65 protein-coding genes (1 of these 65 running past the window's edge) are annotated in these 55,052 nt (G+C 56.1%); 29 read left to right on the top strand and 36 right to left on the bottom strand.

The annotated features are described in order from the left end of the window. Positions 1-475, top strand: the 3' portion of a protein-coding gene (locus H1D41_RS04715) for an electron transfer flavoprotein subunit beta/FixA family protein (protein ID WP_228847828.1). It extends 284 nt beyond the left edge of the window; only the last 475 of its 759 coding nucleotides appear in the window; the start codon falls outside the window, past its left edge; it ends in the stop codon at positions 473-475. Beyond that, positions 475-1,401: an FAD-binding protein gene (locus H1D41_RS04710; RefSeq protein ID WP_107497321.1), complete on the top strand. Its 927-nt coding sequence runs from the start codon at positions 475-477 to the stop codon at positions 1,399-1,401. Before H1D41_RS04715 ends, H1D41_RS04710 begins: the two co-directional genes overlap by 1 nt. A 21-nt stretch (positions 1,402-1,422) precedes the next feature. Here H1D41_RS04710 and H1D41_RS04705 read toward each other — a convergent pair whose 3' ends face one another. Continuing rightward, positions 1,423-2,286 (bottom strand): DUF6473 family protein, encoded by an 864-nt coding sequence (locus H1D41_RS04705; protein WP_107497413.1) that lies wholly within the window; start codon positions 2,284-2,286, stop codon positions 1,423-1,425. Positions 2,287-2,471: 185 nt separating this feature from the next. Here H1D41_RS04705 and H1D41_RS04700 point away from each other — a divergent pair, with 185 nt between their 5' ends. Continuing rightward, on the top strand, positions 2,472-3,347 hold the full coding sequence (locus H1D41_RS04700) for a 3-hydroxybutyryl-CoA dehydrogenase (RefSeq protein ID WP_228847827.1): 876 nt from the start codon (positions 2,472-2,474) through the stop codon (positions 3,345-3,347). A gap of 57 nt (positions 3,348-3,404) precedes the next feature. On the opposite strand, the gene H1D41_RS04695 is transcribed toward H1D41_RS04700, so the two are convergent. The 7 genes from H1D41_RS04695 to H1D41_RS04665 are packed head-to-tail and all read right to left on the bottom strand — an operon-like array spanning position 3,405 to position 8,872. Further along, complete coding sequence (locus H1D41_RS04695) at positions 3,405-4,292, bottom strand: lysophospholipid acyltransferase family protein (protein WP_394355384.1); 888 nt, start codon at positions 4,290-4,292, stop codon at positions 3,405-3,407. Positions 4,293-4,329: 37 nt separating this feature from the next. Further along, on the bottom strand, positions 4,330-4,599 hold the full coding sequence (locus tag H1D41_RS04690) for an HPr family phosphocarrier protein (RefSeq protein WP_107497324.1): 270 nt from the start codon (positions 4,597-4,599) through the stop codon (positions 4,330-4,332). Positions 4,600-4,605: 6 nt separating this feature from the next. Continuing rightward, the gene (locus tag H1D41_RS04685) at positions 4,606-5,001 is read right to left on the bottom strand and encodes a PTS sugar transporter subunit IIA (RefSeq protein WP_107497325.1); all 396 of its coding nucleotides are present in this window, start codon (positions 4,999-5,001) and stop codon (positions 4,606-4,608) included. Next, entirely contained in the window at positions 4,998-5,903 is a 906-nt protein-coding gene (rapZ, locus tag H1D41_RS04680) for an RNase adapter RapZ (RefSeq protein ID WP_394355388.1), read from the bottom strand. The genes H1D41_RS04685 and rapZ overlap by 4 nt, the downstream gene beginning before the upstream one ends. Before the next feature lie 17 nt (positions 5,904-5,920). Next, a complete protein-coding gene (locus H1D41_RS04675; protein WP_228847825.1) occupies positions 5,921-6,373 on the bottom strand; it encodes an HPr kinase/phosphorylase in 453 nt (150 codons plus the stop codon). An 11-nt stretch (positions 6,374-6,384) separates the two neighbouring features. Then, entirely contained in the window at positions 6,385-8,133 is a 1,749-nt protein-coding gene (locus H1D41_RS04670) for a sensor histidine kinase (protein WP_228847824.1), read from the bottom strand. Between the two features lie 37 nt (positions 8,134-8,170). Then, complete coding sequence (locus H1D41_RS04665) at positions 8,171-8,872, bottom strand: response regulator transcription factor (protein ID WP_107497328.1); 702 nt, start codon at positions 8,870-8,872, stop codon at positions 8,171-8,173. 360 nt (positions 8,873-9,232) lie between these two features. Between H1D41_RS04665 and H1D41_RS04660 the strand changes: the two genes are divergently transcribed. After that, on the top strand, positions 9,233-10,828 hold the full coding sequence (locus H1D41_RS04660) for a phosphoenolpyruvate carboxykinase (protein ID WP_228847823.1): 1,596 nt from the start codon (positions 9,233-9,235) through the stop codon (positions 10,826-10,828). A 65-nt stretch (positions 10,829-10,893) separates the two neighbouring features. Here H1D41_RS04660 and H1D41_RS04655 read toward each other — a convergent pair whose 3' ends face one another. Continuing rightward, on the bottom strand, positions 10,894-11,520 hold the full coding sequence (locus tag H1D41_RS04655) for a COG3904 family protein (RefSeq protein ID WP_228847822.1): 627 nt from the start codon (positions 11,518-11,520) through the stop codon (positions 10,894-10,896). Positions 11,521-11,608: 88 nt separating this feature from the next. Next, positions 11,609-12,370: a sulfite exporter TauE/SafE family protein gene (locus tag H1D41_RS04650; RefSeq protein ID WP_228847821.1), complete on the bottom strand. Its 762-nt coding sequence runs from the start codon at positions 12,368-12,370 to the stop codon at positions 11,609-11,611. 186 nt (positions 12,371-12,556) lie between these two features. Between H1D41_RS04650 and H1D41_RS04645 the strand changes: the two genes are divergently transcribed. Continuing rightward, positions 12,557-14,215 (top strand): acyl-CoA dehydrogenase family protein, encoded by a 1,659-nt coding sequence (locus tag H1D41_RS04645; RefSeq protein ID WP_228847820.1) that lies wholly within the window; start codon positions 12,557-12,559, stop codon positions 14,213-14,215. A gap of 48 nt (positions 14,216-14,263) precedes the next feature. After that, positions 14,264-14,650 carry an META domain-containing protein gene (locus H1D41_RS04640; RefSeq protein WP_228847819.1) on the top strand — a complete coding sequence of 129 codons (387 nt, stop codon included), beginning with the start codon at positions 14,264-14,266 and terminating at the stop codon, positions 14,648-14,650. Here the strand turns inward: H1D41_RS04640 and recO are convergent. The 13 genes from recO to folK all read right to left on the bottom strand — a co-directional run bounded on the left by recO (position 14,647) and on the right by folK (position 24,780). Beyond that, on the bottom strand, positions 14,647-15,372 hold the full coding sequence (gene recO / locus H1D41_RS04635; RefSeq protein ID WP_228847818.1) for a DNA repair protein RecO: 726 nt from the start codon (positions 15,370-15,372) through the stop codon (positions 14,647-14,649). The genes H1D41_RS04640 and recO overlap by 4 nt on opposite strands. A 250-nt stretch (positions 15,373-15,622) precedes the next feature. Next, positions 15,623-15,952, bottom strand: coding sequence for a DUF1491 family protein (locus H1D41_RS04630; protein WP_228847817.1), 330 nt, complete (start codon positions 15,950-15,952; stop codon positions 15,623-15,625). Next, positions 15,949-16,863 (bottom strand): GTPase Era, encoded by a 915-nt coding sequence (era, locus tag H1D41_RS04625; RefSeq protein WP_107497336.1) that lies wholly within the window; start codon positions 16,861-16,863, stop codon positions 15,949-15,951. Before era ends, H1D41_RS04630 begins: the two co-directional genes overlap by 4 nt. Continuing rightward, entirely contained in the window at positions 16,860-17,546 is a 687-nt protein-coding gene (gene rnc / locus H1D41_RS04620) for a ribonuclease III (RefSeq protein WP_228847816.1), read from the bottom strand. The genes era and rnc overlap by 4 nt, the downstream gene beginning before the upstream one ends. Further along, entirely contained in the window at positions 17,543-18,325 is a 783-nt protein-coding gene (gene lepB / locus H1D41_RS04615) for a signal peptidase I (protein ID WP_228847815.1), read from the bottom strand. The genes rnc and lepB overlap by 4 nt, the downstream gene beginning before the upstream one ends. A gap of 93 nt (positions 18,326-18,418) precedes the next feature. Beyond that, positions 18,419-18,823, bottom strand: coding sequence for a holo-ACP synthase (gene acpS / locus H1D41_RS04610; protein WP_228847814.1), 405 nt, complete (start codon positions 18,821-18,823; stop codon positions 18,419-18,421). Continuing rightward, positions 18,820-19,260, bottom strand: coding sequence for a hypothetical protein (locus tag H1D41_RS04605; protein WP_228847813.1), 441 nt, complete (start codon positions 19,258-19,260; stop codon positions 18,820-18,822). Before H1D41_RS04605 ends, acpS begins: the two co-directional genes overlap by 4 nt. A 26-nt stretch (positions 19,261-19,286) precedes the next feature. Next, complete coding sequence (locus tag H1D41_RS04600; RefSeq protein ID WP_107497341.1) at positions 19,287-19,910, bottom strand: LysE family translocator; 624 nt, start codon at positions 19,908-19,910, stop codon at positions 19,287-19,289. Continuing rightward, a complete protein-coding gene (locus H1D41_RS04595) occupies positions 19,907-20,662 on the bottom strand; it encodes a pyridoxine 5'-phosphate synthase (RefSeq protein ID WP_228847812.1) in 756 nt (251 codons plus the stop codon). The genes H1D41_RS04600 and H1D41_RS04595 overlap by 4 nt, the downstream gene beginning before the upstream one ends. A 72-nt stretch (positions 20,663-20,734) precedes the next feature. Then, complete coding sequence (locus tag H1D41_RS04590; RefSeq protein ID WP_324250258.1) at positions 20,735-21,481, bottom strand: DUF2062 domain-containing protein; 747 nt, start codon at positions 21,479-21,481, stop codon at positions 20,735-20,737. 63 nt (positions 21,482-21,544) lie between these two features. Next, positions 21,545-23,674, bottom strand: coding sequence for a RelA/SpoT family protein (locus tag H1D41_RS04585; RefSeq protein WP_228847811.1), 2,130 nt, complete (start codon positions 23,672-23,674; stop codon positions 21,545-21,547). 42 nt (positions 23,675-23,716) lie between these two features. Continuing rightward, positions 23,717-24,070 (bottom strand): DNA-directed RNA polymerase subunit omega, encoded by a 354-nt coding sequence (rpoZ, locus tag H1D41_RS04580; RefSeq protein WP_107497345.1) that lies wholly within the window; start codon positions 24,068-24,070, stop codon positions 23,717-23,719. A 125-nt stretch (positions 24,071-24,195) separates the two neighbouring features. Continuing rightward, on the bottom strand, positions 24,196-24,780 hold the full coding sequence (folK, locus tag H1D41_RS04575) for a 2-amino-4-hydroxy-6-hydroxymethyldihydropteridine diphosphokinase (protein ID WP_228847810.1): 585 nt from the start codon (positions 24,778-24,780) through the stop codon (positions 24,196-24,198). Positions 24,781-24,892: 112 nt separating this feature from the next. Between folK and H1D41_RS04570 the strand changes: the two genes are divergently transcribed. From H1D41_RS04570 to rnhA, 5 genes are all read left to right on the top strand, one after another. Then, positions 24,893-25,459, top strand: a complete 567-nt coding sequence (locus tag H1D41_RS04570; protein ID WP_107497346.1) for a LabA-like NYN domain-containing protein — start codon at positions 24,893-24,895, stop codon at positions 25,457-25,459. A gap of 141 nt (positions 25,460-25,600) precedes the next feature. Further along, entirely contained in the window at positions 25,601-26,548 is a 948-nt protein-coding gene (ispH, locus tag H1D41_RS04565) for a 4-hydroxy-3-methylbut-2-enyl diphosphate reductase (protein WP_228847809.1), read from the top strand. A gap of 9 nt (positions 26,549-26,557) precedes the next feature. Further along, positions 26,558-27,175, top strand: coding sequence for a LysE family translocator (locus H1D41_RS04560; protein ID WP_228847808.1), 618 nt, complete (start codon positions 26,558-26,560; stop codon positions 27,173-27,175). Beyond that, complete coding sequence (locus tag H1D41_RS04555; RefSeq protein WP_228847807.1) at positions 27,175-27,777, top strand: class I SAM-dependent DNA methyltransferase; 603 nt, start codon at positions 27,175-27,177, stop codon at positions 27,775-27,777. The genes H1D41_RS04560 and H1D41_RS04555 overlap by 1 nt, the downstream gene beginning before the upstream one ends. Beyond that, the gene (gene rnhA / locus H1D41_RS04550; RefSeq protein WP_228847806.1) at positions 27,770-28,228 is read left to right on the top strand and encodes a ribonuclease HI; all 459 of its coding nucleotides are present in this window, start codon (positions 27,770-27,772) and stop codon (positions 28,226-28,228) included. Before H1D41_RS04555 ends, rnhA begins: the two co-directional genes overlap by 8 nt. 53 nt (positions 28,229-28,281) lie before the next feature. On the opposite strand, the gene H1D41_RS04545 is transcribed toward rnhA, so the two are convergent. The 6 genes from H1D41_RS04545 to def (H1D41_RS04520) are packed head-to-tail and all read right to left on the bottom strand — an operon-like array spanning position 28,282 to position 31,176. Beyond that, positions 28,282-28,524: a GlsB/YeaQ/YmgE family stress response membrane protein gene (locus H1D41_RS04545; protein ID WP_107497351.1), complete on the bottom strand. Its 243-nt coding sequence runs from the start codon at positions 28,522-28,524 to the stop codon at positions 28,282-28,284. Continuing rightward, a complete protein-coding gene (locus tag H1D41_RS04540; RefSeq protein WP_228847805.1) occupies positions 28,524-28,760 on the bottom strand; it encodes a hypothetical protein in 237 nt (78 codons plus the stop codon). Before H1D41_RS04540 ends, H1D41_RS04545 begins: the two co-directional genes overlap by 1 nt. An 11-nt stretch (positions 28,761-28,771) precedes the next feature. After that, a complete protein-coding gene (gene fmt / locus H1D41_RS04535) occupies positions 28,772-29,677 on the bottom strand; it encodes a methionyl-tRNA formyltransferase (RefSeq protein WP_228847804.1) in 906 nt (301 codons plus the stop codon). After that, positions 29,677-30,192 carry a peptide deformylase gene (gene def / locus H1D41_RS04530; RefSeq protein WP_228847803.1) on the bottom strand — a complete coding sequence of 172 codons (516 nt, stop codon included), beginning with the start codon at positions 30,190-30,192 and terminating at the stop codon, positions 29,677-29,679. Before def (H1D41_RS04530) ends, fmt begins: the two co-directional genes overlap by 1 nt. Next, positions 30,182-30,649: a peptide deformylase gene (gene def / locus H1D41_RS04525; RefSeq protein WP_228847802.1), complete on the bottom strand. Its 468-nt coding sequence runs from the start codon at positions 30,647-30,649 to the stop codon at positions 30,182-30,184. Before def (H1D41_RS04525) ends, def (H1D41_RS04530) begins: the two co-directional genes overlap by 11 nt. Before the next feature lie 5 nt (positions 30,650-30,654). Further along, the gene (gene def, locus H1D41_RS04520) at positions 30,655-31,176 is read right to left on the bottom strand and encodes a peptide deformylase (RefSeq protein WP_228848071.1); all 522 of its coding nucleotides are present in this window, start codon (positions 31,174-31,176) and stop codon (positions 30,655-30,657) included. A 94-nt stretch (positions 31,177-31,270) separates the two neighbouring features. Here def (H1D41_RS04520) and H1D41_RS04515 point away from each other — a divergent pair, with 94 nt between their 5' ends. Further along, positions 31,271-32,443 carry a MalY/PatB family protein gene (locus H1D41_RS04515; protein ID WP_228847801.1) on the top strand — a complete coding sequence of 391 codons (1,173 nt, stop codon included), beginning with the start codon at positions 31,271-31,273 and terminating at the stop codon, positions 32,441-32,443. Then, positions 32,440-32,979 carry a L,D-transpeptidase family protein gene (locus H1D41_RS04510; RefSeq protein ID WP_228847800.1) on the top strand — a complete coding sequence of 180 codons (540 nt, stop codon included), beginning with the start codon at positions 32,440-32,442 and terminating at the stop codon, positions 32,977-32,979. Before H1D41_RS04515 ends, H1D41_RS04510 begins: the two co-directional genes overlap by 4 nt. Here H1D41_RS04510 and H1D41_RS04505 read toward each other — a convergent pair. Then, on the bottom strand, positions 32,976-33,326 hold the full coding sequence (locus H1D41_RS04505; protein WP_228847799.1) for a hypothetical protein: 351 nt from the start codon (positions 33,324-33,326) through the stop codon (positions 32,976-32,978). The genes H1D41_RS04510 and H1D41_RS04505 overlap by 4 nt on opposite strands. Between H1D41_RS04505 and H1D41_RS04500 the strand changes: the two genes are divergently transcribed. Together H1D41_RS04500 and H1D41_RS04495 are read left to right on the top strand one after the other, a co-directional pair. Further along, a complete protein-coding gene (locus H1D41_RS04500; protein WP_228847798.1) occupies positions 33,325-33,492 on the top strand; it encodes a hypothetical protein in 168 nt (55 codons plus the stop codon). The two genes, H1D41_RS04505 and H1D41_RS04500, sit on opposite strands and share 2 nt — an antisense overlap. A gap of 94 nt (positions 33,493-33,586) precedes the next feature. Further along, positions 33,587-34,576: a glutathione S-transferase family protein gene (locus H1D41_RS04495; protein WP_228847797.1), complete on the top strand. Its 990-nt coding sequence runs from the start codon at positions 33,587-33,589 to the stop codon at positions 34,574-34,576. Here the strand turns inward: H1D41_RS04495 and H1D41_RS04490 are convergent. Beyond that, positions 34,558-34,920, bottom strand: coding sequence for a response regulator (locus H1D41_RS04490; RefSeq protein WP_228847796.1), 363 nt, complete (start codon positions 34,918-34,920; stop codon positions 34,558-34,560). The two genes, H1D41_RS04495 and H1D41_RS04490, sit on opposite strands and share 19 nt — an antisense overlap. 482 nt (positions 34,921-35,402) lie before the next feature. On the opposite strand from H1D41_RS04490, the gene H1D41_RS04485 reads away from it, so the two are divergent. The 3 genes from H1D41_RS04485 (at position 35,403) to H1D41_RS04475 (ending at position 38,551) form a co-directional block, all read left to right on the top strand. Then, positions 35,403-36,380 carry a threonine-phosphate decarboxylase gene (locus H1D41_RS04485; RefSeq protein ID WP_228847795.1) on the top strand — a complete coding sequence of 326 codons (978 nt, stop codon included), beginning with the start codon at positions 35,403-35,405 and terminating at the stop codon, positions 36,378-36,380. After that, the gene (gene cbiB, locus H1D41_RS04480) at positions 36,377-37,303 is read left to right on the top strand and encodes an adenosylcobinamide-phosphate synthase CbiB (protein WP_228847794.1); all 927 of its coding nucleotides are present in this window, start codon (positions 36,377-36,379) and stop codon (positions 37,301-37,303) included. Before H1D41_RS04485 ends, cbiB begins: the two co-directional genes overlap by 4 nt. A 69-nt stretch (positions 37,304-37,372) precedes the next feature. After that, positions 37,373-38,551 carry a lytic murein transglycosylase gene (locus H1D41_RS04475; protein WP_228847793.1) on the top strand — a complete coding sequence of 393 codons (1,179 nt, stop codon included), beginning with the start codon at positions 37,373-37,375 and terminating at the stop codon, positions 38,549-38,551. A gap of 136 nt (positions 38,552-38,687) precedes the next feature. Here H1D41_RS04475 and smc read toward each other — a convergent pair whose 3' ends face one another. Continuing rightward, positions 38,688-42,143 (bottom strand): chromosome segregation protein SMC, encoded by a 3,456-nt coding sequence (gene smc / locus H1D41_RS04470; RefSeq protein WP_228847792.1) that lies wholly within the window; start codon positions 42,141-42,143, stop codon positions 38,688-38,690. A gap of 226 nt (positions 42,144-42,369) precedes the next feature. On the opposite strand from smc, the gene H1D41_RS04465 reads away from it, so the two are divergent. Beyond that, positions 42,370-42,822, top strand: a complete 453-nt coding sequence (locus H1D41_RS04465) for a GNAT family N-acetyltransferase (protein WP_228847791.1) — start codon at positions 42,370-42,372, stop codon at positions 42,820-42,822. Here the strand turns inward: H1D41_RS04465 and H1D41_RS04460 are convergent, their stop codons facing one another. Beyond that, positions 42,823-43,131 carry a hypothetical protein gene (locus tag H1D41_RS04460; protein ID WP_228847790.1) on the bottom strand — a complete coding sequence of 103 codons (309 nt, stop codon included), beginning with the start codon at positions 43,129-43,131 and terminating at the stop codon, positions 42,823-42,825. A 209-nt stretch (positions 43,132-43,340) separates the two neighbouring features. Between H1D41_RS04460 and H1D41_RS04455 the strand changes: the two genes are divergently transcribed. Then, a complete protein-coding gene (locus H1D41_RS04455) occupies positions 43,341-43,745 on the top strand; it encodes a hypothetical protein (protein WP_228847789.1) in 405 nt (134 codons plus the stop codon). 114 nt (positions 43,746-43,859) lie between these two features. Beyond that, positions 43,860-44,399 carry an NADPH-dependent FMN reductase gene (locus H1D41_RS04450; RefSeq protein ID WP_228847788.1) on the top strand — a complete coding sequence of 180 codons (540 nt, stop codon included), beginning with the start codon at positions 43,860-43,862 and terminating at the stop codon, positions 44,397-44,399. On the opposite strand, the gene H1D41_RS04445 is transcribed toward H1D41_RS04450, so the two are convergent. Continuing rightward, complete coding sequence (locus H1D41_RS04445) at positions 44,396-44,821, bottom strand: VOC family protein (protein ID WP_228847787.1); 426 nt, start codon at positions 44,819-44,821, stop codon at positions 44,396-44,398. The genes H1D41_RS04450 and H1D41_RS04445 overlap by 4 nt on opposite strands. 41 nt (positions 44,822-44,862) lie before the next feature. Between H1D41_RS04445 and H1D41_RS04440 the strand changes: the two genes are divergently transcribed. Next, entirely contained in the window at positions 44,863-45,669 is an 807-nt protein-coding gene (locus tag H1D41_RS04440) for an FAS1-like dehydratase domain-containing protein (RefSeq protein WP_228847786.1), read from the top strand. Here H1D41_RS04440 and H1D41_RS04435 read toward each other — a convergent pair. After that, positions 45,666-46,715: an NAD(P)/FAD-dependent oxidoreductase gene (locus H1D41_RS04435; RefSeq protein WP_228847785.1), complete on the bottom strand. Its 1,050-nt coding sequence runs from the start codon at positions 46,713-46,715 to the stop codon at positions 45,666-45,668. The genes H1D41_RS04440 and H1D41_RS04435 overlap by 4 nt on opposite strands. A gap of 59 nt (positions 46,716-46,774) precedes the next feature. Between H1D41_RS04435 and mnmD the strand changes: the two genes are divergently transcribed. Then, on the top strand, positions 46,775-47,452 hold the full coding sequence (gene mnmD / locus H1D41_RS04430; protein ID WP_228847784.1) for a tRNA (5-methylaminomethyl-2-thiouridine)(34)-methyltransferase MnmD: 678 nt from the start codon (positions 46,775-46,777) through the stop codon (positions 47,450-47,452). A 4-nt stretch (positions 47,453-47,456) separates the two neighbouring features. After that, positions 47,457-48,335 (top strand): DMT family transporter, encoded by an 879-nt coding sequence (locus H1D41_RS04425; protein ID WP_228847783.1) that lies wholly within the window; start codon positions 47,457-47,459, stop codon positions 48,333-48,335. Positions 48,336-48,504: 169 nt separating this feature from the next. Here the strand turns inward: H1D41_RS04425 and H1D41_RS04420 are convergent, their stop codons facing one another. Next, the gene (locus H1D41_RS04420) at positions 48,505-50,475 is read right to left on the bottom strand and encodes a lytic transglycosylase domain-containing protein (RefSeq protein ID WP_228847782.1); all 1,971 of its coding nucleotides are present in this window, start codon (positions 50,473-50,475) and stop codon (positions 48,505-48,507) included. Positions 50,476-50,643: 168 nt separating this feature from the next. Here H1D41_RS04420 and dapA point away from each other — a divergent pair, with 168 nt between their 5' ends. The 5 genes from dapA (at position 50,644) to H1D41_RS04395 (ending at position 54,858) form a co-directional block, all read left to right on the top strand. Further along, positions 50,644-51,519: a 4-hydroxy-tetrahydrodipicolinate synthase gene (gene dapA / locus H1D41_RS04415; protein ID WP_228847781.1), complete on the top strand. Its 876-nt coding sequence runs from the start codon at positions 50,644-50,646 to the stop codon at positions 51,517-51,519. Between the two features lie 136 nt (positions 51,520-51,655). Beyond that, positions 51,656-52,138 carry an SsrA-binding protein SmpB gene (smpB, locus tag H1D41_RS04410; RefSeq protein WP_228847780.1) on the top strand — a complete coding sequence of 161 codons (483 nt, stop codon included), beginning with the start codon at positions 51,656-51,658 and terminating at the stop codon, positions 52,136-52,138. A 68-nt stretch (positions 52,139-52,206) separates the two neighbouring features. After that, positions 52,207-52,425: a hypothetical protein gene (locus H1D41_RS04405; protein ID WP_228847779.1), complete on the top strand. Its 219-nt coding sequence runs from the start codon at positions 52,207-52,209 to the stop codon at positions 52,423-52,425. A gap of 392 nt (positions 52,426-52,817) precedes the next feature. Continuing rightward, complete coding sequence (sseA, locus tag H1D41_RS04400; RefSeq protein WP_228847778.1) at positions 52,818-53,672, top strand: 3-mercaptopyruvate sulfurtransferase; 855 nt, start codon at positions 52,818-52,820, stop codon at positions 53,670-53,672. 1 nt (position 53,673) lies between these two features. Further along, the gene (locus H1D41_RS04395; protein ID WP_228847777.1) at positions 53,674-54,858 is read left to right on the top strand and encodes an amino acid aminotransferase; all 1,185 of its coding nucleotides are present in this window, start codon (positions 53,674-53,676) and stop codon (positions 54,856-54,858) included. Positions 54,859-55,052 lie beyond the last annotated feature (194 nt).

The following is a 55,052-nucleotide window of genomic DNA, read 5'->3' as shown; positions in this document are numbered from 1 at the left end:
CATCGAACCGCTCGCGGTTGCGAAAACCCTGAAAGCCATTGTTGACGAAGAGCAGCCAGGTCTGGTTCTCGCTGGCAAACAGGCGATCGACAACGACATGAACGCAACCGGCCAGATGCTGTCCGCACTTCTGGGCTGGTCCCAGGGCGCTTTCGCATCCGAGCTGGACATCGACGGTGACAACGCGGTTGTAACCCGCGAAGTCGACGGCGGTCTGCAGACCATCAAGGTGAAAATGCCAACAGTTGTGACTGTTGACCTGCGCCTGAACGAGCCGCGCTATGCGTCTCTGCCAAACATCATGAAAGCCAAGAAAAAGCCGCTGGATGAGAAAACAGCTGCGGATTATGGCGTTGATGTTTCCCCACGTCTTGAAATTGTTTCCACTACTGAACCGGAAGCACGTAAGGCGGGCGAAATCGTTGGTTCTGTTGATGAACTGGTTGCGAAACTTAAAGAAGCGGGAGCAATATAATGGCTGTACTTCTTTTGGCTGAAGTTGCTGGTGGCGAACTCTCCGTTGATGCAACTGCAAAAGCTCTGACCGCGGCGAAAGCCATGGGTGATGTTACTGTTCTCTGCGCTGGCGCAGGCTGTGGCGGTGCTGCGGAAGCAGCGGCGAAACTGGACGGTGTTTCCAAGGTTCTCTGCGCAGATGACGCTGCTTATGGCAACGGTCTGGCTGAACCAATGGCAGATCTGCTGGTCTCCCTGGCTGGCGACTATGAGCACATCGTAGCGCCTGCGACCTCCAGTGCGAAAAACATCCTGCCACGTGCTGCGGCTCTGCTGGATGTGATGGTGATCTCTGATGTGTCTGCCGTCGTTGACGCAAACACATTTGAGCGCCCGATCTACGCTGGTAACGCGATCCAGACTGTGAAGTCTTCTGATGCGAAGAAAATCGTTTCTGTACGTACTTCTACATTCGACGCAGCTGGCGAAGGCGGTTCCGCCGCTGTTGAAGCTGTTGCGGCAGCTGGCAACGCCGGCCTTTCTGAGTGGGTTGAAGACAAGGTTGCAGAATCTGATCGTCCAGAACTGACATCTGCGGGTGTTGTTGTGTCCGGTGGTCGTGGCGTTGGTTCCGAAGAAGACTTTGCCCTGATCGAGAAACTGGCAGACAAACTGAATGCGGCTGTTGGCGCATCTCGCGCTGCGGTTGACTCCGGCTATGCACCGAACGACTGGCAGGTTGGTCAGACCGGTAAAGTGGTTGCACCTGATCTGTATGTCGCGATCGGTATTTCCGGCGCCATCCAGCACCTTGCTGGTATGAAAGACTCTAAGATCATCGTTGCGATCAACAAAGACGAAGAAGCACCGATCTTCCAGGTTGCTGATTACGGTCTGGTCGCTGACCTGTTCGCAGCCGTACCAGAGCTGACTGAAAAGCTCTGATACAACGCTGATCTGAGAATTTTAAAGGGCCCGCCGATTGCGCGGGCCTTTTTGTTGCAGAAGATCCGAAACCGCATCACTGATCACCTGCGCGACTTCCTGATGACAGGTGACGGACATCAGTTCGGATGCGGTCGGTTCTTCCATGGGGGAAATCACCATACCATCCGTGTCGCCCGACATCATATCCGCTGGTGGCACAATTTCGAGATAGCCGTCATATTGATCATCCAGTGCATTGATCATCTCACGATCAATAAACAAAGGCGCATCGCCCTGGCTTTCGATATTTTCCTCTTCATCTTCCGGCGTGAACTCCGACAGCCAGACCAATAATTTCTTACCTTCGATCTGCGACAGAAGGTTTTTCATCCGCGCAACCCAGGCATCTTTCAATTCGCGCCGGACAATTTCAAACCGGTCCGGCGACAGGGTTTTCAGGCTGGTCAGCAAGTGACGCGTGAAATTGAATTCCGTGAAATCAACCTCGCGGTAAATCGTCTGCAAAAGGGTAGACGCCCGCACGAAACGATCATTGCGCCGCGGATGCACGGAATAAAACCGGTTCGACATATTCTGCGCACCCAGCACCTGCACCACCGTCAGTTCCGCATTATGGCAGACATCCATCACAGCCTGGTCATGGGCATACACATCGATCCCGGCGTTCACACAGCCAAGGTTCACCGACATCACGCCACTTAGTTCTTCAACAATGTCGGAATATGGTTTTTCAATAAACTTCCCATAGGTCTGCGTCCCGCCCAGATAGGCGACATAGGGCTGATCCAGCTTACGCTTTGGCCCCCGGAACAGCAGTTTCGATTTCCCATACCGGCAAGGATAATAATCCAGCAGGGATTCACTCAGATTTTCATAGGCCATGAACAGTCCCACCTCACTTTTATTTCAATTCACCCGTGTTGATTCCTGACAGCAGAAAGTTTCCAAATGCCTAAGCGACAAATTAGACAAATTCGCTTTACCCTGCGTTCACCCTCTTGCGCCGCCTCGGCTGGCGGGCCTATGGTCTGGCAGGTCGTGTAAGGCCAGATCGAAAGGGCGAGAGAATGGATATTCAGTCGGTTGGTGTTATTGGCGCAGGTCAGATGGGCAATGGCATTGCGCATGTGTTTGCACTGGCGGGCTATGATGTTGTGATTAATGACATCTCTGAGGATAACCTGACTGCTGCGATCACCCGGATCACCAAAAACATTGACCGCCAGGTCAGCCGCGACAAGGTTTCTCAGGCCGATCGTGATGCCGCACTGGCGCGGATTTCCACGACCCTTAGTCTGCCTGAACTGGGTCAGACCGATCTGGTGATCGAGGCCGCGACAGAACGAGAAGAAATTAAAGTTTCGATTTTTAAGGAACTCGTCCCGCATCTGAAGCCAGAGACAATCCTGACCTCAAACACCTCGTCTATTTCCATCACGCGCCTGGCATCCGGTACGGACCGCCCGGAAAAATTCATGGGCTTCCACTTCATGAACCCGGTGCCCGTGATGCAGCTGGTGGAACTGATCCGCGGCATCGCCACGGATGAACCAACCTACAAAGCCCTGCTGGCCGTTGTGGAAAAACTGGGGAAAACCGCCGCTAGCGCCGAAGATTTCCCAGCTTTCATCGTGAACCGCATCCTGATGCCGATGATCAACGAGGCCGTTTATACGCTGTATGAAGGTGTGGGCAACGTGTCATCAATCGACAGTGCGATGAAGCTTGGCACCAACCACCCGATGGGCCCGCTGGAACTTGCGGATTTCATTGGTCTGGACACATGCCTTGCGATTATGAACGTGCTGCATGATGGCCTGGCCGACACCAAATACCGCCCCTGCCCGCTGCTGACCAAATATGTCGAAGCCGGCTGGCTGGGCCGCAAAACCGGGCGTGGTTTTTATGACTATCGCGGTGAAACACCCGTCCCGACACGGTAATCCACAGATACAGAAAAGCCCGGCATTGCCGGGCTTCTTTCTTTATGGATCAGCTGATCACTTCTCGCGCAGATCCAGCACTTTCTGGCGCAGCCAGGTCATGAAGCCGCGGGAATTGCTGTAGTGTTCTTTCAGATCATCCTGTGACAGGGGCTGACCGATTACCGGTTTCTGCGGTTTGTTCAGCGCGTATTTGATCTCATGCAACAGCAGGCCCTGGCGCAGGGTTGCGGACACCTGGTTTGCAATCTGATACGCACGGGAGTTCTGGCCCGGAAAATAGATCGGCAGCACGGTTGCACCGGAACGCTCAATCATCTTGGCGGTGAATGGGTTCCATTCAGCTTCGATCGCTTCACCAAACCAGGTTTCAGACGCTGCCACCTGACCCGCCGGGAAAAGGATAATCACCCCGTCGTCCTTCAGGTGCTTCATCGCTTCTTTGCGCATGTTCAGATTCTTACGGTTGCTGTCTTCCTCATGTGGGAAAGCAACAGGCAGCATGAAATGTTCAATCTCAGCCACACCCGTCAGCAGGGAACGCGTCAGGATCTTATAATCCGTGCGCACCTGACCAATCAGTTCAGCCGCAATCAGACCATCCACAAGACCGCCCGGGTGGTTCGCCACAACGATCAGCGGGCCTGTCTTTGGGATCTGGTCGCGCTGTTCCTGCGGGGTGAGGATCTCAATCCCCATCGCTTTCAGGCCTTTGGTGAAGAACGGATGCCCGAAAGGCACGCCGCTTTTCTCAAATTTACGGATCTTAAACAGCAAAAGCGCCTTGCCTGTCAGCCATTCGAGCACCCGGATGGTCGTGACCTTCCACGGGTTGGTGAATGTGTTGGCATAAGACAGGCGACGTCCGTCATAAGGATCGACATTGCGGTCAATAACAGGATTGGCATTCTGCTGATCGGGGGTATTGGAGGTATTCTCAGTCAAGACGCCATCCGCTTCATTTGTGCCCAAAAGGGCTGTATTAAAAATCTTCGCCGAATTTATCGGCAACCAGCGCGTCAATTGCTTCAAGCAGCGCATCTGCCTGATCACCGCTGGTTTCGACCTCAATAGAGGTTCCCTTAGAGGCTGCCAACATCAAAAGCCCCATAATAGAGTCCCCCGAGGCATCCATACCATCGCGACGCACTTCAGCACGGGCCTCATGGGCTTCCACAACTTCCACCAGTTTGGCAGAGGCACGGGCATGCAGCCCTTTTTCGTTAATAATGTTCAGTGTTCTGATTGCCATTTTTACTTACCCTGCACGCATGCCGTCGCAACAATTTATATACTTCCGCCCCGCCTGCAACGCATTGTCAATCGCCACATCAAACGGACGGGACCGGGATTTCGCCAGCTTTAGCAGCATCGGAAGGTTTACGCCATAAAGCACTTTGCGGTCATCATTGCAGCAGGCCGGCAGCGACAGGTTTGAGGGCGACCCCCCGAACATATCAACGACAATTGCCACCCCGTCACCAGCATCAACCGCATCCGCAGCGGCACAGATTTCCGCACGCTTGCTGTCGCGGTCATGATCATACTCAATCGCAATCGCACGCATTCCGGACTGAACACCAACGACATGTTCCACGGCCTTCAGATACTCACCCGCAAGCCCACCATGCGCGACAATCACAATCCCGATCAATTCCGTTTCCCCACTTCGCTCGGGCTTTCGCCTTTGGCTTTGCGTTCCAGTTCCCGGTGGCGCAGCGATGCTGACCACCCGTTCTGCCTTAACGTCGCTGCAAGCTTTTCCGCGACCGTTACAGATCTGTGCTGACCACCCGTGCAGCCAAACCCGATAGACAAATGTGCCTTACCTTCTTCGATATAGGCTGGCAGCAGCATTTGCGACAAATCGGTGACTTTGTCAAAGAACTCTGTAAAGCGTGTGTCCTGCGCAACATATTCAGCCACCTCACGATGCTGCCCATTCATGCCCCGCAAAGCAGGTTCCCAATAGGGATTGCGCAGGAAACGGCAGTCAAAAATCATATCCACCCCACGCGGCACACCGCGTTTATAGGAAAAACTGTGGATGCTGACCGCAAGGCGTTGGCTGGTATCCGGGGCAAACCAGTGTTCAACTTCAGCCCGCAACTCATGCGGGGTCAGTTCAGAGGTTTCGATCAGAATATCGGCACGGGCACGAATCGGCACCAATAGATCATTTTCCCGCTGAATGCCCAGCGCCGGATCTTCGGCCGGGGCCAGGGGATGACGGCGGCGGGTTTCTGAGAAACGGCGCAACAGCACATCATCGCGGCAATCCAGAAACAGGGTCTGCGCTTTGATGCCTGCGCGCTGCCGTAAATGTTCCAGAACATCCAGCAATGCATCGGTGGAAAAGTCACGGTTGCGGGCATCAATGCCCAGCGCCAAGGGCTGATCAAGCGGGGGGCCGTCCAGAAGCCGCGGCAAAAGCGTCAGAGGCAGGTTATCAATGGCTTCAAACCCGATATCTTCCAGCACATTAATCGCGGTTGAACGTCCTGCACCGGATGGGCCTGTCACCAGGACAAGCCGCTGGCCCGTATCTGCAGGCATCTGCATTGTGTCATCCGTCATAGCTCTGCTCGTCCGCTTTTCAGAAACTGCAGTATTGCTGCGGGAAAATACGGGGCATCCACGCGGCGAACTACAGGGAGGTTCACCCCAAGAATGCTGCAACTGCGAGGGACCGGCAAGCGGTCCTTTTCGGCAGTCTCAAGATCAACAACCAGCACGATTTCAGCGCTTTGCACATAATCAGCTTTCAGAATGCCCACCCCGCGTGCCTCGACATGCCCCGGCAGGGTGTCGGGCGCATGGGCCTGAAGGAACTGATCCTGTTTCGTTATATGCACACGATCGTCCGCAACCAGAAGCGCGCCGCAGGCCATCAGTTGCAATGCAAACCCGGATTTACCGCTGCCAGATCGCCCGAGGATCAAAACAGCTTTGCCATTCAGGGCCACCGCCGTTGCGTGTAACGTTTTGGATATTTCCGGTGATGTCCTGACTTCCTTCACTGACATCACCTTTCCTCTTAAACAGGCAAACCAACAACAAAGCGCGCCCCAAGAGGTTCGGACATTAAGTCAGCCTCAGTCGGGCGAATGTTTTCCGCCCAGATCACGCCCCCATGAGCTTCGACGATCTGTTTGGAAATTGCCAGCCCCAACCCGGAATTGTTACCAAACTGCCTTTCAGGGCGTTCAGAGTAAAACCGGTTAAAAATCTTCTGCAAGGCCCCATCGGGGATGCCCGGACCGGTGTCTTCAACCACCACAAGAATACGGTTATCCCGACGCCGCACCCAGACACGAATAGCATCACCGTCTTCGCAGAAAGAAATCGCGTTGGTGATCAGATTGACAAAAACCTGGGCCAGCCGGGCCTCAAGCCCGTGGAAAACGATATTCTCGCGCGGAAGATCCGCAATAAATTCAACCCCTTTGCGTTCCGCTTCACCGGCCAGATAGTCTGTCAGGTTTTTCAGCATCTTGAGAAGATTGAATTCCTGTTCGTCTTCCTTGACCAGCTCACTGTCAAGACGCGAAGCATTTGAAATATCACTGACAAGACGATCCAGGCGCCGCACATCATGTTCGATCACATCATGCAGACGGTCCCGATGTTCATCCTTCTTCGCCACCCGCAACGTCCCGATCGCGGATCGCAGCGATGCCAGCGGGTTCTTAATTTCATGCGCAACGTCAGCGGCAAATTGTTCGTTGGCGTCAATCCGGTCATACAGTGCGGCAACCATGCCCCGCAACGCACCCGACAAACGCCCGATTTCATCTGGTCGCGCCGTCAGATCCGGGATCCGGATACGACCCGGGTTAATCTTGCGGGCTTTCTCATCCCGCCCCAGTTCGGCAGCCGCAGCCAGATCGGACAGCGGGTTCGCCATAGTAGAGGCCAGCACAAGTGACAGTACGATCGAAACAAGGATCGCAATCACAAAGATCTGCAACACCTGTTCGCGTTCCTGTCGCACCAGTTCATCAATTTCGCCAGCAGCACTCAGAACGGCGAGCACCGAAGCCACCCGCCCCTGCGCCATGACCGGTGTTGAGACCGCGAAACTGGTGCCTTCATGCGCATTGCGCCAGGTCCGGCTCATAGCGCCTGCAATCAGTGTCTGGTCGATCAGTTGTTGCGCGCGATCACGGGCACTGTGGGTATCTTCCGGCATCTCAGGCGCCAGGACACCAGAAATCACATCCCAGATCGAGTTCAGAAAATCAGTGATCAGAGTCGCACGATCACCGCCCCCGGATCCGGGCACCAGCGAATTCCGGCTGTGGCCCCGGGCTGACCCCAGATAATCTCCATCCGGAGAGAAAACAAAAGTTTCAACCCCGGGGGGCAGTTCCAGCCCCGCAAGCGTATCGGAAACGATCCCCGCGTCAAAGAACGTGTCTATCCCCCGGGCATTCAGCCCTGCCGGTCTTCGGGCATTTTCAAAGCGCAGCTGTGCTTCAAATACATCCGCAATCAGTTCTGCTTCCGCCTGAAGCCCGACTTCACGCTGAAGCACCAGACTGTCCCGGAATGGGTTCAGGAACAGAACACCCGCCACCAGAAAAATCAGCGCCAGCAGATTAAACGTGATGATTTTGCGGGCAAGCGGCGACCGGTTCAGAGACACAATCCCGCCCCGGTTTCGCCGGCTCAGGGTTTCTGCGTCAACAGATCCGTCTGCAGCAACCCAGTCCTCCCCAAGGACAACACCTGGTTGGTGTGCCTGAGGGTCCCCCGGGGCTTTATCACCGGAAGGTATAGTCATAGATCAGCTCCGGGCTGATTGCTGCGCATCCGTATCGTCACTCTTCGTTGTAACGATAGCCGATACCGTACAAAGTTTCGATCGCAGAGAAGCTATCATCCACCATGCGCATTTTTTTCCGCAGTCGTTTGATGTGACTGTCGATGGTCCGGTCATCCACATAGACCTGATCATCATAAGCCACATCCATCAGCTGATCGCGGCTTTTCACAAAACCCGGGCGCTGTGCCAGAGATTGCAGAAGCAGAAATTCTGTCACGGTCAGGGATACATCTTTGCCCTTCCAGATCACCGCATGACGCAGGGGATCCATGGAAAGGTTCCCGCGTTGCATGACTTTCTGATCTTCTTCAACCGCAACTTCATTGGTTTCCAAAGCTTCCTGACGGCGCAGCAGCGACCGGATGCGTTCAACCAGAAGGCGTTGCGAAAACGGTTTTTTCACATAGTCATCCGCGCCCATACGCAAGCCCAGGACTTCATCAATTTCATCATCTTTGGATGTCAGAAAAATAATAGGAATCTGCGTTTTCGGGCGCAGGCGCTGCAACAGATCCATGCCATCCATACGGGGCATTTTAATATCAAGCACCGCAAGATCGGGCATCCGTTTGGTAAACGCATCCAAAGCGGACTGACCGTCATTATAGGTTTCAACCTCGAAACCTTCCGCTTCCAGAGTAATAGATACTGACGTCAGGATATTTCTGTCGTCATCAACCAGCGCGATTCGGGACATCGGGCTTCCTTTTGCTTTCGCCTTAGATTTTTGAACATTTTCCCGGTTCGACACCGGGAATCAACCGTTAATTGCGAATCACCCGTCGTTTACACGACAGAATATCACCAAAACCCATAACATTCGTTAATCTGCTGCCAACCCGGCCGCCTCTTGCGGATTTTGCTTCATTTACGGGATTTCTGCAACATCACCGAAATTTCATTTACAAATATGTCATTTGATTGCGCTAACTATGGGTCAGCTGCCTGTTCACCCCAATTTCCCCCATGTTAAGAAGATCGCGACTCACCGCAGGGTCGGCCGCCATTTGGGGCGGTTTTTGTAATTCCTCCGCAAGCCGGACACAGGAGCATACCAATGACAGGACGCGTCAACCCTAACTGCAAACTTGAAGATCAGGGCATCTCAGGACTGGGGAACGTCTATTACAACCTGAACGAAGCCGCACTGGTAGAAGCTGCTCTTGGCCGTGGCGAAGGCCACCTTGGCAATGGCGGCACCTTCCTGGTTGAAACCGGAAAACACACCGGTCGTTCTCCGAAAGATAAATTTGTTGTTCGCACGCCTTCCGTGGAAGACACCATCTGGTGGGAAAACAACGCCCCGATGACGCCTGACGCCTTTGATGCGCTGCATGCTGACATGCTGGAGCACATGAAAGGCAAAGATTACTACGTACAGGATCTTTTTGGCGGTGCCGACCCGGCAAACCGTCTGGACGTGCGTATGGTCACTGAATTTGCATGGCATGGCCTGTTCATCCGTCACCTGCTGCGTCGTCCGGATGCGGAAGAGCTGGATGAATTCGCACCTGAATTCACCGTCATCAACTGCCCAAGCTTCCAGGCTGATCCGGCGAAACACGGCTGTCGTTCCGAAACTGTGATCGCGCTGAACTTCGACAAGAAGACCATCCTGATCGGCGGCACCGAATATGCTGGTGAAAACAAAAAATCTGTTTTCTCTCTGCTGAACTACCTGCTGCCCGGCAAAGGCATCATGCCAATGCATTGTTCCGCGAACCACGCCAAGGGCAACCCGGTTGATAGTGCGGTCTTCTTTGGTCTTTCCGGCACCGGTAAAACCACCCTCTCCGCAGATCCTGAACGCGTGCTGATCGGTGACGATGAACACGGCTGGTCCGACAAGGGCATCTTCAACTTTGAAGGCGGCTGCTACGCCAAGACCATCAACCTGTCCGCCGAGGCAGAGCCAGAGATCTACGCAACCACGTCCAAGTTCGGCACCGTGATTGAAAACATGGTCTGGGACAAAGAGACCCGCGAACTGGACTTTGATGATGACAGCCTGACAGCCAACATGCGTTGCGCTTACCCGCTGCACTATATCTCAAACGCGTCTGAAAACTCTCTGGGGGGTCACCCGAAAAACATCATCATGCTGACCTGTGACGCATTTGGTGTTCTGCCTCCGATCGCACGTCTGACACCTGCGCAGGCGATGTATCACTTCCTGTCTGGCTTCACGTCCAAAGTGGCTGGCACAGAAAAAGGCGTGACCGAGCCAGAGCCCACATTCTCTACCTGCTTCGGCGCACCTTTCATGCCCCGTCGTCCGGAAGTGTATGGCAACCTGTTGCGTGAAAAAATCGCCACCCATGGTGCAACCTGCTGGCTGGTCAACACCGGCTGGACCGGCGGCGCATATGGCACCGGTTCCCGCATGCCAATCCGCGCAACCCGCGCGCTGCTGACAGCGGCACTGGACGGATCCCTGGCGGATGCGGAATTCCGCAACGACGAGAACTTTGGCTTTGAAGTGCCTGTATCCGTACCTGGCGTTGCAGATCTTCTGCTGAACCCGCGCCGCACCTGGGACAACCCGGAAAGCTATGACCGTCAGGCCGCGAAACTGGTTTCCATGTTCGCCGACAACTTCGCGCAATACGAAGCTTACATCGACGACGATGTGAAAGCAGTCGCGATTGGGTAAATTGCCCTGACAATGAACGCAAAAAGGCCGCCCAGTGAGGCGGCCTTTTCAATTTTACGGAATCCTTATCGCATCTCACAACGGGCAGCACGTTGTTCAGCCGTTTCCTGCACAGAACTGCGCAGAGGTGTGGTGCTGAGTTTAAACCGGTTGATTTCTGCGTCACTCATCCAGTGGATTTCATCCGGCCCGGCGGCTTCCAGAGTGAACCAGTAAAATGCCTCATCAATGCCCATATCGCGATAGAACTGCAGATAAAGTTCATGTTCCGGTGCATTGCGCGGCAGGTCAGCGCCGCTCACGTTAAATCCGGCGGCCCAGGTGTGCACACCAATACAGGCCCCGGGTTCAATGATCCGTACAGCCCCCATAGTCAGCAAATCTGTCCCACCCGATGCCACCATCCCATTCGCAGGTACAATGGTTGTCAGCCCGGATCCACGTACAAACCGTGACAGCCCGGTCAACGATGCCTCATCATCAGAAGACCCGGGCACATATTGCAGCACAAGTTTACTGGCGGATGGGTTACTCTTCACCGCCTCGCGCAGATCTTCTTCCGTATAAGCATCAATCACCCCGGTAACGATAACAGCATCCGAAGCCTGCACGGTTTCAATGCCCGCACCAAAGCCACAGGCACTGAGGGAAAGCACTGCAAGGGCAGCGACGGAAGAGAGAAAGGTTTTCATAATGGGCCATCCAACAAAGGTGAAGTTGGAGGGTTATGTAATAAATGATTAGCTTATTACAATGATTATTTTACGTTTTACATAAATTTTAGCCCATAGCACCGCGCCGCACAAGGTTCAGCCCGGCGACCACCAGAACCAAAAGCGTTGCTTTCTTAAACTTCGCCTGATCCAGACGGTCCTGAATGGCGAAGCCGATTAACATACCAATGCCCGCCGGAATCAGCATCAGGGCAGAGGCCGGCAGCGTGCGCATGGACACCACGCCCGTCTGTAGATGCGCCAGAAACAGCAAGACCGCGCCAAGGCCGTAAATCACGCCCTGCACCCGCACCTGTTCCTGCTTTGGTGTGTTGGTTGCGGTCAGATAGGCCACGGTCGGCGGCCCCCAAACACCGGACATGCCACCGATAAACCCGGCAATCGTCGCAACCATGCTCTCGGCTTTCAGGCGGTTTTCCGGGGCAACATGGAACTGCACGCCAAGCAATTGCATCAGCGCAAAGGCACTGACCGGCACACCGATAATCAGCAGCAGAATATGCGACGGCAAGTAAGGCACAAGCTGCGCCCCAAGCAAAAGGAACACCGCCCCCACCAGCAAATAGACCCGAAACCGCACAATCGATTCCCGCGCCGCCCGCCAGCCCTGGCGCAGGGCCTGGGTGACATTGCTTAACACAGTCGGCAAGATCAGCATGGCCAGCGCGGTTTCCGCAGGCAGGATCGAACTGATGCCCGAGATCATGATCATCGGCATGGCAAAGCCCACGGCCCCTTTTACTACCCCGGCAAACAAGGTGATCAAAGCGGCGATCACCATCAACTGCATCCCGATTTCTGTGATCATGCCCTGCCCTCCTACGCGTCATGCTGACCCTATCCCGCCAGGTATCAAAGACCAGCACAAAATCACAATTGTTATTATTGTTCAAAAATTGCCGCATTGCCGCATTTTAGTTGCGCTGCACCTGCAAAGTGATTAATCACAACCCTGACGCCCCTTCCGGGCATTCCTGATCTGATGAGGCCCGCCATGACGGATAAAATCCTTCTTCCTGACCTTCTGTCCCTGACGCGCGACAGCCTTGCTCCCGTGCAATCTGTGCTACAAACCGCCCAGGCGAAGGTGCGTGAAATGACACTGGATGGCGACCGGATCAGTGGGGCCCTGCTGGAACAGAATCAACATGCTGCACATGCATTGTCCTGGCTTGCGACCTATGTTGAAGCCCTGCAACAAATGCAGGCCTGGGCCGATCGTCTGAATGCTGACGGCAAATTCGGCGAGACCGAACAGTTGATCCACCAAATCGCCTTTGGGGAATATCTCTGGCAGATCTACGGCGGCATCCCCATGAGCCAGAATGAAATCGCCCGCCTGCAGGACATGGGCCTGACGCAGGACGATCAGCGCGCCCTGATGGCCCCTGCTGTTATGACCCTCTGCAATCAGGGCAACAGCCAGGCCGCGCGGATGCGTCTGGTGGAACTGATGCAGGAACAACAGGGCGTTGCAGTCTTCGGCAACTCCGGCCTCGATGAGGAACTGGAAATGATCCGCGATCAATTCCGCCGTTTCGCCGATGATCAGGTCGTGCCCAATGCGCACGACTGGCATCTGAAAGATGAACTCATCCCGATGGAAATCATCGACAGCCTGGCTGAAATGGGCGTCTTTGGCCTGACCATCCCGGAAGAACACGGCGGCTTTGGTCTGTCAAAGGCCTCTATGGTCGTGGTGTCCGAAGAACTGTCGCGCGGCTATATCGGCGTGGGTTCTCTTGGCACCCGGTCCGAAATCGCGGCGGAACTGATTATCTGCGGCGGCACCGATGAACAAAAGGCAAACTGGCTGCCTAAACTCGCCTCTGGTGAGATCCTGCCAACCGCTGTCTTTACAGAACCAAACACCGGGTCCGACCTCGGGTCTCTGCGCACCCGCGCCACCCTTGATGGCGACACTTATACAGTGAACGGCAATAAAACCTGGATCACCCACGCGGCCCGCACCCATGTGATGACTTTGCTTGCGCGCACGGATCCTGACAGCACAGATCACCGTGGTCTGTCGATGTTCCTGGCCGAAAAAACCCCCGGCACCGATGACGCCCCCTTCCCAACCGAGGGCATGACCGGCACCGAGATCGAAGTTCTGGGCTATCGTGGTATGAAGGAATATGAACTGGCGTTTGACGGGTTCAAAGTGAAGGCGGAAAACCTTCTGGGCGGCGAGGAAGGCAAAGGCTTTAAACAGCTGATGCAGACGTTTGAGAGCGCCCGCATCCAGACCGCCGCCCGCGCGATTGGTGTCGCGCAAAACGCGCTGGAACTCGGCATGCAATACGCGATTGACCGTAAACAATTCGGCAAAAGCCTGATCAACTTTCCCCGTGTTGGTGGCAAACTGGCGATGATGGCGGTTGAACTGATGATCGCACGCCAGCTGACCTATTACAGTGCCTGGCAAAAAGACCACGACAAACGCTGTGACCTTGAAGCTGGTATGGCGAAACTGTTGGGCGCACGTGTTGCCTGGGCGTCTGCTGACAATGCCTTGCAGATCCATGGCGGCAACGGCTTTGCGTTGGAGTATCAGATTTCCCGTGTGCTTTGCGATGCACGCATTCTGAACATTTTTGAAGGCGCCGCTGAAATTCAGGCCCAGGTGATTTCCCGCCGTCTTCTGGGGTAAAACATCCTCTGGCTTGCGCAAATACGCTGCGCAGGCCAGATTTTTCGCATGAAACACCTTCTCCTCCCTGCGGGCCTTCTGCTTCTGACCGCCTGCGCTGATGAAACCTCTTCCGGCTATGCAACGCCCGGGGCGGAATATCACCTGCGCGAAATCAATGGCGCGGCTTTCAACGCGACGGCAACAATTGCCTTCCCGGAAAAAGGTTCAATCGGCGGTCAGGCCCCCTGCAATATCTGGTTCGCGGATCAGCCCGCGCCCTACCCCTGGTTCACACCCGGCCCCATTGGCGCAACCCGGATGGCCTGCGCGGATCTGAATAAAGAACAGCTGTTCTTTGAAGCACTTGAAACAATGACCCTGATCGAATTCAGCGGCCCGGTCCTGCTGCTGTCCGGCGACAATGGCGAAAAAATGTTGTTTGAAGCTCGTTAATCCTGCCGCGCCAGCAGATCAATCAGTCGCTGCCGTGCAGCAGGCAAGGGGCGCGACCCCAGAGACGGGGCCAGGTGATGTGCCAGAAAATGCCCGGTGGTCCGCAACCCATCCCGAATTTCTGCGTCCATCACCGCCCCCTGCCCAAGCAAGCATTGCGGCAGGGGCAACAAACGGTCAGCCCATTCCCCCGCGCCTGCACGGCTGACAGCCCGCCCGGTTTTCGGCGACACATAAATCAGATCATCCCGCGATCCGGTGACCGCGCATTTCGACAACGACAGGCCAAAACCCAGCTCATCCAACAGCGCAGCTTCCCAACGCAAATAGGCCAGCGGCCAGGCCTCTGTTGCAGCAAGCAAATCAAAAAGCGTGATCGTTCGCTGATACAGCCCCGGATGTTTCTCCCGCTCCGCAAAAGCAAAACTGATCAGGGCACAGATCGCATTCAACCCCGCCAGTGCCAGGCGATCATTCATCACACCCGCCGCCCGCGCCCGCAGAGGCTCTACGGTAAAACTGCCTATATGTTCTTCCAGTCGCGCCCGCCAGGTCACATCCAGCTGATTGCCCGGCTGCAGATGCGGCGCGAGTTTGCGGGAGGTGCCTCCGCGCACAACACCCGCATGCAACCCGTGGGTTGCGGTAAATACTTCCAGAATTGCGGCGTTCTCACCATGCCTGCGCACGGATATCAGAACCCCTTCATCACGCCAGTCCATACCAAGAGTATATGGCCCGGAGCAGAAAGGGGCCAGCCCCCGTCGCCCGAAGGCGACTCCCCCGGGATATTTAAAGAACAAAAATGAGTAGGGAAGTATTAGCATTTACCTGCTTTAAAAGATCTGCGGTACAGGCGGGGACGCCGATGGCCGTGAACGGAAATGCGGCCTGTGCCTTCGGGGCCAGGTCGTTTTCATTTTTGTTCTGTAAATATCCCGGGGAACGCGAGGGGCTGGCCCCTCGCCTAGTTCAGGAAAAGCCAGGTTCATCCAACAGGTGACGCCCGGCTTTATCTTCCACCTCAATCACCCAGAGATCCGGATCAAAACTGCGCTGTTTTGAAAGTGCCTGATCGACAGACGCTTCATCCCCCTGCGAAAGGGAAATCCAGGCACGTTCCCCTGTCATCAGATCAAAACTACGCTGAAAGGCTTCGGCCTGGCCATCAAGCGTGTTCAGTTTGATCAACACAGCACCCGCTGTCAGGTCACCTTTTTTCACAACAAACGCCGGAATATCCGCCAGGCGCAGGCGTGTCAGATAGGCCGAAACCCAGAAGTCCGCCGTCAGGCGGCTCATGCGTTTCCGTCACGGAAATTGAGGCCCATTTCATTGTAGCGCTCTTTTTCTTCCAGCCAGTTCGGGCGCACTTTCACCTGCAGGAACAGATGCACGCGACGGCCCAGGAATTCTTCCAGCTCTTCACGGGCAGCTTTGGACACGGCTTTGATTGTTTCACCCTTATTGCCCAGAACAATCCCCTTGTGACCGTCCCGCATAACGAAGATCTTCTGATCCACCTTACAGGACCCATCCTTGCGTTCTTCCCAGTGTTCCGTCTCAACGGTCAGCTGGTAAGGCAGTTCCTGATGCAGACGCAGGGTCAGTTTTTCACGGGTCATTTCCGCTGCGATCATACGCATGGGCAGGTCGGCAATCTGATCTTCCGGGTAAAGCCATGGGCCTTCAGGCACCTGCGTTGCCACCCAGGACTTCAAGGCCTCAACCCCGTGGCCACGTTCCGCAGAAATCATAAAGGTTTCTTTGAAATCATAGGCTTCGTTCAGATCCTGCGTCAGTTTCAGCAGAACTTCGGATTGCACACGGTCAATCTTATTGATCGCCAGCGCCACAATCTGGTTGGCTGTTGTGCGTTCCGTCAGTGCATCAATGATCGCCTGCACGCCTTCGGTAATACCGCGATGTGCCTCAATCATCAGAACAACCACATCCGCATCTGCAGCACCGCTCCAGGCGGCGGCGACCATGGCGCGATCAAGACGACGGCGCGGACGGAACAGACCTGGCGTATCAACAAACACCATCTGCGATTGGCCCTCAAGTGCCACGCCGCGAATGCGGGCGCGGGTGGTCTGCACCTTGTGGGTTACGATGGAAACTTTGGCCCCGACCATGCGGTTGGTCAAAGTGGATTTCCCGGCATTGGGTTCACCGATCAGGGCGACAAAGCCCGCGCGTGTTTCTGTCATTTCTTTTTCTCCAGACGCTCCAGCAGCGCCTTTGCGGCCATTTGCTGGGCTTCGCGCTTGCTGCCTGCGGTGGCTTGTTCTGCCTCACCGGTTTGCAACTGCGCTTCGATTATAAATACCGGAGCATGATCCGGGCCGGAGCGGGAAAGCTCCACATATTTCGGGGGTTGTTGTTTGCGGGCCTGCGCCCATTCCTGCAGAGAGGTTTTGGCGTCGCGTGCATCTGCTTCCACATGGTTGATCCGCGCATTCCAGAGCCGCAGGATCAGGTCCCGCGCCGCGTCAAAGCCACCGTCTTTATACACGGCTGCGATCACGGCCTCCATGCCGTCACCCAGCAGCGCGTTTTTGCGACGTCCGCCAGACAGCATTTCAGAACGACCAAGTTTCAGCACTGCGCCCAGATCAATTTCACGCGCAACATCTGCGCAGGTTTCCTTGCGCACAAGCTGGTTAAAACGCGGCGCAAGCTGGCCTTCTGCCGCCTGCTGGTCAGCTTCCAGCAAGGCTTCGGCCATGACAAGCCCAAGCACCCGGTCGCCCAGGAATTCAAGGCGCTGGTTGTCGTCACGGGTGGGCGAGGACATGGAAGAATGCGTCAGCGCCCGGATCAACAGATCGGGCGCGCGGAAGTCATAACCAATACGGGTCTGAAACCCTTTTATTTCTGCAGAAACTTTCACTCGACCGCCTTAAAGAAACGATCTGAACGCCAGGTCCAGAAATAGAACATACGTTTCCCGGCAGAGGAAAACACCACGCGATCGGCCCGGCCGATCAGGTTTTCATAGGGGACAAAACCCACGCCATTGCGGCTTTGCGGAACACGGGAATCGATGGAATTATCGCGGTTGTCACCCATGAAGAAATATTCGCCCTCTGGCACGGTAAACACAGGTGTATTGTCGGTCGCGCGCAAACCAATATCCAGGATCGAATGGGACACACCGCCAGGAAGGGTTTCGATATAACGGGTTTTCACACAGTCATTGCCTTCACGATATTCACACGCCGGCAGACGGCCCTGACCACCCTGTGGTTCAAACACCTCGCGGAAGACCCCATCCGGCACCTGCGGCGCAGCTTCGCCGTTGATGTAAATGACACTGTCTTTCACCTGAATACGGTCGCCCGGCAGGCCAATCAGGCGTTTGATATAATCCTGGTTGTTGGTCGGATGGCGGAAAACAACCACATCGCCGCGCGCGGGTTCACCGCCCAGGATCCGGCCGGAAAACGGGCAAAGTCCGAAGGGGCAGGAATATTGCGAATAGCCATAGGCCATCTTGTTCACAAACAGGAAATCACCCACCAACAGCGTATCTTTCATCGACCCGGAGGGGATGAAAAACGGCTGGAAGAACAGGGTGCGGAAGATGCCCGCAATCAGCAAAGCCCAGACCACGGTTTTCACGGTCTCAAACAGGCCTTCCTGTTTTGGCTCAAGCTCTTCTGTGGTCATTGCGCGGTCCTGCTTTGCCTGGCCCTGCGGCCCGTTAAATTCTGTCCTGTCGATATGAGGGGCAAGGACCGCAGAGTCAACCGGAAGGCAGAATTACGCCGGTAGCGGGCGGGCCTCAATCACCACAAAAGCCTGCGCCCAGGGATGATCATCGGTCAGGGTCACATGAATGATCGCCTCATGCCCCGGCGGCGTCATTTCATCCAGCCGTTCTTTCGCCCAGCCCGTGACTTCCATCACCGGCTGACCGGTTTTCAGGTTGCTGACCGCCATATCTTTCCAGGAAATCCCCATAGCAAGCCCGGTGCCAAGCGCTTTGGAACAGGCTTCTTTCGCGGCCCAGCGTTTGGCATAGGTCCCGGCCACATCCTTGCGGCGTTCCGCCTTTGCACGTTCGGTTTCCGTGAACACACGTTTTTTGAACCGGTCGCCAAAGCGATCCAGCGTGCCCGTGATGCGTTCAATATTCGCAAGATCTGTGCCGATACCTAAAATCATTCGCGGTTCAGAAACTTTTCTACTGTGATTGCGCCTGTCGCCTGGTTCAGGGTGAATTCCAGGCCAATTGGCGTATTATCGATGCCGTCATTCGCATATTCAAACCCCGGCACCTGAAAGATCAGACCGATGGCCGGGTCATAGCGCGCCTCCAACATGGAAAATTCGATCCCGGTAAAACCAAGAGATGAGGTTTGGGAAATCATCTTGCACTGGCGGATACCAAGTTCATCATCCGGCGGCGACAGCACCAGAATGTGAAACGCAGCCGAAGCCGGCTCCCAGGTGTCAATCAACGCCAGCCGCACCCGTCCTTCTGAAAACGTGCGGGTGTTATCTTCCCAGGGTTCCGCCAGATTGGCCGCAGCAGACTGCCAGTCGCAATCATTCACAACCTGCGCCATCGCACCAGACGCCAGACCGCAGCTCACGGCCATCGAATATATCAGCTTCGTCAATATCATCACGTTAATCTCACTGTAAAAATTTTAAAGGCCGCGACGCCAAAAAATGCCGCGAATGCAAAATCAAAAACGCGCCGCATGCGCGTATATGCACGCACCATTCTGGCCGAAGAAAATAGAAAAGCATAGCCGATAAACGTCATCACTGATCCGGCGTACAGCAAGGCGAAATAGCCCAACAGTGTCGCAAGACCCGCGTCAGCAGGCGCAACAATCGCATAGATTGACCCCCAGCTGAGAATGGCTTTCGGGTTGGTCAGGTGGATCATGGCGCCCTTGGCAAAGATCGCGGTCAAAGATCCGGTCACGGGATTGCCCAATGCAACTTCATCCGATGTCATCGCCCGGCGCAGGGCTTTCAGCGCAAGCCAGCCCAGGTAAGCCACGCCAAAGTAGCGGATCAGTTCAAACACCCAGGCATGGGCCAGCATCACCGCCGACAGGCCCAGTGCCGCTGCAATCCCCCAGGACGCGGACCCGGCACAGATGCCCAGTGCAAAAGCAAGCCCGGCCCGGCGGCCTTCATTCATCGCAGTTCCGGCGATCCCCATGGTCGCTGGTCCGGGGCTGCCCCCGGCCAGGATCCAGGCGATCCAGATCGCGATGAACCCGCCCGTGATCATGCGCGGGCTTCATCCATCAGGCGGCGCATTTCTGAAATCGCAGGCGTCAGACCACGGAACATGGCTTCGCCCATCAGGAAATGCCCGATGTTCAGCTCCATCACCTCAGGAAAGGCGGCAATCGGTTGAACCGTTTCATAAGTCAGACCATGGCCCGCGTGGACTTCAAGGCCAAGGGAATGGGCGAAGGTGGACATTTCGCGCAGGCGTTCCAGTTCTGCATCACGTTCCTCAAACCGTCCTTCAGCATGGGCGTCGCAATACGCGCCGGTGTGCAGTTCGATCACTTCGGCCCCAATGCGGTTTGCGGCTTCGATCTGGGCACGGTCAGCGGCGATAAAGATCGACACACGACAGCCCGCTTCCCGCAGAGGCGCAATGAAATGGGCCAAGCGGTTTTCATCGCGCGCAACCTCAAGCCCGCCTTCCGTCGTCTTTTCCTCGCGCTTTTCCGGCACGATACAGACGGCGTGCGGCTTGTGACGCAGGGCGATGGCCTGCATCTCATCCGTTGCGGCCATCTCAAAGTTCAAAGGCACATCCAACGCTTCCATCAGCCCATCAATATCAGGATCAGTGATGTGGCGGCGGTCTTCGCGCAGATGCGCTGTGATGCCGTCAGCGCCGGCTTCTTCTGCCAGTTTTGCTGCACGCACAGGATCAGGATAATCGCCACCACGCGCATTGCGCACGGTTGCCACATGGTCGATGTTCACACCCAGTCTGAGCTTTCCGGAATATGTCGTGCTCATCATAAACTCCTGTCCGATTCGAAGCTGAGCCTAGGATGTCATCTGAAGATTGTCACTGTGATTATCGCCGGTTTACCCGGGTGTTTCCGTCGTCTTCTTTTCTGCTTCCTGACGGGCTTCAACAGCTTTTTCTGCGGCTTCCATCGCCACCTCCTGGGCATCCTGCCAGTTCAGCCGCGCCTGTTCCGCTTTTTCCGCAGCCTGCACCGCTGCGCCTTCCGCGGCCTTCGCCGCCTTCTGGGCGCGAATTTCCTCGAACTTCTGCCGCAGACGTCCTTTGCGCCGTTTCTGATACAGGTCAATCACCGGTACAGTGATGTAATAGCAAATGATCCCGGCAATCAGCCCCGGAAGAATACCGCCTACAAGATAGGGTAAGAAAAAGGTATTGTAGAAATCCCAGAGGAAGCCCCAGTTCGCATCCTGATCATTAAACATCGCCAGGAAATTACGCCAGAGCGTGGCACCCACCCCAACATCCTGCTGACCCACCACCGCAACCGGCACGTCCCGCCCCATCAGTCCCAGCAGATATTGCCCCAGCTTCAGGCTGGACAGGCCGATAAACGGGAACGTCAGTGGGTTGCCGAAAAACGTAGCCAAAAGTGCCGCAATGACATTGCCACGCAGGATAAACGAGATAAATGCCGCGACAAAGAAATGCAGCCCGAAGAAGGGTGTAAAACTGGTGAACACGCCTGCAAATATGCCACGCGCGATACGGTGTGGCGGATCCGGCAGACGCTGCAGGCGATGCTTTACATAGAGATATGCACGCTTCCAGCCGGTCTTCGGCCAGAAGAAATCCCGTAGCGCCACGAGATTTGATCGCTTATCACGCCTCTTGAAGACCACCCTATATCCCCTGCCCGCAGGCGTTGATTACGGTTTCAGTTCCGGATCACGGTGTCGCTCAATCGAAGCCACATCGCTTTCCGCTTCCAGCGCCGTCATAACCATATGCAGATGCGCCGCATCGCGCAGCTCCACATCAATCAGAAGACTGTAAAAATCCTGTTTACGATCCAGGAATCTCAGGTTTGAGATATTGGCCTTCTGCTCGCCAATCAAGGTGCAAATTCGTCCCAGGACACCCGCGTCATTGCTGATCGTCACATGCAGCGTGACCGCATGTTCTGCCGCATGGCGTCCGGAATGCCAGTGCAGGTCAATCCAGCGATCCGGCTGATCCGCCAGATCAGACAACACCGGGCAGTCGATCCCATGCACCAGCACACCTTCGCCCCGGTATGTTATCCCGACGATACGTTCCCCCGGCACCGGCTGGCAGCATTGCGCAGTCTTCGGGGTTTCATCTTCGGGCAGCCCCAGAACCGCGCCCGCTGCGGTGATCTCATCACCCCGATTATCTGCAAGTTCAGGATATAGCGTATCCACCACATCCCGCGCCGTCAGTTCTGCACTGCCCAGACGCGCCAGCAGAGAATCTGCATTCTTCAGGCCAAGCTGACGTGCAGCCGTCAGCAGCGCCTTATCACTTGCAACCTTGCCAATATGTTCAAACGCAACCCGCGCAAGTTCACGGCCAAGCTTGACAAATCGTTCGCGGTCATCTTCGCGCAGGGACCGGCGGATCGCAGATTTCGCCTTACCGGTTGCCACAATATCAAGCCAGGTCGCCTGGGGGCGCTGGCCTTCGGCAGTGGTGATTTCAACAGATTGCCCATTGCGGATCCGCGTCCACAAAGGCGTGCGAATGCCGTCGATACGCGCACCCACGCAGCTGTCACCAATGCGCGTGTGGATCGCATAAGCAAAATCCAGCGGCGTCGCGCCACGGGGCAGTTTGATGACTTCGCCTTTGGGCGTGAAACAAAACACCTGATCAGAATACATCTCAAGCTTCACATGCTCGAGGAATTCATCGTGATCCTCAGCGGAATCAAACCGTTCATTCAGACTGGCAACCCACTTCGCCGGATCCACCGCAAAGGGGTTTTCACTTTGTTCGCCGTTTTTATACGACCAATGCGCCGCAACCCCGACCTCTGCCACGTCATGCATCTGCGGCGTGCGGATCTGGACTTCAACGCGTTTCCCATCCCGCCCAGAAACGGTCGTATGGATGGAACGGTATCCGTTTGATTTCGGCTGAGAGATATAATCCTTAAACCGGCCCGGGATCGCATTCCAGCGGGCATGGATCGCCCCCAGCACACGATAACAGTCACTGATTTCCCGGGTGATCACCCGAAAGCCATAGATGTCAGAAAGACGCGAAAAGCCCTGGTCTTTCTCTTCCATCTTGCGCCAGACCGAATAGGGCCGCTTGGCACGTCCGTAGACTTCGGCCGTGACACCCGCTTTCTCAAGCTCTGTCTCAATATCGCCGGTAATCTTTTCGATCACATCGCCGCTTTCATCGCGCAAATGCACGAAACGGCGCATGATAGAGGTCCGGCCTTCCGGGTTCAGCACCCCAAAAGTCAGATCTTCCAGCTCTTCGCGCATCCACTGCATACCCATACGGCCCGCAAGCGGCGCATAGATATCCACGGTTTCCCGTGCCTTCTGCACCTGCTTTTCCGGGCGCATGGCTTTGATGGTGCGCATATTGTGCAAACGGTCTGCAAGCTTCACCAGCAGAACCCGCATGTCTTTCGACATCGCCATAAACAGTTTACGGAAATTTTCCGCCTGTTTGGTTTCACTCGATGACAGCTGCAGATTTGTCAGTTTGGTGACACCATCCACAAGTTCAGCAACCTCAGACCCAAACATCTCAGCCACTTCGGCGAAGGTGGATTTGGTGTCTTCAATTGTATCATGCAGCAGGGCCGTGATGATCGTTGCATCATCCAGCTTCTGTTCAGCCACGATCATGGCAACAGCAACCGGGTGCGTAAAATAGGGTTCGCCGGAATGGCGGAACTGCCCCTCATGCATACGCGCGCCGTAATCAAACGCCGCGCGGATCAGATGTTCATTGCATTTCGGATTATATGCACGAATGCAGTCAATCAGGTCATCGACAGTGGTTTCTTCGGCCATTCAGGCTGCACTCTTCTCAGGTCTTACGACCTTTCGCTGGGGTTAACCCTGGCCTTGCGCTTCCATCAACTGACGCAGCAGGCGTTCTTCGCTCATATCGTCTTCAGCAGGCTTGTCTGCTTCAGCACCCATCAGAAGCGCCATAGCGTCTTCTTCAGGTTCATCAACCTCGATCTGGGTCTGATGGCTTTCAATGGCGCGCTCACGCAGATCATCAACTGCCTGTGTCTCGTCGGCAATCTCACGCAGAGCAACAACAGGGTTTTTGTCGTTGTCGCGGTCGACGGTCAGTTCCGCACCTGCAGAAATTTCACGTGCCCGGTGAGAGGCAAGCATTACCAGTTCAAACCGGTTCTGTACTTTGTCGACGCAATCTTCAACCGTAACGCGGGCCATGGGAGCTCCAATTTCCAGGGATGTCTGAAGATACTGACTTACGCTGCACTGCAACGGAATTCAAGCAGGAATTGATGTTTCACAATACCTGCATTTTTCATCCTATGCTGCGCAAATACCCGCTTTTACGGCAAGTCCAGGGGGGTTATGCCATCACATGCCCCCTCAGGAAGGGCTGCAATCAGCTCATCAACCGTTTTGCCCGTCACCGGATGCACCCAGTCCGGCAACACATCGCGCATCGGAATCAGAACGAATCCCCTGTCAGTGATTCGCGGATGCGGCAGGATGATTTCACCAGGGGTTTCCTCTAATTGTGCCGATAAAGGCAGGTTGTGCCAGCGAAGAAAGGTATCGGGATTGGGCAAGACGCAATTTTCTTGCGCCAGCAAATCAAGGTCCAGAGGCCGTGTTCCCCAGCGCTTTCCCCTTATTCTACCTGCGTTTTTTTCCACCTCATGAAGGTGCATTAACACCTCATTCGGGGGCAGAAAAACGTCCAGAACAGCGACTGCGTTTACAAAATCGTTACCATAATCTGCTGGAAAACAAGGGGAATGGTAAAACTTACTGACCAATCGCACGGATATGTCTTCAGACTCAAGCTCCGCAAGGGCAACCTGGAGGCGTTCAACCATCGCCAGCGAGTCGCTGTCATCGTTCGCACCCAATGCGATCACGGCGGTTTTATGTGCTTTCTTACTTTTCAACTGCTTTTCCCCTGCTTATATCCCCTATCTATGGTAAGTTTCGCATCAGAGGTCGCCAGGCCTCTGTAATTAGTAATTCGGGACGAAACGTCACTTTACCGAAAGGGATTACATGTTTTACCGAGACGAACGGCTGGCGCTGTTCATTGATGGCTCTAACCTATACGCCGCTGCAAAGTCACTGGGTTTCGACATCGATTACAAACTGCTGCGCCAGGAATTCATGCGCCGCGGTCGCCTGCTGCGCGCGTTTTACTACACTGCGCTGCTGGAAAATGATGACTATTCTCCGATCCGGCCCCTGGTCGACTGGCTGAACTATAACGGGTTCACAATGGTCACCAAACCGGCACGGGAATACACAGATTCCATGGGCCGGCGGAAAGTCAAAGGCAATATGGACATCGAACTTGCTGTCGATGCGATGGAGCTTGCGCCCCATGTCGATCACATTGTTCTGTTCTCCGGGGATGGAGATTTCAGACCATTGATCGAAAGCATCCAACGCAAAGGTGTCCGTGTGTCTGTGGTTTCCACCATCCGGTCCCAGCCTCCTATGATCTCAGATGAACTCCGTCGCCAGGCGGATAACTTCATCGAGCTCCAGGAACTTAAAGACGTGATCGGGCGGCCTCCGCGCGAGAACTTTGATCCGGCCACGCCGGAAACAGCCGAGTAATACGCAGCATATAAAAAGTATGATCGCGGCAGACCACGACGTCGCGATCATACATCCCTTTCCGGTCCCCCAGCTGAACGCCAGGTCTGGACCTTGAAGCTTCCTGCGCCTAAATGTGAACTACGCAAGCAGGATGCCACCATGACAGCTAAATCCCCCCTGACCATCTATCTCGCCGCGCCGCGCGGTTTCTGCGCCGGTGTTGTCCGCGCCATTCGTGTTGTCGAAATGGCGATCGAAAAATGGGGCGCGCCCGTCTATGTGCGCCACGAAATCGTGCACAATAAATTTGTTGTCGACGGGCTGAAGGCCAAAGGCGCTATCTTTGTCGAAGAACTTACCGATTGCCCCGATGACCGCCCGGTGATCTTCTCCGCCCATGGCGTGCCCAAATCCGTGCCCGCCGCTGCAACTTCGCGCGAAATGATCTGGGTCGATGCCACCTGCCCGCTGGTGTCCAAGGTGCATATCGAAGCTGAACGTCATTCTGCAAATGGCCTGCAAATGGTGATGATCGGCCATGACGGCCACCCGGAAACCATTGGCACCATGGGGCAATTGCCGGAAGGTGAAGTCCTGCTGGTCGAAACCCCTGACGATGTGGCAGGGCTGCAGGTACGCGACCCTGAACAGCTTGCCTATATCACCCAGACGACGCTTTCGATTGATGACACTGCCGATATTGTCGATGCGCTCAAGGCCCGTTTCCCTGCCATTGTCGGCCCGCATAAGGAAGACATCTGCTACGCCACCACCAACCGCCAGCACGCGGTTAAAGCCATCGCGCCAAAGGCCGATGCGATCCTGGTGATCGGCGCGCCCAATTCCTCAAACTCCCGCCGTCTGGTCGAAGTCGGCGCTGCGGCTGGCTGCGACTATTCCCAGCTGGTGGAACGCGCCGCCAATATCGACTGGCGCGCGCTGGACGGCATCACATCCGTCGGCCTGACCGCCGGGGCATCCGCACCCGAAGTTCTGATGGATGAGGTGATAGACGCTTTCCGTGATCGTTACGACGTGACCGTGGAAATGGTTGAAACCGCACAGGAAAACATCGAGTTCAAAGTCCCGCGCGTCCTGCGCACGTAAGAGGCCACCATGACCCCCGAATTCCTGCTGACCGCCCTGATTGTTGTGCTCTCCCCTGGGACGGGCGTGATCTATACGATCTCCACCGGGTTTTTGCGCGGACACCGCGCCGCCCTTGCCGCCGCCTTGGGTTGCACCCTTGGGATCATTCCGCATCTTCTGGCCGCGATCCTGGGTGTTGCCGCGATCCTGCACAGCTCTGCCCTGCTGTTTCAGCTGGTGAAATTCGCAGGCGTCGCCTTTCTGCTTTACATGGCCTGGCAGACCCTGCGCGACAGCAGCAAGCTATCGGTCAACCCGGATAATTCCGCCCCGCGCGCGTCGCTCACCCGCACCGCAACACGCGGCACGCTGATCAATGTGCTGAACCCGAAACTGTCGATCTTCTTCCTGGCCTTCCTGCCGCAGTTCCTCTCCGGCACCCCCGGCACTGCAACCAGCGAAATGATCACCCTGGGCGCAGCCTTCATGGTCATGACCTTCCTTGTCTTCGTGCTTTACGGTGTCTTTGCCTCCGTCGCCCGCCGCAAGGTTCTTGAAAACCCACGCGCGCAAAGCTGGATCCGCCGGATCTTCGCTGCCAGCTTTGCAGGTCTGGGCCTGAAACTTGCGATGGAGAAAGCCTGATGCCTGTCGATGACGAAACAATCCAAGTCTACAACGCGCGCAGTTCTGACTATGCGAAAATCACCACCGAAGATGCAAAATCCCCTGAATTAGGGTCTTTTATCGCCGCTCTGCCTGCCGGTTCTCTGATCCTTGATCTCGGTTGTGGCCCCGGCCATATGGCGAAAGCCATGCAGGATGCTGGTCACCGTGTGGATGCCGTGGATGCCTCACCTGACATGGTGCAACTCGCCTGTGACAGCGGTGTCACAGCCCGCATCGCCCGCTTTGAAGAGGTCGGTGGTCAGGATACCTACGACGGCATCTGGGCCAGCTTCAGCCTGCTGCACGCGCCGCGTGATGCCTTCCCCGATCTGATCACTCAGCTGACCGCAACCCTGAAGCCCGGCGGCCTGTTTTACATCGCAATGAAGCTGGGTGATGGTGAACATCGCGACAGCATTGGCCGCCTCTACAGTTACTTCACTGAAGATGAACTGCTGTCCCATATGCAGGGGGCCGGCCTGGCTGATCCGCAAATCACCCGCGGATCGTCCATCGGCCTCAGCGGCGAAGAAGCCCAACATATTACCATCACCTTAAGAAAGCCACAGAATGCCTGATCTACACGCCTGGACCGATGGTGCATGTTCCGGAAACCCCGGCCCCGGGGGATGGGGCGTTTTGTTGCGTGCGCTGAATGGTGACGATATCCTGAAAGAACGCTGCCTGAAGGGCGGCGAAGGGGAAACCACCAACAACCGTATGGAACTGATGGCCGCGATCAGCGCGCTTGAAACCCTGGAACGGCCGTCTGAACTGACGATCACCACCGACAGTTCCTACGTGAAAGACGGGGTGACAAAGTGGATTTTTGGCTGGAAGAAAAACGGCTGGAAAACCGCCGCGAAAAAGCCTGTGAAAAATGAAGATCTATGGAAGCGCCTGGACGCCGCCCAGGCCCGCCATCAGGTGACCTGGAAATGGATCAAAGGCCACGCGGGACATGCGGAAAATGAACGTGCGGATGAGCTGGCACGCGAAGGCATGGAACCTTACAAAAAGAAGCGATGAGACCTGTACAATCTTTAAACTTCGCCTTTTGCGCGGTTTAAAGATTGTAAAGTTTAGCGTTTCGGGCCGTATTTCTGGTAAAGCCAGATCAGAAGAACAGCCCCCAGAACCGCACCGACAAATCCGCCCAGCCAGCCGATGACCGTTGCAACAAAACGCAAAATCAGGCCACCAATAATTGCCCCCAGCACACCGATTGCAACGGTGGTGACGACATCGGTTTCAAGGTCCATCACACGGGTCGCAATGAACCCGGCCCCTGCCCCGATGATCAGCAAAAAGATAATGATTCCCATTACTTCCTCCAGTGGAAGGGTACGATAAGCAACGCCCCGACCGATGAGACAATGGCATTCACCCCTGGTGAGGCAAAGCCAATTCCAAACATAAGACTGACAAAATAGAACAGAAAAGCACCGCCAACGCAGATGATGATCGACGACAGATAACCATTATGCGTAAACTCTGATTTTTCAGAGGCATAGCCTATAATCCCTGCAACCACGACTGTTCCCATCAAGACCAGAAGCATGTATTTTTCCTTTACAAAACAGTGCCTTTTTCAATCGGCTTGCCACGCTGAAACACCTCTGCATCCTGCGCACCTTTGCCCGCACGTTGCAAGCGCGTAAGGCGCACCGCCCCTTCGCCACAAGCGATAAGCAATTGATCATCCAGGACTTCGCCCGCCGCACCTGCACCTTCGGCAAGTTCAGACCCCAACAATTTCAGGCGGTCCTTGCCCAACATACACCAGGCCCCTGGAAAAGGCGAAAGCCCACGGATCTGACGATCAATTTCAACCGCCGGGCGCGACCAGTCAATCTGCGCTTCAGCCTTGTCAATCTTATGGGCGTAATTCACGCCCTCTTCCAGCTGCGGCGCAGGCGAAAGATCGTCATATTTTTCAAGGGATTGCACGATCATCCCTGCCCCCATCACGGCCAGGCGATCATGCAGATCAGCAGTTGTTTCTGTGGCACCAATCACCAGTTCATCGCGCAGCAGCACGTCACCCGTATCAAGCCCCGCATCCATCTGCATGATGCAGACACCGGATTTTTCATCCCCCGCCATAATCGCGCGATGGATCGGCGCAGCACCGCGCCAGCGTGGCAACAGAGAGGCATGAATATTCAAACAACCCTTTGAAGGGGCGTCCAGAATGGACTGCGGCAGGATCAGGCCATAAGCCACAACAACCGCGATATCTGCCTTCAGTTCCGCAAAGGCCGCGACATCGGCGGGATCTTTAAAGTTCAATGGATGGCGTACCAACAGACCCAGTTCTTCCGCACGGGCCTGAACCGCAGTTGGCCGGTCTTTTTTGCCGCGTCCGGCCGGGCGTGGGGGCTGACAATAAACGCAGGCGATTTCATGGCCCGCATCTATCAGCGCATCCAGGGCTGAAACGGAAAAATCCGGTGACCCCATAAAGATAACACGCATCAGACGCCCCCGGCTTTCATCAGTTTCTGCGCCTTTTTAATCAGCATCTGGCGTTTCACTGGCTTCAGGTGATCAAGATACATCTTGCCTGCCAGGTGGTCGATCTGATGCTGCACAGAGGTCGCCCAGATCCCGACAAAGTCACGTTCTTCAATCTCACCATCCACGTTCATGAATTCAACCGTCACAGCACGCGGGCGGCTGATCACAGCAGAGACACCGGGCAGGTTTGGGCTGGCTTCTTCATGTTCACGTAACTGCCCGGACGCATGCAGCACCTTCGGATTTGCCATCAGCACCGCTTTGCCACGCTCGTCCGAAGCATCCACAACGGCAAGACGCTGCATCACACCAATCTGCACTGCTGCCAGACCAACGCCCGGCATCGCATCCATGGTTTCAACCATATCCGCCCAGATCTGACGGGTTTCATCGGTGATTTCAGTCACATCCGCCGCAGCTGTGCGCAGGCGTTTGTCGGGATATTTCACATAAGCGCGCGGTTTACCCTGCATGGGGTTTCTCCTGATAATCAATGGACAGCACCCCGTTCAGGTGGTCCAGTTCGTGTTGTGTACAGGCACTGGCGAAACCGGCGAATTCGCCCTCCACCACCTGCCCTGTCTGATCCTGCCAGCGCATCCTTACCACAGCAGGGCGGGTCACCGGCGTCAGAATACCGGGGATAGACAGGCAACCTTCGTCAAGCGTTTGTGTCGCCTCAGACGCACCGATCACTTCCGGATTCACCAGAACCTGCGGGCTGCGAGTGCCCTCTTTCCAAGTGGTATCCATCACAAACAGGCGCAGCGGAATACCCACCTGCGGCGCAGCAAGACCGCGACCGGGCGCATCATACATGGTTTCAAACATATCCGCGATCAGCGTATCCAGCATCTCATCAAACCGCGTGACTGGTTCGCAAATCTGACGCAGAACCGGATCAGGGTGCAGGATAATTTTGCGGATCATGGCGCTTACCCCCGCGCCAGTTCACGCTTTAGTTTCTGCATCTTACGGGTGATCATCTGACGTTTCAGCGGCTTCAGATAATCAATGAACAGCTTGCCATCCAGGTGATCAATTTCATGCTGCACACACGTTGCCCAAAGCCCGTCAAATTCAGCTTCACGCACTGCGCCGTCACGATCAGTCCAGCGCACAGCGACTTCGGCCGGGCGGGTGACTTCGGCGAATTGATCCGGGATCGACAGGCAGCCTTCTTCATAAACGCTGAGATCATCACCGGCCTGAATAACTTCCGGATTAAACATCACGATGGGATCAGGCGTTGAATCGCCTTCTTTCTCGCAGTCCAGCACGATCAGGCGCTGCAGAATACCAATCTGCGGCGCGGCCAGGCCAATGCCCGGCGCGTCATACATGGTTTCAAGCATATCATCAGAAAGCTTGCGCAGCTCATCTGTGATGGTTTCAACCGGGGCACAGGCCTTTTTCAGGCGCGGGTCGGGATGGATCAGGATCGGGCGTAGTGTCATGGGCATGATTTAGGCGATCCTGACCGCGCGTGCAACGCCTCTTGCACCTGTGAATAAAGCCTGTAACTTCACCGCAACCGAAGAAGGAAAGATCATGAATTTCGACGAGATGATTGAACGCCGCGGCACCCATTCTGTAAAATGGGACGCGATGGATGCCGTTTACGGCGTGCCAAATGATGAAGGTATCGCCATGTGGGTGGCTGATATGGACTTCCGCCCGCCGCAATCTGTGCAGGATGCGCTGGCGAAAATGGCGGATTATGGCGTTTATGGATATTACGGCGATGAAGGTGATTATCGCGCGGCGATCTGCAACTGGATGAAAACCCGCCATAACTGGGAGGTTGCGCCGGAAGAGATCTTCACGACCCACGGGCTTGTGAACGGCACCGCCATGTGTGTCGATGCATTCACAAAACCTGGCGATAAAATCGTCTTATTCACCCCGGTTTACCACGCCTTTGCCCGTGTGATCGAAGCGGCGGAACGCGAAGTGGTTGAATGCCCGCTGGTTGTTGAGGCTGGCAAATATAAGCTCGATTTCGCGGCTTATGATGCGATGATGACCGGCGATGAAACCATGCTGGTGTTCTGCTCCCCGCATAACCCGGGCGGGCGCGTCTGGTCACAGGACGAACTTCAGGGCGTGGTTGATTTTGCGAAACGTCACGATCTGATCCTGGTGTCTGATGAAATTCACCATGATCTGGTCTTCCCGGGCGCAACCCATATTCCGATGGCAAATGTCGATGACAGCGTGACGGATCGCCTAGTGATGATGACCGCCACCACAAAGACTTTCAACATCGCGGGCAGCCATTCCGGCAATGTGATCATCCACGACGAAGCCCTGCGCAAACGGTTTGCTGCGCGGATGGCCGCGATGGGGATTTCCCCGAACTCCTTTGGTCTGTTCATGGCCGAGGCCGCATATTCCGAAGAAGGCGCGGCCTGGCTTGATGCACTGATCGCGTATCTTGATGAAAACCGCCGCATCCTGGATGAAGGGCTGAACTCCATTCCTGGCGTGAAATCCATGCCGATGGAAGCGACCTATCTATCCTGGGCTGATTTTTCCGGCACGGGAATGGAGCCTGCGGAATATATTGAACGTGTCCAGAAAGATGCAAGGATTGCCGCGAACCACGGGATCACTTTTGGCAAGGGCGGTGAACAGTACCTGCGGTTCAATTTCGCAACCCCGCGCGCCAATATCATTGAGGCTGTGAAACGCCTGAAAGACGCCTTCAGCGACCTGCAGTGAAACGCTTCTTAAGAAACCTTGCCCTGGCGATTATTGCGATCTGCGCGATTCTCGCCGGGGCGATTTACTGGCAGCTTTATCTCGCGCCAGCCCCGCTGCCCCTGGAACCACTGACCGGGCAGATAGACCACATCCTGATTGAGAAGTCCGAACGCCGCCTGACCGTGTTTCGCGACGGGGCAGCCTTGCGGACCTATACTATCGCACTTGGGTTTGAACCCGCCGGGGATAAGTTTCAGGAAGGGGATGGCAAGACGCCGGAAGGTCTGTTCACCATCGACCGGCGTAATCCGCAAAGTGCTTATCATCTGTCTTTGGGCATTGATTACCCGCAGGCTGAAGATCGTGCCCGGGCCTCAGCGGAAGGCGTATCACCTGGCGGCGACATCTTCATTCATGGGCAGCCAAACGCGCGTTCCGGCAACCCCACAATTCCCTGGGACTGGACGGCGGGTTGTATCGCGGTTTCAGATACCGAGATCGAAGAACTGTGGCGCATCACCCCAATGGGCACCACAGTTGAAATCCGGCCTTAGGACGATCCCAGAAGCGCAATCGGTGCATCTTCGTCACGCACAAAATCCAGCGGTGCCTGATCCAGAACCGGGGTGCTGCGCTTAAAGTCGTAATTCATCCGGCCGAATTCTTCTTCTGATGCCACGATCAGACACTGATACAGATGACGTGACCCATCATAAAGATCCACCAGGCCACGCAGGTTTGGTGCATCCGCCGCATCCAGAGAAAACCCTGTATCCCAGAGTTTCAGCACCGGAAACATCCGGTCATCCACCTGGACCCGCAGACGGCTGCTGCGTTTTTCAGCTTTCAGGCGGGCCTGATCCAGACCTTCCTGCACTTCCGGAGAAATATATGTAGACATGTTCAACCTTTTCATCACCCACCCCCATCATCGCGTGGTCACGGTGAAAATCAAGTTAACCTTTTGTATGGTGCCAGCTTTGCGGCAGCAAAAACACAATCTTAAGGTGCATTACCACCATATCCCCCTGACAAGAAAGCAGCCAGCCCGCCTGATCTTCTTCTGATACCAGACGCACAGATCCTGCGCGCGGATCTGCGATGGGTTTAAGCCACAGCTGCGTTACATTCACTGTTGGAAACACAATGCGGAGAAACAGGATGGGATTGCTTGTAAACGGCAACTGGCAGGACAGCTGGTATGACACAGCTTCTGAAGGCGGAAAATTCAAACGCCAGGAGGCCGGGTTTCGCAACTGGGTGACTGCGGATGGCAATGCCGGAGCAACCGGGCGAGGTGGTTTCAGGGCTGAAAGCGGGCGTTATCATCTTTATGTGTCTCACGCCTGCCCCTGGGCCCATCGCGCCCTGATTTTCCGCAAACTGAAAGGGCTGGAAGATCATATTGATGTCTCTGTCGTGCATCCGGATATGCTGGGGGACGGCTGGACATTTGAAACCGATGACCAGGGCGCAACCGGTGATCTGCTGATGGGGAACCGTTTTATGCGCGACGTCTATCTGCGCGACACCCCGGATGTCACGACACGTGTGACTGTGCCGGTTCTCTGGGACAAAGAAACCAACCGCATCGTTTCCAATGAAAGTTCCGAGATCATCCGCATGTTCAACAGTGCTTTTGACGGGATCACCGGGAACACCCTGGATTTCTGGCCTGAGGAGCTTCGTGGAAACATCGAGACCATCAACACGCGGATCTATTCAGATGTGAACAACGGAGTTTATAAGTCCGGCTTTGCCACCAGCCAGAACGCCTATGACGACGCGGTACACACCCTGTTTGACGCCCTGGACTGGCTGGAAGATCACCTGTCTGAAAACCGTTATCTTCTGGGGGATCAGCTGACCGAAGCGGATTGGCGTCTGTTTACCACATTGATCCGCTTTGATCCGGTCTACCATCTGCATTTCAAATGCAACCGGAATCGCCTGACGGACTTCACGAACCTATGGACCTATACACGGGAGCTGTTCCAAATGCCCGGCATCGCAGAAACGGTGAATATGCAGCATATCGTGCGGCATTATCATTACAGCCATGAAACCATTAACCCGCACCGGATCATTCCGGTGAACCCGCAGATCAACTATTCAGAACCGCACGGGCGGGATCAGGGGCTTTCGGCGTAATAGCGCACCATTTCCGTCAGATCAGCCGGTGGTGTTTCGCGCTGCACCACCGCGCGCAGATTGGGGATATGCTGAAACAGGGTGCCATCTGAAAAGAAGGAGGTATTGGTGACGAAGACCACCTGTGCATCCGGTTGACGGAAACTGGCATAGTCTGCAAGCGCAAGTGCACTGCCGTGCTCAAGCACCAGATCCAGGATGATGACTGAGAATGTTCCTGCGTTCAGTATTTCGGTTGCTGCATCCTGGCCAGTGGCCAGTGTCACATCACAACCTGCGCGTTCCAGATGCCGCTTCCAGAGCGTACCCAGCTCCAGTTTTTCTTCGACAATCAGAATACGCACACTTTCCTCCAAAACAACCTCTAAGGGTTCAAAATTTTTAACCGTTTCTGATATTCTTCGCCACCTGGACAAAAGATCAAAATCACCAGGAAAAATACTGTTTTCTCTTAACCCCTGATATTCCGGCAAAAACCTGCTCCGTTCCCTGGGAAATTTCCTCAATTCAGCTCACACCTTAAAATACGACCCAAAATTCAATGGCCCAAATGATATTCAGGTGATCAATATTGCTCTCATTTGCCCTGATTTTGTTGATGCGCTGGCGCAGATACCATATCTGATCTGAGGGCTGGCACACAGGATGTCACAATATCGAGACCTGCCGTGGGCACCTGTATGCGGCCCTATATCTTTCTGAAATAACGATTTTTGCAATTTGCAAATGAAACCGGAAACGAATCGTCTCTCAACCTTTTCTCCAGGCGAAGCTAAAGCTAAAAGTCAGCAAGCGATTCAAATTTGCTTTGTCAAAGGGCCAGGATATGCACGCCACTCAAACGGAACAGTCAAAACGTGATCATGGCGGCGGGCTTGATGCTGCCATGGCCGAATTCGGAGGTGCACGCCAGGACTGGCTGGATCTTTCCACTGGCATTAACCCGATCCCCTGGCCCCTGCCGGTGTTCACGTCCGACGCCTGGACACGTCTCCCTGACCGTCAGGCTGTGAACCTGTTATGTGACGCCGCGCGCCAGTTCTGGAACGTACCAGATGGGGCCGATATTCTGCCCTGCCACGGTGCCTCTGCAGCAATTGCGCGCCTGCCTGCCCTGATGCAAGGCGATACGGTACAGATCACCACCCCAACCTATAACGAACATGCAGCCTCTTTCCGCAATCACACATGGCAGGTGGTTGAGGACAACGCTGACACGCGCGTTGTTGTGCACCCAAATAATCCTGATGGGCGGCTGTGGCATACTGACGAACTGAACACTGACTTCACCGTGATTGACGAAAGCTTCTGTGATGTCTGCCCGGATGAAACCCATATCGCCCGCGCCGCAATCCCTGGCACCATTGTCCTGAAAAGCTTTGGCAAATTCTGGGGGCTTGCCGGATTGCGCCTAGGTTTTGCGATTGGCGATCCGAAACTGATTGCGCACCTGCGCGAAATCCTGGGGCCATGGTCTGTATCCGGCCCGGCACTGGAAGCCGGGGAACAGGCGTTGAAAGATCTGACATGGGCCCAGGAAACCCGTGCGCGCCTGGCATCAGATACGGACCGCCTGGACGCGATCATGACCGCAGCCGGGGCAGAAAACCCGCGCGGAACGACACTTTTCCGCCTGTATGAGGTTGCTGACGCGAAGGCCTTGCAAAACCACATGGCCCGACACCATATCTGGACGCGGATATTCCCTTATTCCGAAACATATATCCGGCTGGGCCTGCCCGGGCATCCCCATGAATGGGCGCAGCTGGAAACCGCAATTGCTGAGATGGAACACCTGGTATGATACCTGTACTCGCCCTTTTGCTCGACGCCGTTCTTGGTGATCCGAAGTCGCTCTGGTCCAAAATCCCGCATCCGGCGGTGGCGATGGGCCGTGTCATTGGCTGGCTGGATCAGCGCTTTAACGATGATGACGACCCAGATAGCACCCGTAAGGTGAATGGCATCCTTGTCTGTATTACCCTTGTTGTCACGGCCGGCATCCTTGGCTGCATCATCACCCATCTGCCGTTGGGCTGGTTCTGGTCTGCGCTGATCGGGGCGTTCCTGCTGGCGCAGCGTTCGCTGGTGCAACATGTGCAGGCCGTGGCTGATGGGCTGCGCATGTCCACACGCGATGGTGCAACCATGGTGTCCCGCATTGTCGGACGTGATACCAAAGATATGTCCCGCGCAGGCGTATCCCGCGCCGCCATTGAAAGCGCGGCTGAGAATTTCTCTGACGGGCTGGTGGCCCCGGTTTTCTGGTTCATCATCGGCGGTCTGCCGGGCCTTCTGATCTATAAGGTCGTGAACACCGCAGATTCCATGATCGGCTATCGCACCCCACGCCACAGTGCTTTTGGCTGGGCGGCGGCGCGTCTTGATGATGTGCTGAACTGGATCCCTGCGCGCCTGACCGCGCTGATCATTCTGGTCGCGACCCAGACCCGCACGTCTTTCAATGACATCCGTAATGATGCAATCAAACACCGTTCCCCCAACGCCGGCTGGCCCGAAGCCGCCATGGCCCGCGCCCTGAATGTCGCCCTGTCCGGCCCGCGTTCCTATGAAGGTGAAATGCGCGATTTCCCTTGGGTGAACGAAAATGGCCGCAAAGACATCGGCCCGGGCGAAGTCGAAGCTGCCTGCAATACGCTCTGGCATAGCTGGGTTGTGGTGGTTGCCATTGCCTTTGCCCTGGCAATGATCTGCGCAATCGGCTGACCCGAAATTCTTCCATAGCCCCGGCATCCCACCGGGGCTATATTTTTTGCGACCATTCAGGAGCACGTGATGCGTTTTACAACTTTGCTTGCAGGCGCTGCCCTGCTGATTTCCACCGCAACCGCCCAGGCCCAAAGCTGCGGCGGCGGTTTCAACAATTTCGTCAACGGGCTGAAACGTGAAGCCCGGCAGAAAGGTCATGATCGCGCCACTGTCGATCGCTTCTTTGCCAACGTCCGCCAGGATCAGCGCACGCTGAATGCAGATCGCTCACAAGGGGTGTTTCAGAAAGACTTTCTCGACTTCTCCCAGCGTCTGATTTCCCAGGGCCGCATCAACAATGGTCGCCGCAATGCGGAACGTTACAGCGCCGTGTTTGACAGAATGGAACGCGAATTTGGCGTGTCACGCGGCGTGCTGCTGGCCTTCTGGGCCTTTGAAACCGATTTCGGCGCTGTGCAGGGCGACTTCAACACGCTGAATTCGCTTGTGACCCTCGCCCATGACTGCCGCCGTCCGGAACTTTTCCGTCCGCAGGTGTTCGCAGCCCTGAAACTGTATGAGCGTGATAATTTTGACCCCGCCCGCACCCAGGGCGCCTGGGCCGGTGAAATTGGCATGGTGCAGATGCTGCCCGAAGACATCATCCGCAACGGCATTGATGGCGACGGAGATGGTCAGGTCAGCCTGAAAACCTCTGCCCCGGATGCACTGCTGTCCGGTGCCAATATGCTGCGCAGCCTTGGTTGGCGCGCGGGTGAACCCTGGTTGCAGGAAATCTCTGTGCCCTCTGATCTGGATTGGGCACGCACCGGCCTGAACCACACGGCGTCTGTGCGTGACTGGGAACGCATGGGCGTTCGGGCACGCGAAGGCGGCCTTGCCCGCGGCAATATGGAAGCATCCGTTCTGCTGCCTATGGGGCGCAACGGCCCGGCCTTTCTCGCCTATCCGAACTTCCACGTCTATTTTGAGTGGAACAAAAGCTTTGTCTATGTGACCACCGCCGCCTATTTCGCCAACCGCCTGGAAGGTGCAGCACGCTATAACGCCGGCAATCCAACACCTGCGCTGTCCGGTAATCAGATGGAAAGCCTGCAACGCAGGCTTCAGGCGCGCGGCCATGATGTGGGTGGTGTTGATGGCATCCTCGGCGCAAAAACCCGCGCGGCGGTGCAGGCCGAACAGATCCGCCTTGGCCTGCCTGCGGATGCCTGGCCTACAGTTGAATTGCTCAACGCCCTCTAAAAAGATCGGGGCGGTGCAACGCCGCCCCTTCATCTTGCCAAAAGTACTCCGGGGTGAACCAGCTTCCAGGAAACTGTCCGGGGGACAGTTTCGCTGGTGAACCGGCGGAGCCTTGGGGGGCTGGCCCCCGGCCTGATCACGCAACCAGGCTTTCGGCCTTCTTCAGATCGACCGACACAAGCTGACTGACACCCTGTTCCGCCATAGTCACACCAAACAGACGATCCATACGCGCCATTGTCACCGCGTGGTGGGTGATGATCAGAAAGCGGGTTTTTGTGCGGCGGCACATTTCATCCAGCAGATCACAGAATCGCGTGACGTTCGCATCATCCAGCGGCGCGTCGACCTCGTCCAGCACACAGATCGGCGCCGGGTTCGCCAGGAACACCGCAAAGATCAGCGCCATGGCGGTCAGGGTCTGTTCCCCACCGGACAGCAGCGACAGTGTCGACAGTTTTTTGCCCGGCGGCTGACACATGATCTCAAGTCCGGCTTCCAGCGGGTCATCACTTTCTACCAGCACAAGTTTTGCCTCACCACCGCCAAACAGATGGGTGAACAGCACAGAGAAGTTTGAATTCACCTGATCAAAAGCCGCCAACAGGCGTTCGCGCCCCTCTTTGTTCAGGCTGGCAATACCGGACCGCAGGGCTTTGATCGCCTCTTCCAGATCAGTCTTTTCTGTCAGCAGGGCTTCATGTTCTTCACGCACTTCGCGGCTATCTTCTTCCGCGCGCAGGTTCACAGCCCCCAGGGAATCGCGCTGGCGTTTCAGACGGTTTACATCGGCTTCAAGGTTTTCCATGCCCGGCATCTGATCCGGGTCCACTTCAAGCGTTTCCAGCAGGTCCTGAGGTGTGCATTCCAGATCTTCGTCAATGCGTTCCTGCGCGTGCTGCACCGCTTCGCGGGCGGCCTCGGCACGGGCTTCGCCACGGGCGCGGGTTTCGCGGGCTTCAGATGCTGTGCGTTCAGATGTGCGCTCGGATTCTGCTGCTTCGCGCAGGGCAGTTTCGCCTTCGGCCAGACGATCCCCGGCTTCTGCGCGGCGCTCCATCGCGTCTTCAATCGCATCGGTCAGTTCTTCGCGTTTCTCGGCCAGCTCACCCGGTGCGGCGACAGCCTCAACCAGTTCTGCTTCGGCCTTTTCGCGGCGTTCATCAATCTCATGCAACTGCTTTTCAGCCGTCGCCAGACGGTGTTTCCAGCCGGAGATTTCCTTGGTGATTTCCTGACGGCGCTTCAGACGGGTTTCACCTTCACGGCGAAGTTCATCATAGGCAGACCGCTTTGACATCATCGTCATCCGTGCGGCTTCTACCGTCATTTTCACGTCTTCAACCGAGGCCCGCGCCGCATCCAGATCACCCAACCCGGCAACCTGTTCTTCAGCTTCCTGCACGGCATGACGCGCGGCCATGGCTTCTTCTTCAAAGCGTGCCACCGCCAGACCCAGACTTTCCAGCTTACCACTGGAAATCGAAAGTTCTGCTTCGGCAAAAGACATCGCCCGCGTCGCATCCGCCATGGACCGATCCGCCATTTTGCGCGCCTCTCGCGCGGCGCGGTCAGCTTCCGCACGTTGTGACAGAAGGCGTGTCAGATCCTCATGGGCCTGCGCCGCTTTTTCCGCGCGTGCAGTGGCCTCTTCCAGGTTGCCTTTCAGTTCCGCCAGACGGTTGAGCTGCTGCAAACGCATCGCCGCCGCGGACGGTGCATCTTCCGCGCCCAGACGGAACCCATCCCAACGCCAGAGATCGCCTTCACGACTGACCAGACGTTGACCAGGTTTAAGGGCAGATTGCAGGCGTCGCCCGTCTTCAGCGGTCACAAGTCCCACCTGGGCAATCCGACGGTTAAGCACCGCGGGCACGGTGACATGCGGCGCAAGCGGCACAACCCCATCAGGCAAAGCCTGCGCCGTGTCATAGCCCGGCATTTGCGCCCAGCCGGATGCATCATCACCCGTGATTTCAGGTGCTTTCAGATCATCCGCCAAAGCCGCGCCCAGCGCAGCTTCAAAACCATCTGCAACCTTCACCGCATCCAGCAATTGACCATGTTCAGACGCATCCCGTTCCACAAGCCGCGTCAGTGCGGCAACTTCGGCCCGCAGGGCATTGGCTTCGCCTTCAGCCTCAGATCGTGCGGAGCGGGCATCACCTTCCTGTTCCTGAGCAACCTCGCGCGCTTCGTCAGCTTCCGCCAACGCAACTTCCGCCTCTTCCGCAGCTTCGCGCGCGGCCTCGGATGCTTCCATCGCGGCATCCAGAGCGTCGCGCGCCTGAACCTCTGCATCTGTCGACAGCGCCACATCCTGACGGGCGCGCTGCGCGTCGGCTTCGTTCTTCATCAGGGTTTTGCGGGTGTCTTCCAACAGACGATGCGCAGACTGGTGACGCGCGGCAAGCCGGGCCACATCTTCGGTCAGTTGCGCAAGATCATCTTCGCGTTCCTGCAAAATAGATGCACCTTCGCGGCTTTGATCTTCCGCGATATACAGTTTTTCTTCATGGCCTTCCGTGGCCTTTGCGATCTGATCTTGTTCCCATTCCAGGCGTTCAACCGTTTCGCCCGCATCCCGGTTCAGCCCGTTTTCACGGTCCTTATCCCGGGCCAGCTGTTCAATCCGACCCTCAAGCCGTTCAATCATCTGCCGCGCAGAGGCTTCCTGGTCGTTCAACGTATCACGCTGCACGGTCAGCCGTTGCAACAGCGCCGCTGCAATCGCTTCTTCTTCGCGCAGGGGTGGCAGGGCGGCTTCTGCCACTTCCCGCGCCTTCACCTGTTCACGCACCTGAAGTTCCGCCTTTGACGCCAGAACCGTGGCTTCGCGCAATTGTTCATCCGCAACCAGGCGGGCCTCATCTGCTTCTCTCCAGCGACGGAACAAAAGCATGCCCTCAGCCTTACGCAGTTCTGTGCCGATGGTGCGATAGCGTTCGGCCTGACGCGCCTGGCGGGCCAGCGTTGACAGTTGCGCCGCAAGCTGATCAATCACGTCATCCACGCGGGTCAGGTTGGTTTCTGCACCCTTCAGTTTCAGCTCTGCCTCATGGCGGCGCTGATACAGGCCGGAAATCCCGGCGGCTTCTTCAAGGATACGACGGCGCGCCTTGGGTTTTGAGTTGATCAGTTGCGCAATCTGACCCTGACGCACAAGTGCCGGGGAATGCGAACCGGTCGACGCATCCGCAAACAACATCTGAATATCGCGGGCCCGCACATCTTTGGTGTTGGCTTTATAAGCACTGCCCGCATCCCGCGTAATCCGGCGGGTGACTTCCAGGGTATCCTCATCGTTGAACCCGGCGGGGGCAAGACGTTCCCCGTTATCAATGTGCAGAACAACTTCGGCAAAGTTGCGGGCGGGCCGGGTGGATGCACCGGCAAAGATCACATCCTCCATACCGCCGCCGCGCATGGCGGACGGACGGTTTTCCCCCATGACCCAGCGCAAAGCTTCCAGCAGATTGGATTTGCCACAGCCATTTGGCCCCACGACACCAGTCAGCCCTTCCTGAATCAGAAGTTCTGTCGGATCAACGAAGCTTTTAAAGCCGTTCAGTTTTAATCGCGAAAACTGCAAATTCTGCCTGATTATGATTCTAATGGTGTGCAAGCTTGTGAACGCAGCAGGTTTGAGTCAACGCTTAAACCCTGTCCATCCCTCTCCTGGTGCAATTCATCCACAGGAATCTGACAAATGCACCACCTGCGGTTTAAGATCGCCGTGCCTGAATATTGTGCAAGCCAGATGAATTGCGTTGCAGCAGGCCAGGGAAAAGCGCCAGATCAGAGTGAAGGAGACAGACATGACCATTACCGTTGAACCTGGTGATCCCCGCGATCCTGCTGCAACCGCCCTTCTGCAACAAAGCCATGCCCTGATGCAGGAGTTGTTCCCAGCGGAAAGTAACCATTATCTGTCGATAGATGATCTCTGCGTTCCATCGGTGCATTTCTGTGTTGTACGGGTAGATGGTGACATCCGGGGCTGTGCTGCGCTTGCGGTGAAGGGTGGCTATGGTGAATTGAAGTCAATGTTTGTCGATCCCGCCGCCCGTGGCCTGAAGCTGGGTCAGCATCTGCTGGACTATATTGACAAGGCAGCACGTGATCTGAACCTGCCGGTGATCCGCCTTGAAACCGGCGACGCCCTGAAACCCGCACATAAGCTATATGAAAACCACGGCTATACTTATCGCGGGCCATTTGGTGACTATCCGGACGATCCGATCAGCCTGTTTATGGAAAAGCAGCTGTAGTCAGCCACAATCCAGCTTTGCCCGGATCAGGGCCGCATCGCCCGACATGCCGGATGGGCGCACCGAACAGCCCGAAACCTGTTCAATCGCGATGGCAGCCTTAGGGAAAATATCGCTGATGCGTGCGGGAAATTCAAACCCGGTGCGTACGGCCTGTGCGTGATCGCCACGGGTATAGACGGTGAAAGCTGAACCCTGCACCGTCACTTTCTGCCCCTGAACACCTGTCATCTGCACGCCAGGCCCCGAACAGGCCGCAATCACGTGCAAGCACAGAAGACATATCATCATACGGAATTTTAAAGACATTTTTCGCGCAACCTCTGATCTGGCCTGACCGAACCTGCCCACGGGCCTGTTAATAACTGGTTAAGCAATCAGATTTAATTCAAAGGCATCACAACTTTGACGCATTCTATCACTAACACATCAACCCTAAGTGGTATTTCAAAATAACCAGTCCACTTAACAGGTTCATGCCCTTCGGGGTCGTTATCGTAACTTTAAAGAGGAAACACATGAAACGCGCATTTTTCTTGCTGTTAGGAACTCTGCCAACCTTCAGCCCGGCCTTTGGTACTGCCGAAGAAATCATCCTGAATGAACACGGCGCTGCAGTCGAACATCATCTTACAGACGAGCTACAAGAAGGGCATCATTACGAGTGCATCTCGGAAAAGGACTCGACCCATGTCTTCACAGTCCATCAGAATGCTGGCGAAGAAGTCGGCACCTATGCGATGAATGATGAAGAAAAAGAAGTCATGATCTTTTCCGGCCTGACCACCGTCAGCTATGTCTATGTAAACAACAATTCATCCATCAATCTGACGGTCCATATGGACACTGGTAAATTTGAAGTCAGCTATGGCGGTGCGTTGTTCGGGGAAGAACACGGCACCTGCACGCCGATTGCCTCATAAGACGCAACTTCTGTGCGTGACAGCGCAATAGCTGTCCTCACGGAAAGGTTTACCTGTGCGCTCAACCCGTTCATGCTGAGCATCGTTACTCTCTCTCAGCACAGGTAAACCGATATGACTGATTTTTCTCTTCTTGGTATTTCCGGATCTCTGCGCAAAGAATCCTTTAACCGCAAACTGATCCGCGAAGCAGGTCGCCTGTCCGGCGCGACCTTCACCGAAGCCGATCTGAATGTGCCGCTCTATGACGGCGATGTCGAAGCCGCCGATGGTATTCCAGCTGGTGTTCAGACCCTCGCCAACCAGATCGCTGCCGCAGATGCCGTTGTGATTTCCACCCCCGAGTATAACCAGGCACTGTCCGGTGTTCTGAAAAACGCGCTTGACTGGGTCAGCCGTACAGAAGGCAACCCGTGGCAAGGTAAACCGGTTGCAATTGTGTCTGCCGCTGCGGGTCGTGCGGGCGGGGCGCGGGCCACCTATAGCCTGCGCCTGGCGATGACGCCATTTCAGCCACGTCTGCTGACTGGCCCCGAAATCGGAATCGCAGGCGCGATGAATGAATTTGATGAAAACGGGCAGCTGACAAATGAACGCTATGCCAAATCCCTGACGGCCCTGATGGACGCCCTGAAGGCCGAAGCAGCACGTTAAATCTGATTGGAAATCTCTATCAGGTTTCCATCCGGATCACGGATATAAATCGACATCAAAGGCCTGCTTGCCCCCGTGCGGCGCAGCGGGCCTTCTTCGATTGTGATGCTCTGCGCGTCCAGATGATCCTGCCAGGCCTTCAGATCTGTGACACTCAGAAAACACAGATCCGCCGTGCCCGGGCCTGGACGTTTTGCGTGCGGTCTAAATTCCTGCCCCGCCAGATGCAGGTTGATCTTCTGCACCCCGAACTTCAGCGCAAAGCGTCTGGACCCATCCGCAGGCTGAAATTCTTCCACCTCCATCCCCAGCACGTCCCGATAAAAGGCCATCGTGCGTTCCAGGCTGGCAACCGTCAGAACCAGATGATCGAGGGCGGTAATTTCAGGTATCTCGGACATGGGTTCAGAATAGCGGCACATCGCACAATGACAATCCGGACAACGCGACATATGCTGCGCCTATGGAACAAAATATCGGCAAAACGCTCCGCCTGAACTGTCAGCTTGATCCTGCCCGCGCAAAGGCGCTGCATGTGGTTTTGGGATGTGAAGGCAATCCCCCCAAAGCAGGTGACCCCCTGCCCGCCTTCTGGCATCAGATCTATTTCTGGGATCCTCTGCCGGAAGGTCAGCTTGGCCGTGACGGGCATACGGCAAAGGGCCAATTCATCCCGGATCTTGGCCTGCCGCGCCGCATGTGGGCCAGCGGGGCGCTGGAATTTCATGCGCCATTGCTGATTGGTCAGGAAGCGGTGAAGACCTCTGTGGTTGAAGACGTGCAGTTGAAAGATGGTCGCTCCGGCCCGCTGGGATTCTGTACGGTGCGGCATGATATTTCACAGGATGGCCAGCTTTGCGTCACAGAACGCCAGGTGCTTGTCTTCCGTGAAGATCCCGCACCAGATGCCCCGAAACCACCTTTGAAACAGGCCCGCCAGGACGAGATCCGCAAGGTCACGCAAAGCTTCAGCCCCACAACCCTGTTCCGCTATTCCGCCCTGACCCTGAACGGGCATCGTATCCATTACGACAAACCCTATGCGCAGGAGGTCGAAGGCTATCCCGGTATCGTGGTACATGGCCCGCTGCTGGCGCAGATCATGATGCAGATGGCGGCTGAGACCGGTGAATTGGCCAGATTTGAATGGCGCAACTCTGCCCCGTTCTTCGCGGGCGAGGCCGGTGATTTCTGCGCGTTCCCCGATTGCTGGCAGGTCCGTGGCGCAGATGGCCGCCTGATTGTAGAAGCCAGCGCGACGTATCGTTAAAGGTTGGCCTCAACCCGAAAATCATCAGGAATATTATCCACGCCGTCCAGCACCAGATCCGCCATAATCGTGGCGATCTTCGGGGCCATGCCAAAGCCGATCTTAAAGCCGCCGTTGCTGACAAACACATCCTGCGCGCCCGGTACAGCACCAATCATCGGCGCACGGGATTTCGCGCGTGGCCTCACCCCGGCCCAGCGCTCCACCACCTCTGCACCGCGCAGAACCGGCACCGCATTCAGAGCTTTCTCAATCACGGTTTCAAGTTGTTCATCCGTGCTGTCGGGGCTGTCAAATTCACGCTCTGAGGTCGAGCCAATCGCGACGGTCCCATTGGCATGTGGGACAATATGGACGCCATCTGAAAACAGTTGCGGCGCATCCCCTGCGTCATATTTCAGAAGCGCCCCCTGACCCTTCACACCATTGCCGACAGGTTTCTCAAACACCTCGGACAGTTCCAACAGGCCTTCGTATCCGGTGGCGTAGATCGCCTTGCCTTCTGGCTCTGGTTCCTGATCCGGGCCCAGGAACACCCCACCTTCTGCCCTGATCGCCGCCGTCAGCGCCGCGCAGGCTTTGCGTGGGCTGAGACGGGCGGTCAGCGTGTCATGGATCAGCCAGCCGCCAGGTGCGTCCGGTGCCCAGGCCCCGGCCTGAACCGCCGGGACCACATCCCAGCGCGCCTGGCCTTCCCAAAGCACTTTGGCGTTTTCCTTGCGTGACCGCGCCAGAAGCAAAGCCGCACCATCCGCAATCGGTTGCAGACGCCCGGACCGGCTGTAGCCAGGATCCATCCCCGCCGCCGCGGCGATTTCGGCCCAGAAGGGTTCCGCCATCATAAGGCTTTCAAACTGAAAGGCTTTCTTCGGGTTCCAGTTTTCCGGCACATGGGGGGCAAGCGCCCCGACAAGCCCGCCACTGGACCCGGCGCCAGGCGCACGTTTATCCCAGATCTGAACCTTCGCACCGCGTTGCACACAGCACCAGGCAAGGGTCAGCCCGGCAATTCCCGCGCCATAGATTGTCACATCTGCCATTGCCATTTTCGTGTGCTTTCGTATTGGTAAACTCTGCCTTCACCTCTGCACCTTTGGGGCCTCAGATGCAAGATACACAAGATCCACAACTTAGCTGGCGTGACGATGGCGTGCCTGTTTCAGACCGTTTTGACGATCCGTATTTCTCCGTGGTCAACGGGCTTGAGGAAACGCGTCATGTGTTTCTGGCGGGCAACGATCTGCCTGCGCGTTTCCGGGATGGGTTTCACATTGCAGAACTGGGCTTTGGCACCGGATTGAATATGCTGGCGACCTGGCTGATGTGGCAGGAAACCGGCCAGGAGGGCACGTTGCATTTCACCTCTTTTGAAGCCTTCCCCATGCAGACCACTGAAATGGAACAGGCCCTGGCCCACTTTCCCGAAGCACACGCGATTGCCGCGCCATTTCTGGAACAATGGGCCGCAGGCAAACGGGTAATTGAGATGCCCGGGCTTGTCGCAAACATACATATTGGCGATGCGCGTGAAATATTACCGGGGCTGAATTTGTTAGCAGACGCATGGTTTCTTGATGGTTTCGCACCAGCAAAGAACCCTGAACTCTGGTCTGAAGAAATTTTGCACGGGGTCGCAAACCACACAGCAGAGGGCGGGACTTTTGCCACATATACAGCAGCAGGCTTTGTGCGCCGCACATTAGACGCCGCCGGATTTGACGTGACCCGCGTGCCGGGCTTTGGCCGCAAACGCCATATGAGCACCGGGGTTTTAAGGACCTGAAAATATGAGTGAAAACAACACCCGCCTGGGCATCTGGCTGATGGTGGCCACGACCCTGGTTTTTGCGGTTCAGGATGGACTGTCGCGCCACCTGGCGGATGAATACCATGTGATGATGGTGGTGATGATCCGCTATTGGTTCTTTGCGGCTTTTGTGATTTTTCTGGCGAAGCAACAGGGGATCATGCGTGAAGCCCTGAAGACAGAACAGCTGGGCCTTCAGGTGTTTCGCGGGGTGCTTTTGGCGGGGGAAATCTGCGTCACAGTCCTGGCGTTTGTCTGGCTGGGGCTGATCGAATCCCATGCGGTGTTTGCCTGCTATCCCCTTCTTGTTGCACTGCTTTCTGGTCCGGTGCTGGGGGAACAGGTGGGGTGGAAAAGGATGGTTGCGATTGGGATTGGTTTTGTCGGAATCCTGATCATCCTGCAACCGGGCAGCGGGGTGTTTTCACCGGCGGCACTGGTACCACTTCTGGGGGCTGCGATGTTTGCGCTGTACGGGCTTCTGACGCGTTATGCGTCCCGCAAAGACAGTGCCATGGTCAGCTTTTTCTGGACAGGGATCGCAGGGGCAGTCGCGATGACGCTGGTGGGGATCTGGTTCTGGAAACCTATGGCAGGTGGTGACTGGATCTGGATGATAACCCTTTGTTTTTCTGGCGTTCTGGGGCATTGGCTGTTGATCAAATGCTATGCAGTAGCCGAAGCCAGTGCGGTGCAGCCCTTCGCCTATCTGCAGCTGGTCTGGGTCAGTATCATTGGCGTGAGCTTCCTTGGGGAGACCCTGCGCACCAATGTGATGATCGGTGCTGTTGTGGTGGTTGGCGCGGGCGTTTTTGCGCTTTGGCGGGAACGAGTGGCCGCGAAACGGGTTGCGCAATAAGTGGGGGCCAGCTCCTTCAGGGCTCCGCCCGTTCACCAGGAAACTGGCTCACCCCCGGGATATTTTCAGAACCAAAATGAGGAAATATCACCATGCACAAAGCATGCACTTTCTATGCACATCTTATGCATATCGGGCGTGCGGGGGATTACGCACCTGTTAACCGGGGTTAACGGGTGCGGCGCAATTCCTCTGACAGGCGGATCGGACTGGTCTGGCCACTTAGGCGGGCGCGATAGACCACCATGCTTTCCATCACCCGCATCACGTAATTACGGGTTTCGCGGAAGGGGATATGTTCCACCCAGTCCACCGGATCCGTGCGTTCGCGACGCGGATCACCGTAACGTTCCATCCAGCGGATCGGGCGAGACGGGCCCGCGTTGTACCCAGCAGCAACCAGCGGATAGGATGTGCCAAATTCCTCGACCAGACCTGCAAGATAGGCAGAACCCAGGCGCGCGTTATAGACCGGGTCAGCCGTGAGGCCGGACAGGTTATAGCTGACGCCAAGTTCGCCGGAGACCTGTTGTGCCGTGCGCGGCATCAGCTGCATGAGGCCGCGGGCACCAGCACCGGACACCACCACCGGATCAAATTCACTTTCGCGCCGCGCAATCGACAGAGCGAGTTCCGGCACCACGGGCAGATTGCTGTCAGTCAGCGGATGCAGCGGGTAATACGCCGCGTGCAGAGTCAGACCACGGGATGCGGCACGCTTGCCGATCATCACTGCGATATGCGGTTCCTGCAAAGCAATCGCGAGATTTCCAAGCTGACCGATTTCTTCACGTGGGAGGCTCTCTGTCAGATGGGTCAGGAAACGTTCTGACAGGGACAAATCCCCGGCCTGCTGCAACAGAAACCCCGCCTGAAAGACGGAACTTTGCAGGAAAGGCGCCTGGCGCCAGTTCGGGAAATCTTCGCCACCGATCAGGCGGGCATCCATGGCAACACCGACACGTTCAGCCGCAAGCTGGCCATAAAAGCTGGTCTGATGTTGCGCGCCAGCCCGGTAGAATTCCGCGGCGCGGGCGTCATTGCCCAGGGCTTCCTGCGCGCGGCCCTGCCAGTATCCGGCGCGGCCAAGGCTGATTGGGGTGAAGACGGCCTCTTTAAAGCGGGCGAAATGGCGGGCGGCTGTTTCTGCGTCATTCAGTTTGCGCAGAGCGATGTAGCCTGCCAGCCATTCAAGATCGGCGTAATTGCTGCCGGAAGACATGCCGTGGGTCGCGGCCAGGCGATAGGCGGCGCGGTTTTTACCATCGCGCATCAACTGGCGGGCAATGGCGCGTTGCCAATGGCCCCAGCGGTTGGCTTCGCCGGTGCCTGCACTGCTGCCGGCCTGTGAAATGGCCATTTCAGCGGCGCTGTCATAACGGCCCTTGCGGGCGCGCCAGGTGAAGCGTTCCCAGGCCAGACCCGGATCGTTTTGCAGGCTTGCGGGAATGGCGTTGATAAAGCCATCAACGCCGTCTTCATCAAAGCGCAGCGCCATACGTGCGCTGGCGAGGGCTTGCCAGCCTTCAGACACGAGGGGGCGCATTTTTGCGATCTCGCCGCGATCGGCACGCCAGAGGAAATGATCAAGGCGTGCGGCGTGATGATCCGCCAGCAGGTTGCCGTAACGGCCCAGGAAGATCTCGCGGTCTTCGTCTTCTTTCACTGGCAGGCTTTGCCAGGCAGATACGATCGCCGCGCGGGCATCATTGGGGTTGCCGGTTTCCCGCAGGGCGCGGGCGTAATAGAGCGCACCATGGCCGGTCTGTGGTTTCTGATCTTCAAAATAAGCGATGACCTGACGCAGAGGCGTGTTTTCATCAATGCTGGCTTCGCCCCGGCGGCGCATAAGTTTCAGGCCGGGCCAGTCGGACCGGCGGGCCAGAAAATCACGATATTCCGAAAAAGACCCGTCGGGCGACCGCAGGCGCAGCCACTGGATTACATCACGCCCGACGTCGCCTGAGGCACGTGAGGCGGATAGGGCGGCGGACCAGTCTTTTTCTGCTGCAGCTTCAAGCCCGCGGGACAGGGCTGCCGCCTGCTGACGGTTTTGCGCCTGAGCGTGACCCGGGGTCAGCATCGGGGTCAGAATCACGGCCAGACACAGGGTCAGGGTGAAGCGAAAGATTGATCGCACGGCTCATTTCCTCATTTTGCGCAGAATCGCGCTGTTTTGGCGGTAAATCTAGCGCATCTCCCCCTTTCCACAAATCACAATCCCGGATAGAGAGTTCGCGCGGCACCGATCCGCCGCGAGAAACAACATCTATGGCGATATATCGCCCGCAACAAAAGGAAGCGTATCATGTTTACTGGCTCTCTGCCCGCACTGGTTACGCCGTTGAAAGACGGCCAGGTGGATTTTGTTGCGCTTAAGAAACTTGTGAAATGGCATATTGCTGAAGGCTCCGACGGTCTTGTGCCTGTGGGGACAACCGGCGAAAGCCCGACCCTGACCCATGACGAACATGAGGCCGTGATTGAGGCTGTTGTTGAAGTTGTGGCTGGCCGTATCCCGGTGATTGCCGGTGCCGGGTCCAACAACACCGTGGAAACCGTGCGGTTCCTGCAGCATGCGGAACGTGTGGGTGCGACGGCTGGTCTGGTTGTGACGCCTTATTACAACAAGCCAACCCAGCGCGGCCTGTATGCGCATTTCAAAGCGGCGCATGATGCCTGCAATCTGCCCATCGTAATTTACAACATCCCGGGCCGTTCCGTTGTTGATATGACACCGGAAACCATGGGTGAGCTGGCAAAGCTGCCGCGTATTGTTGCTGTGAAAGATGCCACCGGTGACATCGCCCGCGTCAGCCAGCAGCGCGCAAGTTGTGGTGCAGATTTCATTCAGCTGTCCGGTGAAGATGCCTCTGCCCTGGGGTTTAATGCCCATGGTGGTGTTGGCTGTATTTCGGTGACAGCGAATGTTGCGCCACGTCTGTGTGCGGAATTCCAGGCGGCGACGCTGGCCGGGGATTACGCAAAGGCGCTGGAATATCAGGACAAGCTGATGCCCCTGCATGAGGCAATCTTTGTCGAGCCTGGCCTGACCGGTGCGAAATACGGCCTGTCAAAGCTGAGTCTGTGTTCTGAAGAGGTGCGCTCGCCGCTGACCGGGCTTCTGGATGAGACCAAAGCCCAGATTGATGCTGCTATGCGTCATGCAGGCCTGATCAACTGATCTGCCCATATCTGACAGGCCGCGGGGGCCAGCCCCCGCACCCTCGCGATATTTTCGCTGATAAGAAAGACAAAGGGTGCCCGGTCTCTGCCAGGTGCCACTTTACACCCGTGATCTGAACGCATAGATCATCCCTATGGCTAAGAAACCCAAGACCGCAGAAGAAAAGAACTACAAGGTGATCGCCGAGAACCGGCGCGCACGCTATGACTATGCCATCGAAGATGACATTGAATGCGGTGTTGTGCTTGAAGGGTCTGAGGTGAAATCCATGCGGGTGGGCCAGACCAATATCGCCGAAAGCTATGCGGCGGTTGAGGAAGGCGAGCTTTGGCTGATCAACAGCTATGTCGCGCCCTATAAGCAGGCGGTGATGTTTGGCCATGAAGAGAAACGTCGCCGTAAACTCCTGGTGTCTCGCAAAGAGCTGTCCAAGCTCTGGCAGGCGACGTCACGCCAGGGGATGACGCTTGTGCCGCTGGTGATCTATTTCAACCATGTCGGTCGCGTGAAGATTAAGATCGGCGTCGCCAAAGGTAAGAAGAACCACGACAAGCGGGCAACCGAGGCCAAGCGCGACTGGGGCCGTCAGAAGCAGAGACTTCTGAAAGAAGGATGAAACCAACCCGGGCAATGCACACATCCATCAGGGAACACTTTGTGATCTCTGGTCGTGGGGTCATTATCATGACTGACGGCACAAGTGATCTTCCTATAGGGACGCCTCTTTTGGCGACTGTTGTACTTCCCGATGGCTCAGAGCATTTTTTTGAGGCCTGGAAAGAATGGCTTCACCGAAGGCAGCCGCAATGCAAAGAGAGCGAAGCCTTCCTGCTGCAGGGCGCTCACATCGAACAAGTGCCCATTGGGGCCGATGTCATGCTCAGTGAAAAAGAAACCGGGTAACCTATTGAGGGAAAACCCGTGACCTTTTCCCCTCAAAAAACCTGTCACGCATTTGCTACATCGCCCCCAATAAACCGGCTGAAGCCGGGCTGTTGTCAGCCGTGTCGGGGAATAGATGCGGCTGGCGGGTTCTGAAACGACAGGACCAGGCGGAAAGGTAAAGGCGGATTTATCGCAACGGCAGTTTACGGTGGCTCTCTCATGGGGGCGTCGTCCTTCCGGGGAAATCATCGCCGGTTAAGGTGCAATGGGCGCAGAGACTTTCCAGTCTCTGCGTCTTTTTGTGTCTGAGAGCTGAATAAATCCGTGTTTTTCTTGCGCCCCGGTTTTCATAGGAGTAGGCAGAGAAAAAGCGCCGTCTGTTGGCGCAAGTGCTATGCCGGGGGTAGAATATGACTGCAGATGATCCGAAAACACTCGTGTCGACCGACTGGCTGGCGAAACATATCAAGGACCCGGATCTGCGCATTATTGATGCAAGCTGGTATATGCCTGCGGAAGAACGCAATCCGCGCGCGGAATATGAGGAATGCCATATCCCGAACGCGCGTTTCTTTGACATTGATGCGATCTGTGATCCGCGATCTGAGCTGCCCCATATGGCCCCGCCGGTGGAACTGTTTATGTCGCGTATGCGCGCCATGGGCGTGGGTGACGGGCACCAGGTTGTGATCTATGACGGGGCCGGTCTGTTTTCAGCGGCCCGTGTCTGGTGGCTGTTCCGTCTGATGGGCAAGACCGATGTTGCTGTGCTGGATGGTGGCCTGCAGAAATGGAAGGCCGAGGGCCGCCCGGTGGAAGATCTGCCGCCCATCGTGCGGGATCGTCACATGACCGTGCAGCGCCAGGCGCATATGATCAAGGATGTGACCCAGGTGGCGGCGGCGTCTAAGTTGCAGGATTACACGATTGTGGATGCACGTGCTGCCGGTCGTTTTTCCGGTCTGGAAGCGGAGCCGCGTGAGGGCCTGCGGTCTGGTCGTATTCCGAATTCAAAGAACATCCCGTTCGCGACTGTGCTGAACGACGACAAAACCATGAAATCCCCTGCTGAGATCAAGGCTGTGTTTGAGGCCGCCGGTGCGGATCTGAACAAACCGGTGATTGCCAGCTGCGGTTCCGGTGTGACGGCTGCTGTGCTGTGCCTTGCGCTGGAACGTATGGGGAAAAAAGATCATGCGCTCTATGATGGCTCCTGGGCCGAATGGGGTATGTATTCAGACCTGAAAGTGGAAAGCGACGCATAAGATGCTGACGAACCTGAAAGACCAGCCCGCGGATAAAATCCTGGCCCTGATGGCCGCCTATCGTGAAGACCCGCGCGATAATAAAATCGACCTGGGCGTCGGTGTGTATAAAGACGCAACCGGCAAGACGCCTGTGATGCGTGCTGTGAAAGCCGCCGAGAAGAAGATCTGGGAAGAACAGGACAGCAAGTCTTACACCGGGCTGGCCGGTGATCCGGCCTATGGCGATGCGATGGTGGACCTGGTTCTGGGGTCTGCTGTGGCGCGTGGCAATGTGGCGGCGGTGGCAACACCTGGCGGCACCGGCGCAATCCGTCAGGGGCTTGAGCTGATCAAAATGGCGGCACCCGGCGCGACTGTCTGGCTGTCTGCCCCGACCTGGCCGAACCATCCATCCATTGTGAAATACCTTGGCATGCCGATGGCGGAGTATCGCTACCTGAATGACGATACCCCGACTGTGAATTTCGACGGTATGATGGAAGACTTGCAGGGCGCGAAAGCGGGCGATGTGGTGTTGCTACACGGCTGCTGCCACAACCCGACCGGCGCGAACCTGACACTGGCGCAATGGGCCGAGGTGATTGCCCTGCTGCAGGAACGTGAGTTGACCCCGTTTGTTGACATTGCCTATCAGGGCTTTGGTGATGGCCTGGAAGATGATGCGGCAGCTGTGCGTATGGTCGCCTCTGAAGTGCCGGAATGCATCATTGCCGCAAGCTGTTCCAAGAACTTTGGCATCTACCGCGAACGCACGGGCATTCTGATGGCGATTTCTCAGGATGATGCGTTGCAGGGGCGTGCACAGGCAAACCTCGCCTTCCTGAACCGTCAGAACTATTCCTTCCCGCCGGATCATGGCGCACGCATTGTGGCGACGATCCTGAATGACGCGGACCTGAAGGCTGACTGGATGGCCGAGCTGGAAGAGATCCGTCAGGGCATGCTGGGTCTGCGTGAAGCGCTGGCGGCGGAACTGAAACGTCTGTCAAATTCCGACCGTTTTGAATTCCTTGCGCAACATCGCGGTATGTTTTCACGCCTTGGCGCGACACCTGAACAGGTGGAAAAACTGCGTGCCGATCACGGGATTTACATGGTTGGTGACAGTCGCCTGAACATCGCGGGCCTGAACGCACAAACCATTCCGGTGCTGGCAAAAGCGATCATCGACTGCGGGATCTGATTTTCCGGATTTTATGAAACAGAACCGCCGTATCTGAGGAAGATGCGGCGGTTTCTTTTTTGCCTCAAAGGCTGACAAAGCCGGTTTTCCGGTTTTCCGGTTTTCCGGTTTTCCGGTTTTCCGGTTTTCCGGTTTTCCGGTTTTCCGGTTTTCCGGTTTTCCGGTTTTCCGGTTTTCCGGTTTTCCGGTTTTCC

The organism is Halocynthiibacter styelae, assembly GCF_016123485.1.
GTDB lineage: Bacteria > Pseudomonadota > Alphaproteobacteria > Rhodobacterales > Rhodobacteraceae > Halocynthiibacter > Halocynthiibacter styelae.
Note: the sequence above shows the minus strand (reverse complement) of the source record. Positions and strands in the feature narration are given on the sequence as shown.

Coding starts and splice junctions, on each gene's coding strand:
- H1D41_RS04710 (WP_107497321.1), top strand. CDS start 475: ATGGCTGTACTTCTTTTGGCTGAAGTTGCTGGTGGCGAACTCTCCGTT.
- H1D41_RS04705 (WP_107497413.1), bottom strand. CDS start 2,286: ATGGCCTATGAAAATCTGAGTGAATCCCTGCTGGATTATTATCCTTGC.
- H1D41_RS04700 (WP_228847827.1), top strand. CDS start 2,472: ATGGATATTCAGTCGGTTGGTGTTATTGGCGCAGGTCAGATGGGCAAT.
- H1D41_RS04690 (WP_107497324.1), bottom strand. CDS start 4,599: ATGGCAATCAGAACACTGAACATTATTAACGAAAAAGGGCTGCATGCC.
- rapZ (WP_394355388.1), bottom strand. CDS start 5,903: ATGCCTGCAGATACGGGCCAGCGGCTTGTCCTGGTGACAGGCCCATCC.
- H1D41_RS04675 (WP_228847825.1), bottom strand. CDS start 6,373: ATGTCAGTGAAGGAAGTCAGGACATCACCGGAAATATCCAAAACGTTA.
- H1D41_RS04670 (WP_228847824.1), bottom strand. CDS start 8,133: ATGACTATACCTTCCGGTGATAAAGCCCCGGGGGACCCTCAGGCACAC.
- H1D41_RS04665 (WP_107497328.1), bottom strand. CDS start 8,872: ATGTCCCGAATCGCGCTGGTTGATGACGACAGAAATATCCTGACGTCA.
- H1D41_RS04660 (WP_228847823.1), top strand. CDS start 9,233: ATGACAGGACGCGTCAACCCTAACTGCAAACTTGAAGATCAGGGCATC.
- H1D41_RS04655 (WP_228847822.1), bottom strand. CDS start 11,520: ATGAAAACCTTTCTCTCTTCCGTCGCTGCCCTTGCAGTGCTTTCCCTC.
- H1D41_RS04650 (WP_228847821.1), bottom strand. CDS start 12,370: ATGATCACAGAAATCGGGATGCAGTTGATGGTGATCGCCGCTTTGATC.
- H1D41_RS04645 (WP_228847820.1), top strand. CDS start 12,557: ATGACGGATAAAATCCTTCTTCCTGACCTTCTGTCCCTGACGCGCGAC.
- H1D41_RS04640 (WP_228847819.1), top strand. CDS start 14,264: ATGAAACACCTTCTCCTCCCTGCGGGCCTTCTGCTTCTGACCGCCTGC.
- recO (WP_228847818.1), bottom strand. CDS start 15,372: ATGGACTGGCGTGATGAAGGGGTTCTGATATCCGTGCGCAGGCATGGT.
- H1D41_RS04630 (WP_228847817.1), bottom strand. CDS start 15,952: ATGAGCCGCCTGACGGCGGACTTCTGGGTTTCGGCCTATCTGACACGC.
- era (WP_107497336.1), bottom strand. CDS start 16,863: ATGACAGAAACACGCGCGGGCTTTGTCGCCCTGATCGGTGAACCCAAT.
- lepB (WP_228847815.1), bottom strand. CDS start 18,325: ATGACCACAGAAGAGCTTGAGCCAAAACAGGAAGGCCTGTTTGAGACC.
- acpS (WP_228847814.1), bottom strand. CDS start 18,823: ATGATTTTAGGTATCGGCACAGATCTTGCGAATATTGAACGCATCACG.
- H1D41_RS04605 (WP_228847813.1), bottom strand. CDS start 19,260: ATGGCCGTGAGCTGCGGTCTGGCGTCTGGTGCGATGGCGCAGGTTGTG.
- H1D41_RS04600 (WP_107497341.1), bottom strand. CDS start 19,910: ATGATCACGGGCGGGTTCATCGCGATCTGGATCGCCTGGATCCTGGCC.
- H1D41_RS04595 (WP_228847812.1), bottom strand. CDS start 20,662: ATGAGCACGACATATTCCGGAAAGCTCAGACTGGGTGTGAACATCGAC.
- H1D41_RS04585 (WP_228847811.1), bottom strand. CDS start 23,674: ATGGCCGAAGAAACCACTGTCGATGACCTGATTGACTGCATTCGTGCA.
- rpoZ (WP_107497345.1), bottom strand. CDS start 24,070: ATGGCCCGCGTTACGGTTGAAGATTGCGTCGACAAAGTACAGAACCGG.
- H1D41_RS04570 (WP_107497346.1), top strand. CDS start 24,893: ATGTTTTACCGAGACGAACGGCTGGCGCTGTTCATTGATGGCTCTAAC.
- ispH (WP_228847809.1), top strand. CDS start 25,601: ATGACAGCTAAATCCCCCCTGACCATCTATCTCGCCGCGCCGCGCGGT.
- H1D41_RS04560 (WP_228847808.1), top strand. CDS start 26,558: ATGACCCCCGAATTCCTGCTGACCGCCCTGATTGTTGTGCTCTCCCCT.
- H1D41_RS04555 (WP_228847807.1), top strand. CDS start 27,175: ATGCCTGTCGATGACGAAACAATCCAAGTCTACAACGCGCGCAGTTCT.
- rnhA (WP_228847806.1), top strand. CDS start 27,770: ATGCCTGATCTACACGCCTGGACCGATGGTGCATGTTCCGGAAACCCC.
- H1D41_RS04545 (WP_107497351.1), bottom strand. CDS start 28,524: ATGGGAATCATTATCTTTTTGCTGATCATCGGGGCAGGGGCCGGGTTC.
- H1D41_RS04540 (WP_228847805.1), bottom strand. CDS start 28,760: ATGCTTCTGGTCTTGATGGGAACAGTCGTGGTTGCAGGGATTATAGGC.
- fmt (WP_228847804.1), bottom strand. CDS start 29,677: ATGCGTGTTATCTTTATGGGGTCACCGGATTTTTCCGTTTCAGCCCTG.
- def (WP_228847803.1), bottom strand. CDS start 30,192: ATGCAGGGTAAACCGCGCGCTTATGTGAAATATCCCGACAAACGCCTG.
- def (WP_228847802.1), bottom strand. CDS start 30,649: ATGATCCGCAAAATTATCCTGCACCCTGATCCGGTTCTGCGTCAGATT.
- def (WP_228848071.1), bottom strand. CDS start 31,176: ATGACACTACGCCCGATCCTGATCCATCCCGACCCGCGCCTGAAAAAG.
- H1D41_RS04515 (WP_228847801.1), top strand. CDS start 31,271: ATGAATTTCGACGAGATGATTGAACGCCGCGGCACCCATTCTGTAAAA.
- H1D41_RS04500 (WP_228847798.1), top strand. CDS start 33,325: ATGTTCAACCTTTTCATCACCCACCCCCATCATCGCGTGGTCACGGTG.
- H1D41_RS04505 (WP_228847799.1), bottom strand. CDS start 33,326: ATGTCTACATATATTTCTCCGGAAGTGCAGGAAGGTCTGGATCAGGCC.
- H1D41_RS04495 (WP_228847797.1), top strand. CDS start 33,587: ATGGGATTGCTTGTAAACGGCAACTGGCAGGACAGCTGGTATGACACA.
- H1D41_RS04485 (WP_228847795.1), top strand. CDS start 35,403: ATGCACGCCACTCAAACGGAACAGTCAAAACGTGATCATGGCGGCGGG.
- cbiB (WP_228847794.1), top strand. CDS start 36,377: ATGATACCTGTACTCGCCCTTTTGCTCGACGCCGTTCTTGGTGATCCG.
- H1D41_RS04475 (WP_228847793.1), top strand. CDS start 37,373: ATGCGTTTTACAACTTTGCTTGCAGGCGCTGCCCTGCTGATTTCCACC.
- H1D41_RS04465 (WP_228847791.1), top strand. CDS start 42,370: ATGACCATTACCGTTGAACCTGGTGATCCCCGCGATCCTGCTGCAACC.
- H1D41_RS04460 (WP_228847790.1), bottom strand. CDS start 43,131: ATGTCTTTAAAATTCCGTATGATGATATGTCTTCTGTGCTTGCACGTG.
- H1D41_RS04455 (WP_228847789.1), top strand. CDS start 43,341: ATGAAACGCGCATTTTTCTTGCTGTTAGGAACTCTGCCAACCTTCAGC.
- H1D41_RS04450 (WP_228847788.1), top strand. CDS start 43,860: ATGACTGATTTTTCTCTTCTTGGTATTTCCGGATCTCTGCGCAAAGAA.
- H1D41_RS04445 (WP_228847787.1), bottom strand. CDS start 44,821: ATGTGCCGCTATTCTGAACCCATGTCCGAGATACCTGAAATTACCGCC.
- H1D41_RS04440 (WP_228847786.1), top strand. CDS start 44,863: ATGGAACAAAATATCGGCAAAACGCTCCGCCTGAACTGTCAGCTTGAT.
- H1D41_RS04435 (WP_228847785.1), bottom strand. CDS start 46,715: ATGGCAATGGCAGATGTGACAATCTATGGCGCGGGAATTGCCGGGCTG.
- mnmD (WP_228847784.1), top strand. CDS start 46,775: ATGCAAGATACACAAGATCCACAACTTAGCTGGCGTGACGATGGCGTG.
- H1D41_RS04425 (WP_228847783.1), top strand. CDS start 47,457: ATGAGTGAAAACAACACCCGCCTGGGCATCTGGCTGATGGTGGCCACG.
- dapA (WP_228847781.1), top strand. CDS start 50,644: ATGTTTACTGGCTCTCTGCCCGCACTGGTTACGCCGTTGAAAGACGGC.
- smpB (WP_228847780.1), top strand. CDS start 51,656: ATGGCTAAGAAACCCAAGACCGCAGAAGAAAAGAACTACAAGGTGATC.
- H1D41_RS04405 (WP_228847779.1), top strand. CDS start 52,207: ATGACTGACGGCACAAGTGATCTTCCTATAGGGACGCCTCTTTTGGCG.
- sseA (WP_228847778.1), top strand. CDS start 52,818: ATGACTGCAGATGATCCGAAAACACTCGTGTCGACCGACTGGCTGGCG.
- H1D41_RS04395 (WP_228847777.1), top strand. CDS start 53,674: ATGCTGACGAACCTGAAAGACCAGCCCGCGGATAAAATCCTGGCCCTG.